General features: G+C 59.7%; 55 protein-coding genes and 1 tRNA gene. 13 read left to right on the top strand and 43 right to left on the bottom strand.

Translation table 11 applies throughout. From position 1 onward, the window contains the following. Positions 1-218 precede the first annotated feature (218 nt). Positions 219-557, bottom strand: a complete 339-nt coding sequence (locus AAAX75_RS06805; protein ID WP_006234827.1) for a PTS lactose/cellobiose transporter subunit IIA — start codon at positions 555-557, stop codon at positions 219-221. A gap of 214 nt (positions 558-771) precedes the next feature. Further along, the gene (locus AAAX75_RS06810) at positions 772-1,776 is read right to left on the bottom strand and encodes a LacI family DNA-binding transcriptional regulator (protein ID WP_349091557.1); all 1,005 of its coding nucleotides are present in this window, start codon (positions 1,774-1,776) and stop codon (positions 772-774) included. Between the two features lie 357 nt (positions 1,777-2,133). Here AAAX75_RS06810 and AAAX75_RS06815 point away from each other — a divergent pair, with 357 nt between their 5' ends. Both AAAX75_RS06815 and lacG (AAAX75_RS06820) read left to right on the top strand, forming a co-directional pair. Further along, positions 2,134-3,927: a PTS transporter subunit EIIC gene (locus AAAX75_RS06815; protein WP_349091558.1), complete on the top strand. Its 1,794-nt coding sequence runs from the start codon at positions 2,134-2,136 to the stop codon at positions 3,925-3,927. A gap of 66 nt (positions 3,928-3,993) precedes the next feature. Then, a complete protein-coding gene (lacG, locus tag AAAX75_RS06820; RefSeq protein ID WP_349088123.1) occupies positions 3,994-5,433 on the top strand; it encodes a 6-phospho-beta-galactosidase in 1,440 nt (479 codons plus the stop codon). Positions 5,434-5,616: 183 nt separating this feature from the next. Here lacG (AAAX75_RS06820) and AAAX75_RS06825 read toward each other — a convergent pair whose 3' ends face one another. Further along, positions 5,617-6,618: a substrate-binding domain-containing protein gene (locus AAAX75_RS06825; protein WP_349091559.1), complete on the bottom strand. Its 1,002-nt coding sequence runs from the start codon at positions 6,616-6,618 to the stop codon at positions 5,617-5,619. Positions 6,619-6,902: 284 nt separating this feature from the next. On the opposite strand from AAAX75_RS06825, the gene AAAX75_RS06830 reads away from it, so the two are divergent. The 3 genes from AAAX75_RS06830 to AAAX75_RS06840 all read left to right on the top strand — a co-directional run bounded on the left by AAAX75_RS06830 (position 6,903) and on the right by AAAX75_RS06840 (position 11,779). Beyond that, positions 6,903-8,681, top strand: coding sequence for a PTS lactose transporter subunit IIBC (locus AAAX75_RS06830; RefSeq protein WP_349091560.1), 1,779 nt, complete (start codon positions 6,903-6,905; stop codon positions 8,679-8,681). Between the two features lie 76 nt (positions 8,682-8,757). Further along, a complete protein-coding gene (lacG, locus tag AAAX75_RS06835) occupies positions 8,758-10,179 on the top strand; it encodes a 6-phospho-beta-galactosidase (protein WP_349091561.1) in 1,422 nt (473 codons plus the stop codon). Between the two features lie 367 nt (positions 10,180-10,546). Then, positions 10,547-11,779 carry a Fic family protein gene (locus AAAX75_RS06840; protein ID WP_117743264.1) on the top strand — a complete coding sequence of 411 codons (1,233 nt, stop codon included), beginning with the start codon at positions 10,547-10,549 and terminating at the stop codon, positions 11,777-11,779. A gap of 107 nt (positions 11,780-11,886) precedes the next feature. Here the strand turns inward: AAAX75_RS06840 and AAAX75_RS06845 are convergent, their stop codons facing one another. Further along, positions 11,887-12,651, bottom strand: coding sequence for a DeoR/GlpR family DNA-binding transcription regulator (locus AAAX75_RS06845; protein WP_349091562.1), 765 nt, complete (start codon positions 12,649-12,651; stop codon positions 11,887-11,889). A 205-nt stretch (positions 12,652-12,856) separates the two neighbouring features. Here AAAX75_RS06845 and AAAX75_RS06850 point away from each other — a divergent pair, with 205 nt between their 5' ends. Further along, positions 12,857-13,909 (top strand): aldose epimerase family protein, encoded by a 1,053-nt coding sequence (locus tag AAAX75_RS06850; protein ID WP_349091563.1) that lies wholly within the window; start codon positions 12,857-12,859, stop codon positions 13,907-13,909. Between the two features lie 325 nt (positions 13,910-14,234). On the opposite strand, the gene AAAX75_RS06855 is transcribed toward AAAX75_RS06850, so the two are convergent. Next, a complete protein-coding gene (locus AAAX75_RS06855; protein WP_349091565.1) occupies positions 14,235-14,717 on the bottom strand; it encodes a PTS sugar transporter subunit IIB in 483 nt (160 codons plus the stop codon). A gap of 157 nt (positions 14,718-14,874) precedes the next feature. Between AAAX75_RS06855 and AAAX75_RS06860 the strand changes: the two genes are divergently transcribed. After that, a tRNA-Thr gene (locus tag AAAX75_RS06860) sits at positions 14,875-14,950 on the top strand. A gap of 451 nt (positions 14,951-15,401) precedes the next feature. Continuing rightward, positions 15,402-15,767 carry a hypothetical protein gene (locus AAAX75_RS06865; protein ID WP_349091566.1) on the top strand — a complete coding sequence of 122 codons (366 nt, stop codon included), beginning with the start codon at positions 15,402-15,404 and terminating at the stop codon, positions 15,765-15,767. A 147-nt stretch (positions 15,768-15,914) separates the two neighbouring features. On the opposite strand, the gene AAAX75_RS06870 is transcribed toward AAAX75_RS06865, so the two are convergent. Genes AAAX75_RS06870 through AAAX75_RS06885 form a run of 4 tightly spaced genes read right to left on the bottom strand, consistent with a single transcriptional unit; the run spans position 15,915 to position 18,462 of the window. After that, complete coding sequence (locus AAAX75_RS06870; protein ID WP_117743267.1) at positions 15,915-16,388, bottom strand: YhcH/YjgK/YiaL family protein; 474 nt, start codon at positions 16,386-16,388, stop codon at positions 15,915-15,917. Positions 16,389-16,420: 32 nt separating this feature from the next. After that, the gene (locus AAAX75_RS06875) at positions 16,421-16,558 is read right to left on the bottom strand and encodes a hypothetical protein (RefSeq protein ID WP_347494102.1); all 138 of its coding nucleotides are present in this window, start codon (positions 16,556-16,558) and stop codon (positions 16,421-16,423) included. 27 nt (positions 16,559-16,585) lie between these two features. After that, positions 16,586-17,521 (bottom strand): hexose kinase, encoded by a 936-nt coding sequence (locus AAAX75_RS06880; RefSeq protein ID WP_346964053.1) that lies wholly within the window; start codon positions 17,519-17,521, stop codon positions 16,586-16,588. Positions 17,522-17,580: 59 nt separating this feature from the next. Then, a complete protein-coding gene (locus AAAX75_RS06885; protein WP_271739426.1) occupies positions 17,581-18,462 on the bottom strand; it encodes an aldose 1-epimerase family protein in 882 nt (293 codons plus the stop codon). 157 nt (positions 18,463-18,619) lie between these two features. Here AAAX75_RS06885 and AAAX75_RS06890 point away from each other — a divergent pair, with 157 nt between their 5' ends. Then, a complete protein-coding gene (locus tag AAAX75_RS06890; protein ID WP_271739428.1) occupies positions 18,620-19,204 on the top strand; it encodes a flavodoxin domain-containing protein in 585 nt (194 codons plus the stop codon). Between the two features lie 75 nt (positions 19,205-19,279). Here the strand turns inward: AAAX75_RS06890 and nagA are convergent, their stop codons facing one another. The 8 genes from nagA to AAAX75_RS06930 all read right to left on the bottom strand — a co-directional run bounded on the left by nagA (position 19,280) and on the right by AAAX75_RS06930 (position 25,971). Then, entirely contained in the window at positions 19,280-20,449 is a 1,170-nt protein-coding gene (nagA, locus tag AAAX75_RS06895; RefSeq protein ID WP_349091567.1) for an N-acetylglucosamine-6-phosphate deacetylase, read from the bottom strand. 117 nt (positions 20,450-20,566) lie between these two features. Further along, positions 20,567-21,733, bottom strand: a complete 1,167-nt coding sequence (gene agaS / locus AAAX75_RS06900) for a tagatose-6-phosphate ketose isomerase (protein WP_349091569.1) — start codon at positions 21,731-21,733, stop codon at positions 20,567-20,569. A 114-nt stretch (positions 21,734-21,847) separates the two neighbouring features. Then, positions 21,848-22,579: a GntR family transcriptional regulator gene (locus tag AAAX75_RS06905; RefSeq protein WP_349091570.1), complete on the bottom strand. Its 732-nt coding sequence runs from the start codon at positions 22,577-22,579 to the stop codon at positions 21,848-21,850. 185 nt (positions 22,580-22,764) lie between these two features. Beyond that, positions 22,765-23,847: a PTS system mannose/fructose/sorbose family transporter subunit IID gene (locus AAAX75_RS06910; RefSeq protein WP_195232807.1), complete on the bottom strand. Its 1,083-nt coding sequence runs from the start codon at positions 23,845-23,847 to the stop codon at positions 22,765-22,767. Beyond that, positions 23,837-24,637 carry a PTS sugar transporter subunit IIC gene (locus tag AAAX75_RS06915; RefSeq protein ID WP_022094610.1) on the bottom strand — a complete coding sequence of 267 codons (801 nt, stop codon included), beginning with the start codon at positions 24,635-24,637 and terminating at the stop codon, positions 23,837-23,839. Before AAAX75_RS06915 ends, AAAX75_RS06910 begins: the two co-directional genes overlap by 11 nt. A gap of 90 nt (positions 24,638-24,727) precedes the next feature. Then, positions 24,728-25,210: a PTS N-acetylgalactosamine transporter subunit IIB gene (agaV, locus tag AAAX75_RS06920; RefSeq protein WP_022094611.1), complete on the bottom strand. Its 483-nt coding sequence runs from the start codon at positions 25,208-25,210 to the stop codon at positions 24,728-24,730. A gap of 36 nt (positions 25,211-25,246) precedes the next feature. Then, on the bottom strand, positions 25,247-25,528 hold the full coding sequence (gene yajC, locus AAAX75_RS06925) for a preprotein translocase subunit YajC (RefSeq protein WP_035137679.1): 282 nt from the start codon (positions 25,526-25,528) through the stop codon (positions 25,247-25,249). Beyond that, positions 25,528-25,971 carry a PTS sugar transporter subunit IIA gene (locus AAAX75_RS06930; protein WP_035137680.1) on the bottom strand — a complete coding sequence of 148 codons (444 nt, stop codon included), beginning with the start codon at positions 25,969-25,971 and terminating at the stop codon, positions 25,528-25,530. Before AAAX75_RS06930 ends, yajC begins: the two co-directional genes overlap by 1 nt. Positions 25,972-26,685: 714 nt before the next feature. On the opposite strand from AAAX75_RS06930, the gene AAAX75_RS06935 reads away from it, so the two are divergent. Both AAAX75_RS06935 and AAAX75_RS06940 read left to right on the top strand, forming a co-directional pair. Continuing rightward, positions 26,686-27,324, top strand: a complete 639-nt coding sequence (locus tag AAAX75_RS06935; RefSeq protein WP_349091571.1) for a hypothetical protein — start codon at positions 26,686-26,688, stop codon at positions 27,322-27,324. A gap of 33 nt (positions 27,325-27,357) precedes the next feature. Beyond that, positions 27,358-27,573, top strand: coding sequence for a helix-turn-helix transcriptional regulator (locus AAAX75_RS06940; protein ID WP_254179377.1), 216 nt, complete (start codon positions 27,358-27,360; stop codon positions 27,571-27,573). A gap of 114 nt (positions 27,574-27,687) precedes the next feature. On the opposite strand, the gene AAAX75_RS06945 is transcribed toward AAAX75_RS06940, so the two are convergent. From AAAX75_RS06945 to tmk, 13 genes are all read right to left on the bottom strand, one after another. Then, entirely contained in the window at positions 27,688-28,773 is a 1,086-nt protein-coding gene (locus AAAX75_RS06945) for a hypothetical protein (RefSeq protein WP_349091572.1), read from the bottom strand. A 102-nt stretch (positions 28,774-28,875) separates the two neighbouring features. Then, complete coding sequence (locus AAAX75_RS06950; RefSeq protein WP_349091573.1) at positions 28,876-29,985, bottom strand: isocitrate/isopropylmalate family dehydrogenase; 1,110 nt, start codon at positions 29,983-29,985, stop codon at positions 28,876-28,878. A 6-nt stretch (positions 29,986-29,991) separates the two neighbouring features. Continuing rightward, positions 29,992-30,690 carry a hypothetical protein gene (locus tag AAAX75_RS06955; protein WP_117820896.1) on the bottom strand — a complete coding sequence of 233 codons (699 nt, stop codon included), beginning with the start codon at positions 30,688-30,690 and terminating at the stop codon, positions 29,992-29,994. A 15-nt stretch (positions 30,691-30,705) separates the two neighbouring features. After that, positions 30,706-31,134, bottom strand: coding sequence for a hypothetical protein (locus AAAX75_RS06960; RefSeq protein ID WP_055310425.1), 429 nt, complete (start codon positions 31,132-31,134; stop codon positions 30,706-30,708). A gap of 5 nt (positions 31,135-31,139) precedes the next feature. After that, on the bottom strand, positions 31,140-32,219 hold the full coding sequence (locus tag AAAX75_RS06965; RefSeq protein WP_349091574.1) for an NAD(P)-binding domain-containing protein: 1,080 nt from the start codon (positions 32,217-32,219) through the stop codon (positions 31,140-31,142). Positions 32,220-32,317: 98 nt separating this feature from the next. After that, positions 32,318-33,271 carry a DegV family protein gene (locus tag AAAX75_RS06970; RefSeq protein WP_271758711.1) on the bottom strand — a complete coding sequence of 318 codons (954 nt, stop codon included), beginning with the start codon at positions 33,269-33,271 and terminating at the stop codon, positions 32,318-32,320. A 79-nt stretch (positions 33,272-33,350) separates the two neighbouring features. Beyond that, positions 33,351-33,935, bottom strand: coding sequence for a ribosome-associated translation inhibitor RaiA (gene raiA, locus AAAX75_RS06975; protein WP_260699507.1), 585 nt, complete (start codon positions 33,933-33,935; stop codon positions 33,351-33,353). A 317-nt stretch (positions 33,936-34,252) separates the two neighbouring features. Further along, complete coding sequence (locus tag AAAX75_RS06980) at positions 34,253-35,278, bottom strand: transporter substrate-binding domain-containing protein (protein ID WP_349091621.1); 1,026 nt, start codon at positions 35,276-35,278, stop codon at positions 34,253-34,255. Between the two features lie 732 nt (positions 35,279-36,010). Continuing rightward, on the bottom strand, positions 36,011-37,120 hold the full coding sequence (locus tag AAAX75_RS06985) for a hypothetical protein (protein ID WP_349091575.1): 1,110 nt from the start codon (positions 37,118-37,120) through the stop codon (positions 36,011-36,013). Positions 37,121-37,131: 11 nt separating this feature from the next. Next, positions 37,132-37,938: a double zinc ribbon domain-containing protein gene (locus AAAX75_RS06990; protein ID WP_349091576.1), complete on the bottom strand. Its 807-nt coding sequence runs from the start codon at positions 37,936-37,938 to the stop codon at positions 37,132-37,134. Between the two features lie 102 nt (positions 37,939-38,040). Continuing rightward, the gene (gene ricT, locus AAAX75_RS06995; RefSeq protein WP_349091577.1) at positions 38,041-39,741 is read right to left on the bottom strand and encodes a regulatory iron-sulfur-containing complex subunit RicT; all 1,701 of its coding nucleotides are present in this window, start codon (positions 39,739-39,741) and stop codon (positions 38,041-38,043) included. After that, positions 39,732-40,859, bottom strand: coding sequence for a DNA polymerase III subunit (locus AAAX75_RS07000; RefSeq protein WP_349091578.1), 1,128 nt, complete (start codon positions 40,857-40,859; stop codon positions 39,732-39,734). Before AAAX75_RS07000 ends, ricT begins: the two co-directional genes overlap by 10 nt. A 1-nt stretch (position 40,860) precedes the next feature. After that, complete coding sequence (tmk, locus tag AAAX75_RS07005; RefSeq protein ID WP_349091579.1) at positions 40,861-41,544, bottom strand: dTMP kinase; 684 nt, start codon at positions 41,542-41,544, stop codon at positions 40,861-40,863. Between the two features lie 246 nt (positions 41,545-41,790). Here tmk and AAAX75_RS07010 point away from each other — a divergent pair, with 246 nt between their 5' ends. Then, entirely contained in the window at positions 41,791-42,774 is a 984-nt protein-coding gene (locus AAAX75_RS07010) for a zinc ribbon domain-containing protein (RefSeq protein ID WP_349091580.1), read from the top strand. Positions 42,775-42,925: 151 nt separating this feature from the next. On the opposite strand, the gene AAAX75_RS07015 is transcribed toward AAAX75_RS07010, so the two are convergent. From AAAX75_RS07015 to AAAX75_RS07045, 7 genes are all read right to left on the bottom strand, one after another. Continuing rightward, positions 42,926-45,517 carry a DNA topoisomerase I gene (locus AAAX75_RS07015; protein ID WP_349091581.1) on the bottom strand — a complete coding sequence of 864 codons (2,592 nt, stop codon included), beginning with the start codon at positions 45,515-45,517 and terminating at the stop codon, positions 42,926-42,928. A gap of 54 nt (positions 45,518-45,571) precedes the next feature. Continuing rightward, on the bottom strand, positions 45,572-46,255 hold the full coding sequence (gene hypB / locus AAAX75_RS07020) for a hydrogenase nickel incorporation protein HypB (protein ID WP_055310413.1): 684 nt from the start codon (positions 46,253-46,255) through the stop codon (positions 45,572-45,574). A 55-nt stretch (positions 46,256-46,310) separates the two neighbouring features. Next, on the bottom strand, positions 46,311-46,667 hold the full coding sequence (hypA, locus tag AAAX75_RS07025) for a hydrogenase maturation nickel metallochaperone HypA (protein WP_346979259.1): 357 nt from the start codon (positions 46,665-46,667) through the stop codon (positions 46,311-46,313). 6 nt (positions 46,668-46,673) lie between these two features. Continuing rightward, positions 46,674-47,465, bottom strand: coding sequence for a twin-arginine translocase subunit TatC (gene tatC, locus AAAX75_RS07030; protein WP_022093860.1), 792 nt, complete (start codon positions 47,463-47,465; stop codon positions 46,674-46,676). Continuing rightward, positions 47,465-48,040, bottom strand: coding sequence for a twin-arginine translocase TatA/TatE family subunit (locus tag AAAX75_RS07035; protein WP_349091582.1), 576 nt, complete (start codon positions 48,038-48,040; stop codon positions 47,465-47,467). The genes tatC and AAAX75_RS07035 overlap by 1 nt, the downstream gene beginning before the upstream one ends. Positions 48,041-48,193: 153 nt before the next feature. Continuing rightward, positions 48,194-48,508 carry an STAS domain-containing protein gene (locus AAAX75_RS07040; RefSeq protein WP_117769921.1) on the bottom strand — a complete coding sequence of 105 codons (315 nt, stop codon included), beginning with the start codon at positions 48,506-48,508 and terminating at the stop codon, positions 48,194-48,196. A 66-nt stretch (positions 48,509-48,574) separates the two neighbouring features. Further along, a complete protein-coding gene (locus tag AAAX75_RS07045; protein ID WP_349091584.1) occupies positions 48,575-49,879 on the bottom strand; it encodes an aminotransferase class I/II-fold pyridoxal phosphate-dependent enzyme in 1,305 nt (434 codons plus the stop codon). Between the two features lie 149 nt (positions 49,880-50,028). On the opposite strand from AAAX75_RS07045, the gene AAAX75_RS07050 reads away from it, so the two are divergent. Further along, complete coding sequence (locus AAAX75_RS07050; RefSeq protein ID WP_022093864.1) at positions 50,029-50,283, top strand: hypothetical protein; 255 nt, start codon at positions 50,029-50,031, stop codon at positions 50,281-50,283. An 86-nt stretch (positions 50,284-50,369) separates the two neighbouring features. Here AAAX75_RS07050 and nhaA read toward each other — a convergent pair whose 3' ends face one another. From nhaA to AAAX75_RS07080, 6 genes are all read right to left on the bottom strand, one after another. Continuing rightward, a complete protein-coding gene (nhaA, locus tag AAAX75_RS07055) occupies positions 50,370-51,728 on the bottom strand; it encodes a Na+/H+ antiporter NhaA (RefSeq protein ID WP_343001151.1) in 1,359 nt (452 codons plus the stop codon). A 266-nt stretch (positions 51,729-51,994) separates the two neighbouring features. After that, entirely contained in the window at positions 51,995-52,918 is a 924-nt protein-coding gene (locus AAAX75_RS07060) for a manganese-dependent inorganic pyrophosphatase (protein WP_349091586.1), read from the bottom strand. 166 nt (positions 52,919-53,084) lie between these two features. Beyond that, positions 53,085-54,038 carry an ROK family protein gene (locus tag AAAX75_RS07065; protein ID WP_349091587.1) on the bottom strand — a complete coding sequence of 318 codons (954 nt, stop codon included), beginning with the start codon at positions 54,036-54,038 and terminating at the stop codon, positions 53,085-53,087. A gap of 241 nt (positions 54,039-54,279) precedes the next feature. Further along, the gene (locus AAAX75_RS07070; protein WP_199411361.1) at positions 54,280-54,612 is read right to left on the bottom strand and encodes a PTS lactose/cellobiose transporter subunit IIA; all 333 of its coding nucleotides are present in this window, start codon (positions 54,610-54,612) and stop codon (positions 54,280-54,282) included. 9 nt (positions 54,613-54,621) lie between these two features. Then, positions 54,622-54,924, bottom strand: coding sequence for a PTS sugar transporter subunit IIB (locus AAAX75_RS07075; RefSeq protein WP_035137700.1), 303 nt, complete (start codon positions 54,922-54,924; stop codon positions 54,622-54,624). A 161-nt stretch (positions 54,925-55,085) separates the two neighbouring features. Continuing rightward, complete coding sequence (locus AAAX75_RS07080; protein WP_349091589.1) at positions 55,086-56,429, bottom strand: PTS transporter subunit EIIC; 1,344 nt, start codon at positions 56,427-56,429, stop codon at positions 55,086-55,088. Between the last annotated feature and the right edge of the window lie 113 nt (positions 56,430-56,542).

The following is a 56,542-nucleotide window of genomic DNA, read 5'->3' on the forward strand; positions in this document are numbered from 1 at the left end:
TTCTCACGGCTTCCGCGGGAAGCGAAAGGGCAATCGCGGCAGATTTATACCCGTGTCCGAGCTCGAAGAGCCCTATGGCCGCCTTCCTGGCCTCGACATCATGCTTCACCCTCAAATCAACGCGCATAAAGAAAGCCTCCCATTTCTCATGTCCAAGAAATGGGAGGCAGTTCAATAGCGGCAGGGCTTTTGGAAGGGGACTTGGTTGTGAGGGCTCGTTAGGCGAGCTTGGCCTCGAGCTCGGCGATGCGCTTGTAGGCATCGATGGTAAAGCGGGTCTGCTTCTCCAGGATCATAGTGGTCATGAGAGTGTCCTGAGCGTGAGCCATGATGAAGGTCATCTCCATCTCGCCACCGCCGGCCTCCTGCGAAAGCAGTTTGGTCTGTGTGTCGTGGGCACCGATGAGCGCATCGCTGGCATCCTTGTGCAGCTGTTCGGCCTTCTCAAAGTCACCCTCGCGAGCAGCATCGAGCGCTGCAAGCAGATCGGTCTGGGCGTCACCTGCGTATGCGACGATCTCGAATCCAACCATCGAGATTTCTTCTTTGGTTGCCATATTGCGTTCCTTTCACATATGAACCAATGGAGAGCATCGCGTCCGGGCATACGCGCTGCGTTGTGTATGACAGAAACAATAACATTCAAACAAAAAAGAACAGCTCAAAACGTAATTTCGAACTATGAACGGTCACTTTTCGCCCGTGAACGGTTTTTAAACCAATCTGAACAATATCGAACACAATTAGCGGCAACCCAAACAGGGCCGCACCCTAACGCAAATCGCGCACCGTATCGCCCTCTACGAGCACACCGGGGATCAGCATGTGCTCCACGCCAGACGCACCCACATCGGCGCCGGCAATCTTGTCGACCGCCCACATGCCGACGCGCTTGTTGTCAAAGCGCACCGTGGTCAGGCGACGGTCGGGCACGATATCGCCCAGGCTGTCATCAACACCCACCACGCTCACGTCCTCGGGCACACGCCTTCCGCACGACTCGAGCCCGCGAATGCAGCCGTAGGCCATGGCATCGTTGGAAGCATAAATGGCCGTACAGGTCGGATCTTCCGCCAGAGCCTGACCAGCAGCATATCCGCTCTGTGCCGTCCAATCCCCACGGACGAGTCGCGGCGGTTCAATACCATGCGCGCGCAATGTCTCGCGCCAGCCTTCCTCGCGCCGCATGCCCGAAAGCGAGCGCTCGGGACACGAAATAAAGTGCACGGTTTTGTGCCCCCGCCCCAGCAAGTACTCGACCACCTGGCGCGAGCAATCGAACTGGTCGTTATCGACCGTTGAACAGAGCGGGTGCTCCAGCATCGTAACGAGCACCGTCTGCATGCCGGGCAGCGGCTCGAAGGTGCCAAAGTCCGCCGGCATGCGATTCATGATCACGACCATGCCGTCTACCGGCAGCGCGCTCATACGCGACGATGCGCTCTCGAGGGTATAGGGATGTCCATCTACTTTAGTGAGGGTGATGGCATAGCCATGTTTGTCGGCCGCGGCAGCAAAGCCCTCCATACGGTCGAGGTTGCCGGTACCGGTAATGTTGAACATGGCGACGCCAACGGTCTTAAACTTGCCACGGCGCAACGATCGACCGGCAAAATTGGGGCGATACCCCAGCTCGCGCATGGCGGCACGCACGCGCTCCTTGGTCTCGGGGCGCACGCTGGGCGAATCGTGCACGGTGCGCGAGACCGTCTGCTCCGAGACGCCCGCGAGGCGCGCCACGTCTTTGACGGATACCGATTTTTTAACAGCGGCCATAGGTCGATCTTTCTATGTCAACGATGCCATTGGTGGCACCTTGCGCAGTCATTTTTACCGCCTTCAAGTATATCCAACGCCTCCCCCACCATACGCTCACCACCCAAAACCTACCGTTCACCGACATTTTTGCTTCTCCGAACGGCTTTTGTCGCCCAAATGTTAACGTTGCCATTGTGCAAACACAGAGCCACCGGGCGGCTCAAACGTTTACGCGTAAGGAATCGACGGTTCGCAGGCACAGGAACCACCGGTTCGCGTCTTTTTTTGTGTCACAAAATGGCAACGTCAACATTTTGGCAACCGAACGTCAAAAGCTACCATCGTTGCTAACCCACCGACTCTTAGGAGCATTGCATGGAGCAACTCATCGCCATCATCGAAAAGGGCCAGCCCTTTTTCAACGCGATCGCCCGCAACAAGTACCTCAAGGCGATCCGCGACGGCTTTATCTCCGTCATCCCCATCATCATCTTCTCGTCCATCTTCTGCCTGGTAGCCTCGGTCCCCAACATCTGGGGTTTCTACTGGCCCGATGACATCAACAACGCTCTGTGGAAGTGCTACAACTACTCCATGGGCATCCTGGCCATCGCCTGCGCCGCCACCACGGCCAAGCACTTCGCCGACGCTCAGAACCGCGACCTGCCCAAGAATAACCAGATTAACTTTATCTCATGCATGTGCGCGGCCATCATCGGCTTCTTGCTCCTTTCGAGCGACACGGTCGCCACGGACGCCGCCAGCGGCTTCAACACCACCTACCTTGGTTCCAAGGGCCTGCTGACCGCCTTCATCGCTGCGTTTGTGACCGGCATCATCTACAAGTTCTTTATCAAGCGCAACATCACCGTCAAGATGCCCGAGCAGGTTCCGCCCAACATCTCGCAGACCTTCAAGGACATCATCCCCTTCTCCGTCTGCATCACCGTCTTTTGGGTTTTTGACATCGTCTTCCGCGCTGCTTTTGGCTTCTGCTTTGCCCAGGGCGTCATCCAGGTGTTCCAGCCCCTGTTCACCGCTGCCGACGGCTATATCGGCCTCGCTGTGATTTACGGCGCCATGAGCCTCTTCTGGTTCGTCGGCGTCCACGGCCCCTCGATCGTCGAGCCCGCCATCGCCGCCGCTCTCGTTGCCAACATGACCGACAACCTGGCTGCGTTCCAGGCTGGCCAGCACGCTTCCGCTGTCCTGACCCAGGGTGCCCAGTACTTCGTCGTCTGCATGGGCGGCACCGGTGCCACGCTCGTCCTGGTCTTTATGTTCTGCTTCCTAGCCAAGTCCAAGGAGATGCGCGCCGTCGGTAAGGCCGCCATCGTCCCCGTCTGCTTTGCCGTCAACGAGCCGCTGCTGTTCGCCGCGCCCATCGTGCTCAACCCCGTCTTCTTTGTCCCGTTTGTCTTTGCCCCGATCGCCAACATCTGGATCCTCAAGATCTTTATCGACTTCTTGGGCATGAACGGCTTTATGTACACCCTGCCCTGGACTGTCCCCGGCCCCATCGGCACCATCATGGGCCTGGGCTTCCAGCCGCTCGCCTTTGTGATGCTCGCCCTTATCCTGGTCGTCGACTTCGTTCTGTACTACCCGTTCTTCCGTGCCTACGACGCCCAGAAGTGCGCCGAGGAGGCCGAGATTTCCCAGGAGGAGCTCGCCGCCAAGAACGCCGAGAAGGCCGCCAAGCTCAACGATGCCTTCCAGGGCAAGGCTGACGCCAAGAGCGTTGCCGCCGGCGCTGCTGCCGAGGCCGTGAAGGCCGACGCCCCCGACGCCCCCGACGCGCCCGCCGCTCCCACCGCGGTCGCCACTGAGGCAACGACCGCCAGTGACCTCAACGGCAAGCGCGTGCTCGTGCTCTGCCAGGGTGGCGGTACCTCGGGCCTGCTCGCCAACGCGCTGGCCAAGGCTGCTAAAGAGCGCGGCATCGATCTTGAGACCGCTGCCGAGGCATATGGTAACCACGTCGACATGCTCCCCGACTTTGACCTGGTCGTCCTGGCCCCGCAGGCTGCCAGCTACTTGGCCGACCTGCAGAAGGACTGCGAGCGCGTGGGCAACAAGTGCGTCGCCTGTCGCGGTAAGCAGTACATCGAGCTCTCCCAGAACGGCGATAAGTCTCTCGCCTTCGTAAGCGAGCAACTTTCGAAGTAAGTAACGCTCAGGGCCAGCCGACCATCCAAGACCGGCTGGCCCTTCGATTTAGACGATTGGATCATCATGTCCGTTAACCCCGCTAGCGTCACCAACCCGCCTGCGCAGTTTCCCGAGGGCTTTGTCTTTGGCGGCGCCACTGCTGCTTACCAGGTAGAGGGCGAGACCCGCACCCACGGTAAGGGCAAAGTCGCCTGGGACGACTTCTTGGAGGCCCAGGGGCGCTTTTCCCCCGATCCCGCTTCGGACTTCTACAACCAGTACCCCGTCGATCTGGAGCTGTGCGAGGAGTTCGGCATCAACGGCATTCGCCTCTCCATTGCCTGGAGCCGCATCTTCCCCAACGGCACCGGCGAGATCAACCCCGAGGGCGTGCAGTTCTACCACGATCTCTTCGCCGAGTGCCACAAGCACCACGTTGAGCCGTTTGTCACGCTGCATCACTTCGACACGCCGCTTGCCCTCTTTGAGAAGGGCGACTTCCTCAACCGCGAAACCATCGATGCCTTTGTGGACTTTGCCACCTTCTGCTTTAAGGAGTACGCCGACCAGGTGACCTATTGGTTCACCTTTAACGAGATCTGGGCCGATGCCTCCAACACCTACATCGAGGGCACCTTCCCCGGCGGCGTCAAGGCGCATCTGGCCGAGGCCTTCCAGTGCGAGCACAACATGATGCTCGCCCACGCCAAGGCAGTACTGGCCTTCCACAACGGCGGTTTTAAGGGCAAGATCGGCGTCATCCAGTCGCTGGAGTTTAAGTATCCGCTCAACGAGAACGACCCCGCCGACATCAAAGCCGCCAACAACGAGCACGTGCTGCAGAACCAGTTCTTGCTCGACGCCACCTTCCGCGGCGACTACGCGCCCGACACCCTCGAGTGCGCCAACCGCTTGGCTGCCGTCTCGGGCGGCACCATCGAGATCCTAGACGAGGATCTCGAGATCATGCGCGAGGCCGCGCTCTACAACGACTACCTGGGCGTTAACAACTACCAGTGCCGCTTCTTGAAGGCCTACGACGGCGAGAACGACCTGCACCACAACGGTACAGGCGAGAAGGGCACCGGCCGCTGGCGCGTTAAGGGCATTGGCGAGCATGTGAACAAGCCCGGCGTCCCCACCACCGACTGGGACTGGATCATCTATCCCGAGGGCCTGTTCGATCTGCTCGTCTACATTAAGCAGCGCTACCCTAACTACAAGCAGATCTTCATCACCGAGAACGGCATGGGCTACAAGGACCCCTACAAAGACGGCTTTGTGGACGACCAGCCGCGCATCGACTACATCGAGCAGCACCTGCGCTGGTTGCTCAAGGCCATGGAGGTGGGCGTCAACGTGGGCGGCTACTTCCTGTGGAGCCTGCAGGATCAGTTTTCCTGGACCAATGGCTACAACAAGCGCTATGGCTTCTTCTACGTAGACTTTGAAACCCAGAAGCGCACGCCCAAGGCAAGCGCCTACTGGTACAAGCACGTGGCGCAGACCCGTCGTCTGGACTAGCGGCTGGCGGGGTCGCCTGCCCACATAACCTGTCCCCATTTCTCAGCCGGGGGCGGCACGTCACACGGCGCGCCGCCCCCGGCGTTTTTAGGCGGTTCGGGGGCCGCTTGTCTCAATCTGTAACATCTAGCTGAGATTTTCGGCCCTACCTGTTATAGATTGAGACAAACAGGCCGAGCACGTCTACGACCGCAGGTCCTTCACGCTGGAACGCTCGACCAGCACGCCCGAGACGAGCGTACGGCTTCTGGAGCTCGGGGCTTCCAGACCGGCGACGACCTCGTTAAGCGCACGGACGCCCAGCTCGCGGTGGCGAAACTTCACCGACGTCAGAATCGAGTTGGGAATCGTCTTGTAGAGCTCATCGTCGAAGCCGATCACGGACACGTCGTCGGGCACGCTGAGCCCTTTGTCACGTAAAGCCATCATCACGCCGTTTGCCATGCAGTCGTTAGCCGCGAGGACCGCCGTGCAATCGGGTCTATCGGCAAGCACAAGGCCCGCAGCATAGCCACTATCCGCATTCCAATCGCCCTGCAGAGGCTCGGGCGGCTCAATGCCACGCGCCTCGAGTGCCGCACGCCAACCTTTCATACGGCACTGGCTCGACAGCGACTCTTTCTTACCAGAGACGAAGTACACATTCTTGTGTCCGCGATTCAAGAAGTACTCGCATGCCATGCGCGCGCCGCCCTCTTGGTCGTCACTGACGGTAGAGCAGGTAGGATGTTCCATCGACGTGATAATCACCGTCTTGAGGTCTTTCGGCGCCTCAAAGGTATCAAAGTCATCGACCATCTGGCGCAGGTTGAAAATCATGCCGTCGACGGGAAGCTGCGACATCCTACGTGCCGCTTCGGCAAGGGTCATCTTCTCCCCCGCCCGCTTTTTAATCATCGTGAGCGCAAAGCCTCGCTCTGCGGCGGCATCGGCGATACCGTCAATCATGTCCACGTTGCCGCCCGACAAGTGGAACAGCACCACGCCGATGCACCCGTAACGGCCCAACTTGAGTGAACGCGCGGCAAAGTTCGCCCGGAACTCAAGCGCTTCCATGGCAGCATGGACCCTATCGCGCGTCGACTCACGCACGCTATCGGGCTCGTTGATCACGCGCGACACCGTCTTGAGAGAAACGCCCGCGGCAACTGCCACATCGTTCATTGAGACATTTTTCTTGTCCATCGTTGCCACTACTTCTCCAGTCGGTTTTGCATCGCTTGTTTTTTGCGTTCTAGCATACACTACCCGCCCGACTGACAAATCAGCCGTTTATCGGACGATATCGACCGTTCACCTGTAAATCCTTGTTGCTCTTCCAAAAATGTCTTACGTTGTCATTAACGAAATGACAACGTTGTCATTTCGCAATGCCTTCCTTAAACAGGAAGGTTTCCGGGCAGTCCTGACCATCCATCGACGACCAGTTCCATCCACATGCATCGCGCATCAAGTAGCAAAGGAGCTCTATGGACGCCATCGTAAAGATGCTCGAAAAGCATCAACCGTTCTTTGAGAAGATCTCAAGGAACATCTACCTCCAGGCCATTAAGGACGGATTCCTTGGGTGCATGCCCATCGTCCTCACCTCTTCGATCTTCCTGCTGATTGCCACCCTTCCTGGCGTAGTTGGCATCACGCTGCCCCAGCCGCTCATCGACTGGTGCAACAAGCTGTACAACTTCACCATGGGCGTCATGGGCATCATGGTCGCCGGCACCACTGCCAAGAACTTTACGGCTTCCATGAACCGTCGCATGCCCGCCGGCAAGGTGCTCAACGACGGCTCCACCATGGTGGCCGCCCAGTGCAGCATGCTGCTGCTCGCAGTCACGCAGTTCACCACCAAGTTCAACGGCTCCGAACTTTCGGTCTTCGATTGCACCAGCATGGGCACGCGCGGTCTGTTCTCGGCCTATATCGCCGCGTTCATTACCGTGTGGGTTTATAAGTTCTGCGTCTCGCGCGATCTGACCATTAAGCTGCCCAAGGAGGTCCCGGGCGCCATCGCTCAGAACTTCCGCGACATCATCCCCTTTGGCGGCGCCGTCATCATCTGCGGCATCATCGATGTGGTTGTGCGCAACCTCATGGGCGTTCCGTTCTCCGAGCTGCTCATCAAGCTGCTCTCCCCGCTCTTTACCGCTGCAGAAACCTATCCTGGCCTTATCCTTATCCAGGCAGCCACCGCGTTCTTCTGGTTCATCGGCGTCCACGGTCCTTCGATTGTCCAGCCGGGCATCGACCCCATCCGTCTTGCCAACCAGGCCGAGAACCTGCAGGTTCTGCTGGCCGGTGGTCATCCCGCCCATTCCCTCACCTTTAACATGTCGCTCGTGGGTGAGTTCGGCGGCACCGGCGCCACGTTCATCGTGCCGCTTCTGCTGATTCTCTTTATGAAGTCCAAGCAGCTCAAAGCCGTCGGTAAGGCCTCGATTGTTCCTGTGGCCTTCGCCGTCAACGAACCGCTGCTCTTTGGCGCGCCGATGATCCTTAACCCCTACATGCTCATCCCCTTTGTTGCCGCCGGCTGCGTCAACGTGAGTGTTGCCAAGTTCTTTATCGATAACGTGGGCATGAACGGCTTCTCCTGCGTGGTGCCTTGGGCTACTCCTGCCCCCATCGGCATCTTCATCACCACAAACTTCCAGCTTATCGCCCTGGTGTTTGTCGCAATCATCATCTTGCTGGACGCCATCATCTACCTGCCGTTCTTAAAGGCATACGATAAGCTGCTCTGCGACCAGGAGGCCGAGCGCGCCGCCGAGCTGGGTCTCGAGTCCAATGATGCCGCTGCCATCGCCGCCAACGCCTCTGCGCCCGCTGTCGAGCAGGCTGCCGCTTCCGCCGAGACGACCGCCGCTGCCGCCGACAGCAAGCCTGTCGCCGATCAGCCCGAGCCCGCTGCCGATGCATCCGCCAAGAAGGATGTCGACGGCCTGAAGGTCCTCGTCCTGTGCGCCGGCGCCGGCACCTCTGCCATGCTTGCCAATGCCATCAAGGAAGGTGCCGCACAGACCGGAGAGAACATCGCTTCCTCCGCAGGTGCTTATGGTCAGCACACTGCCATCATGGATCAGTACGACGTTATCGTGCTTGCCCCGCAGGTTCGTAGCTACTACAACGACATGAAGGCCGACACCGATCGCCTGGGCATTAAGCTGCTCGCTCCGCGCGGTAAGGAATATATCGACCTTACCCGCGACCCCGCTGGCGCCATCAAGTGGCTCCGCGAGAACCTCGACTAGTTTCCTCCCTCTGTTGGTGCCCGGATCCCCAGTTCGGGCACCTCTCCCTATCCGTATCCCACAGAAAGGATGACTCATGACCAACCCCATGCAGTTCCCCGACGGCTTTGTATTTGGCGGCGCCACCGCCGCTTACCAGGTTGAGGGTGAGACCCGCACGCACGGCAAGGGCAAAGTACCCTGGGACGATTTCCTGGCTGCCCAGGGTCGCTTCTCTCCCGATCCCGCAAGCGATTTCTACAACAAGTATCCTGTCGATATCGACCTGTGCCAGCGCTTCGGCATCAACGGCATCCGTGTCTCCATCGCTTGGAGCCGTATCTTCCCCAGTGGCACCGGCGAGATTAACCCCGAGGGCGTCGCTTTCTATCACGAGCTTTTCGCCACCTGCAACAAAGCTGGCGTTATCCCCTATGTCACGCTCGATCACTTCGATACGCCCGAGGCCTTTTACCAGAACGGCGGCGAGGGATTCCTGACGCGCACGACCATCGACGCCTTCGTCGAGTACGCCAAGTTCTGCTTTGCCGAGTTCACCGAGGTCAAGCACTGGTTTACCTTTAACGAGATTCCCGCAACCGCCGAGGGCAGCTTTATCGTCGGCAACTGGCCGCACGGCGAGAAGTACCGCCTGGACAAGGCCTTCCAGCTCATGCACAACATGATGGTGGCCCACGCCAAGGCTGTCGTCGCCTTCCATGAGGGCGGCTTTGAGGGCGAGATCGGCATTGTCCAGAACCTGGAGCCCAAGTATCCCCTCGATCCCAGCAGCGCCGCCGACTGCGAGGCAGCTCGCATGGCCGACGTCATCAACAACCGCTGGGTACTCGACGCCACCTTCCGCGGCCACTATGCAGCCGACACCATGGAGGCTGCGACCAAGCTGGCCCATATCGCCGGCGGCGAGCTCGACGTCCGCGACGAGGACATCGCCGCGCTGACCGCCGCGCTCCCCTACAACGATTGCCTGGGCGTCAACACCTACAAGTGCCAGTTCCTGCGCGCTGCCGAGGGCGAGAACGACATCAACCACAATGGCACCGGCGACAAGGGCTCCTCGCGCTGGTTCCTCAAGGGCGTGGGCGAGTCATGCGTGCGCGAAGGCATACCCACCACCGATTGGGACTGGATCATCTATCCCGAGGGCCTCTACGACCTGCTGCTCCGCATTAAGAACGATTACCCCAACTACAAGAAGATCTACATCACCGAGAACGGCATGGGCTATAAGGACGACTTTGAGGACGGCTTTATCGACGACGCCCCTCGCATCGACTATATGCGTCAGCATCTCGCATGGATCCTCAAGGCAATCGACGGTGGCGTTAACGTCGACGGTTACTTTGTGTGGTCGCTGCAGGACCAGTTCTCCTGGACCAACGGCTATAACAAGCGCTACGGCCTGTTCTACATCGACTTTGAGACCCAGAAGCGCTATCCCAAGGCGAGTGCGTACTGGTACAAGAACGTCGCGGAGACTGGCCTGCTCATGGCCTAGTTTCCGCCGCATACCCCCTGTCGGCCGCATGCGAATCCCTCCACGGGTTCGCATGCGGCCTTTTTGTTTTGGCTCGGCCCGAACAGGCCGTTTGTCTCGATCTGTAACATCTAGCCGAGTTTTTTGGTCCCAGTTGTTACAGATCGAGACAAACAGAACGCCCGAGCAGAAATATCTAAATCTGTAACACGTAGCCCACTTTCGACCGTCTACCTGTTACAGATCAAGACAATAAGATAGTCAAATCCGAACTTTCCAAGCAGTTATGAAGCATGGTTTCTAGTTTTCGGTATCACGAACATACTTTCGGTATCATTTAATGTTATTATGATATCGAAAGTATGTTCGTGATACCGAAAGGAGCCGCATGCGCCAGTTCGATTACACCACAGTCCCAGCGGAACTCGAAGCAACTCCAATCACCAACCTCCTCCTCTCGATACGCGAGCATAAAGGCCGACAGCTTGCTCTGAGTCAAGTCAAACCCGAACTTCTATCGTCACTTATGGAGGAAGCTAAGATCCAAAGCACCCAATCCTCCAACGGACTTGAAGGAATTGTTACCACCCAAAAAAGACTCAAAGCGATCATGGCGTATTCCGCCAAGCCAAGCTCCCGCGCAGAGGAAGAAATCGCTGGATACCGAGATGTGCTGTCGCTTATTCACGAGCAACACGATTCCATTCCCGTAACGCCATCGGTCATTCTGCAGTTGCATCGTGACCTCATGGTACACACAGCAATCTCGTATGGGGGCCATTGGAAAGATAGCGATAACGAAATCATCTCCATCGACGATCAAGGCAATCGATTTGTGCGCTTTAGGCCGCCTTCGGCCCTAGCAACCCCCGGACTTATCGAAGAAGCCTGTCGGTCCCTCAACGACGCCTTATCTCGTCAAGTTTGCGACCCCCTCCTTATATCATTCCGCTTCATCTTCGATTTTGTCAGCATTCATCCCTTCAACGATGGCAATGGCAGGATGAGCCGGCTCCTTACAACGCTGCTACTCGAAAAGACTGGATACGACGTTGCGCGTTACATCAGCATCGAACGACTTATTGAAGACAACAAGGCGCTCTACTACAACGCCCTCGCTGCAAGCTCCGCTGGATGGAATGAAAATCAAAACACCGAAGCACCCTTTATCCGTTTCATGCTCGGAACAACCCTGGCCGCCTACCGACAGCTCGAGCAGCGTACCTTAATTGAATCAAGCACTCGTCCCATGTCGAAGCAAGCGCGCATCGCCGTTCTATTTCAACAGAGACCCGGTGTCATTAAGAAATCCGACATCCGATCCAACTGCCCCGATATCAGCGAGGTTACCGTTAAACGAACCCTCGGTCAGCTTGTTAGTTGCAGCGCAATCGAAAAAACAGGAGCGGGTCGTTCGACGGGCTACATACTCAAAGACGTCCATGCTCTAGAACTATTCTTGCAATCCACATTACCCGATAGCGAGGCCGCAATAACAAAAGAGGCTCCAAAGGATAAGCTCCTTGAACGTGTAAACCACGCCGAGGATGAAAGCAGAGAGGGGCTCTATGAAGACTACGATTCATTCTCAAGGGACATAAAGACGAAATACGGAGTCTAGTCATATCCCAGAATAGCCTCATCCTTGTTGCCCAAAGTTATTTACGCGTCATTGTAAAGCGGTACCCCCGCGCCGGCAGGGGGCAGATGTATCGCTTGCAGCGCTAGCTAGCAAATGACCTGCGTGAGTTCCTCGATGGCGGCGCGATCCTCGGCGGCGATGCCCGGCTCGCACACCACGGCGTCCAGGCTGTCCAGACGGCAGAAGGTGTAGAAGTCGCGCTTGCCGATCTTACTGGAGTCGGCGATCAGATAGCGCGAGTCGGCCTTGCTAAAGGCGAGCTGCTGGATACGACCCTCATCTATATTAGACGTAGACACGTCGCCATCCAGAATGCCGTTGGCGCCGATAAACGCCGCGTCGATACCCAGCGCACGCAGGGTATCCTCGGCCGTTGGTCCCACAAAAGCGGCGGTACGGCGACGGTACATGCCGCCCACTAGGCACAGGTCGCAGTCCTCGCGCGCCTCGAGCAGGTTAAACACCGAAAGCGAATTGGTCACGATGCGCAGACGAAATGCCGGCAGCATCGAGGCCATCTGCTCAACCGTGGTGCCCGTACCCAAAAAGATGGTCGAGCCCTCCTCGATGAGCTCCACGGCGCGGCGCGCGATCTGCAACTTTTCCTCGGCATGCTTGGTGCGCTTTTCGCTGTGCGAATACTCATGGCGCAACATAGCATGTGGACGGCCCTGCGCACTGCGGGCTCCACCGTGCACGCGCTCGATCTCGCCCAGGCTCGCAAGCTCCTCGAGATCGCGGCGGATCGTCATATCCGAGACACCCAGTGCATCCGAAATCTCCTTGACCGAGACCGTGCCCTGCTCCTCGAGCAGCTGACGAACCCTATCCTGTCGCTCTGCCTTAATCACGATGAATCCTCGCCGTTCTATGCGTGCATATCATTCAAACAGTAACGAACAAATTGTATCAGACCCGTGCGTGTCAAAAATGAACGCCCGTACAGCTCAATCATCACTTTTTTGAGAAAAATACCCCCTGCTTTAGTGGGGTGTAGTGATAATCTCGCCTGTTCGCGCTACAGTTTGTCGGAAATACCTCGATGTTAGGAACCAAATGATCACTTCCGAGCTTTTCGGCACCGCGCCGTGCGGTACCCCCGTTCATCGTTACACCCTCAACGGGCCCGAGATCTGCGTTCGCATTATGGACTTTGGCGCCACCGTGCTGGGCATCGACGTGCCCGACATCCCCGGCAACGTGCGCGATGTGGTGCTGGGCTTCGATAAGCTCGAGGATTACTTTGACAACCCCGCCTGCTTTGGCGCGACCATCGGCCCCGTGGCCAACCGCACTGCGGGTGCCACGATCACCATCGCCGGCACGGACTGGCATATGCCGGCCAACGAGGGCGTCAACAACCTGCACAGCGACCTTGAGCACGGCCTGCACAAGCGCGTGTGGGACGTTGAGCTCGACGAGGTCCACAATGCCGTGCGCATGACCACCTCGCTTGAGGACGGTGAGCTGGGTCTTCCCGGCAACCGCACCTTTACGGCCGTGTTTACCGTGACGCGCACCGGCTGCTTCCGTATCGAATACGGCTGCGAGAGCGACCGCGCCACCTACGTGGCCATGACCAACCACACGTACTTTAACCTTGCCGGTCACAACGCCGGCATGGACTGTGAGCACTTCTTTGTTGCTAACGCTGCCCACTACCTGCCCATCAACGAGCAGAACATCCCCACCGGCGAGATTGCTCCAGTCGAGAGCACGCCGTTTGACTTCCGTGAGCTGCGCCCCGTCGCACCTGGCATGGAGGCCGACGATCCACAGATTAAGCAGGCACGCGGCTACGACCACTGCCTGTGCATCGATGACTATCAGTACGGTCGCAACCTGCGCCGCGCCCTGCATGTCGAGGAGATGTGGACCGGCCGCGAGCTAGACTACTACACCACCGCCCCGGGCGTGCAGCTCTACACCGGCAACTGGCTGGGCGACGAGCACGCCAAGGACGATGCCAACTATGGCTGGGGCGCCGGCTTTGCCCTCGAGGCAGAGATGTACCCCGACACGCCGCACCAGCCGCTGTTCCCGCAAGGCATTGTGGGCCCGGGTCACCCCTACAGCAATGTGATCGAATACCACTTTATGAGGCACTAAGCCCACAACGCAACATATCGCACAGCAGCGCCCGCCGGCACCACCGCCGACGGGCGCTGTTTCATGCCTAAATCCTTTTTTCGATGCCACCGAATTGGTGACATAACAAAACTATGCCGAATTACTACGATGAACCCACGATGTCCGTCCACGCGCTGGTTTATAAAAAATTAGCAACTCGTCTACCTGCGGTTTTATTCTCCGCAAATTTGACATGCTCGGCGATAAGCAATTCATCGTAGTAAACCGGCATAGTTTTGGCAGACGGCGCCACACAGACCCCCTACGAAGGTAAAATGATTCCTTTCCCTCCGTCCCCAAGGGTTCAATTGAGCAAGGCTTCGATGGGGTCGGGGGCGGAACTGGGGAGATAGCGGATTTCTAGTTCAATGCCGAGCTTTTGCAGCTCTCTGAGAGCAACGACGTCTGTGTCGTCTACGGCAACCGCGGGCGTTATGAGGCGCTTGCCCTCCCCTGCTTGCATGTGACCGATGCTGATCTTGGTAATGGGCACACCGCCCTTGACCAGCGCGAGCGCATCCGCGGGCGACGCCACCATGATGAGAATCCATTGGCGCGGAGTTGCGGCATGAATGATGTCGATGGTCCTTTGCACCGAGAAAAACCGCGTCCAAACGCCCTCGGGCGCCGCGACCCTCATAGGCGCCCACTTGCGCGAATCAGCCGCAATCTCGTCGTTGACGATTAGGACGAGGTTGGAACCCACAGCCTCGTTCCACAGTTCAACGTCTTGCCCGTTAATAAACCGGTCATCGATACGTGTAAGAAGGATCCTGGGTTGAGCCATGGCAGCCCCATTCTGTTTGAGACCCGTAAGAGCAAGATATCGCGTCTCCAATATTAGTGCATTTAAAGTGAGAAAAGCCGTCAGAACACTTGCGCGGATGTGCGATGTCCCGTATCATAGACAGCCGTTGACGCCTCAGTTGCGTCACCACATGGCCGCCAGCGTAGCTCAGTTGGTAGAGCACCGCTCTCGTAAAGCGGGGGTCACCGGTTCGAGCCCGGTCGCTGGCTCCATTGCACAAGATAGCCGCCTTCGGGCGGCTTTTTTGTTACCGATTTCAGGCGCACATCCGCCGGAATTCGCCCACTCGGTGGACTTCGGGTTTAATGCTTAGGGGCGGGGATTTACCAAAGTGAAATTTTAATGAAAAGAAACCCAGCTGCAACAATTGCCATGGCGAGGGCTCGAATTGGCCATATAGATCTAAAATAGTCACGATACCTTCTCTTTTGCTGGAACGATATATCTATACAAGGTTGTGAGCGGAAAACAAAAATACGTCGATTGCTATCCGACAAACGGGTCTGGAATTGCATTCACCGGCATTTCGGGGCAGATTGATACACATGTACGAAAGGGAACCTATGTGGTGCGTTGGGTTGGAGCTGCTGCAGGCCCGATATGGATTGCGGTCTTGCGCCCCGATGTCCAAATAGGTTTCTCTCTCTAGACGGGAAGTTGCTCATGGACGCCATATATGACGGAGATGACTGGGTCGATCATTATACTTGGCGCCTGGTCGGCTCGAACGACAATGGGGTTGTGGTGTTTGATGGACTATGTCCAAAGCATCTCCATCCTTTTGTCTCGTCGTTAATTGAGAGTTCCGCTCGTGTTGCCCCCTACAGCTCGGCATCGCTTCATGATACGGACGTTTTGAAGACCATAAGGGAATCAATTGACGATGGCACGATGAGCGGCCCGCTGTTTTCTCGGCTTGTGGGGCTAGATGAGATTGGCTCGAAACGACTGCTTGCGGGCGAAAAAGTGGAACTCACTTATCGGTCGATGATTTCAATCCTGCGGCTAGCCGATGTTCTTCGCAAATAAATCCAAGCAAAACGCCGCCGGCAACTCCCCTACTCAACAAAAAAGCCCCGCCAACCGCAATCCCCAAGGGAACCGCGATTAACGGGGCTCAAGCGCGCTCCTCAATGGAATCACGTCATCAGACGAGCAGCTCAGCCGAGCAGTGCGCTACTCCTCCCAGTAAGCGTCTGCAAGCAGCTTAAAGCAGATCTTCTTGACCGGCTGTGCGCCATCGCCCGGGAACTCGAGCGTGGGCATGTGAGGCTCGCCGGCAACAAACAGCGCGAACTTGTCGTCGGCAAGATCGCCGGCGATCGAAGCGTCGGAATCGACCAGATCGTAGTCGTCCTTCTCGTCAAACTCCTGAACCAACGTCAGGCTGCCCGTGGCAACCTTAAAGGCCTCGCGACCCTCGACATCGATCTGCAGGTCGTGATAGCGCTGATGCGTCTCATAGTGAGCCTCGGCCTCGGGACGCGTCGTGGGAGCCATGACGTTCGCATAGACCTTGTCGCCCAGAATCGGATGGCTGCCGACCTCGAGCTGCGCCGGGTCGTTCTCCTCGAGCCAGTCGATCAGCACGTCGAGGCCCTTGAGCATTCCGCGATACTCCTCGATATCGCCCAATGCACCGTAAATCATCTAAATCCCCTTTCGGATCGCTTCTTTGGCGGCTACTCGGCAAACGCGTTACCGACGCTGTTGCCACCCACATACGCCTCGACCAGGGTAAGGTCGGGATTGAACACGACAAACTCGGCGTCGCGCCCCGGCATAATGCTACCGCACTTGTCGTCGACATGAGCTAGCAAGCGATGCCGGGGCCGTCACCCAAGCTCTTACAGCTCGGTCACGACAACGCCGTTGTAGACCTCGTCCCAACGGTCCATGACCAGATGGCCGGTCATGGGATCCATGGCGTTGAGCTTGCCGCAGGTATTGGCGGTACGCAGCACCGTCTCGTCGTCTGCGCCAGCAGCGATGGCATGCGCGAAGCCTGCGATAGTGGAGTCACCAGAGCCCGTGGCGTTAACGGCAGGGATATCGGGCGTCTTTGCGCGGAACGCACGGCCGTTGTGGAAGCCCACGGAACCGGCGGCACCCATGGACACGACGACCCAGGGGATATCGGAGAAGCGGGCATCAGAGGCGAGCGCGGCGCGGAGCTCGTCCACATCGTCGGTGGTAAAACTCGTGCCCAGAAGGCCGTTGATCTCGGTCAGGTTAGGCTTGACCAGCTCGGGCTTAATTTCGGACTTAAGGGCGGCCTCGAGCGAAGCACCCGAGGTATCGAGCAGCACCTTGGCGCCGGCGTTCTCGGCAATGCCCGTGATCTTGGCGTAGTAGTCCGCCTCGACGCCGCGGGGCAGCGAACCCGAGATGGTAACGACATCGGCCTTGCTCGCAAGCTCGGTAAACTTGGCGGTAAAGGCATCGAGCTCCTCAGGGGCAATCGTCGGACCGCTCTCGAGCAGCTCGGTCTGGTTGCCGGCGTGGAGGATGTTGAGGCAAATGCGAGTCTCGCCCTTGATGGGTACAAAATCATTCTTAATGCCGTTGGCATCCATGAGCTCGGCCATGTAGGCGCCCATGTGGCCGCCGAGCAGACCGGTTGCCACAACGTCGTCGCCCAGCTGACCCAGCACACGGGCCACGTTGAGGCCCTTGCCGCCGGCGGTCTTTTCGGGCGTCACACGGTTGACGTCGTCGATGACGAGCTCATCGAGCTGATAGCGCGTATCGACAGACGGGTTCATCGTAACGGTGAGGATCATTTTTAGCTCCTTATCTCGCAGGCTCCTTGTGCCTCGCGATACGAGTCGACAAAACGGAATTACAGAATCTCAATCGTGAACGAGCGAACGACGGTCTCCTTGGGCTTGGCGACAAGGCAGCCGCGCTTATGCTCAAGCACATCGTCCTCATCGGAACAGGTCGAAAGACCGCCCCAAGGCTCAACCGCCACAAAATCGCCCTCGGGCTTGCTCCACACAATGAGATATGGGAAGCCCTCAAAGCTCAGGCGGACGCCCTTGTCCTCGCCCTTTTTGGAAAGCGTGACCTGACGGCTCTCGAGCACGTCAAAGATGGTCTCCGCAAAATCGAAGAGCTCATGTGACAGAGGCAGCGTCTTTCCCACCATGGGGTTCTTGGAGCGGTTTGCCACGTCAATCAAGCCAGTCGAAGGGACAGCGGTGCAAAGCTCCGCAGCCTCGTCTTTCTCAAAGCGCAACTCGTAGTCCGTATAGGCCTCGCCCTCATCGAGCGGACACCTAAAGCCGGGATGACCGCCGATAAAGAACGGCATGTCCTCGGTACCCTCGTTGGTAACCTCATAGGCGACACGCACGGCGGCGTCCTCAAGCGTATAACGAGCGACAAGCTTAAACGGGTACGGATAATCGCTCAGCAGCGCGGCGTTATCCTCCGAAGCCAGGCACATCGCCAGCTCGTTCTCGTCTTGGCTCAGCAGCTTCCACTCCTGTTTGCGCGCAAACCCGTGGCGAGCGAGCTTCACGTGATGCCCGGCAAACGTCATGGCGCTACCATCGCGCAAGCCTCCGCAAATCGGGAAGCAAATCGGTGCTTGGCCGGACCACACGGCGGGATCGCCCTGCCACAAGTACTCGCGACCTCCGGCCTCAATCGAGGTAAACGAACCACCAGCCGTGGACACCTTAATAGAAATCGAATCGTTGGAGAGAGCGTATTCCATTGCCCATCCTTTCGAACAACTGCTTTTTTGCTCGCAAGAACCCGTCTCGGCCCTGACCAAAGGACAAACCCGCACGTTCATCGATGCGTCCGGTATCCCAGCCATGCAACGGGGTACCATACAGACATTGATGCAATTACAGCTGAAAGGCCTTCTTATGCGAACCATCATCCTTTATGCCTCGCGCCACCACGGCAATACGAAAAAGCTCGTGGACGCCATCGTCGAGGCACACCCCGAAATCGATACCCTCGACGTCAAGGCGCTTGGCAAAAACGAGTATCCCAACCTGCACGAATATCATCTAATCGGTGTCGCCACGGGCATTTATTACTCCGAGATCGACAAAGATATGGCACGTGTGCTCACCAACGTGCTGCAGCCGCAGGACAAGGTGTTTGGCCTTATGACCTACGGTGGCAAAAACAAGTGGTACGGCAAGGATATCGATGGCATCTGCCGCATGAAGCAGGCCATCTTTATGGGTGTCTACGGCTGCCCCGGCTTTGATACGTGGGGGCCGTTCAAGCTCGCCGGCGGTGTCCAAAAGGGACACCCGACCGCTGAGGAAATTAAGGGCGCCGTCGACTTCTTCGACAAGATCGAAGACGAGTATGGCGACATCATCGTCGAAGAGTATGCCAAGCGCGAGAAGCGCCTAGCATACGAGAAGGAGCATCCTGCAGGAGGCCTGGTGGCCGGCGTCAAGCGCACGGCAAAGAAGATTGCTAACAAGCTGTAACTGTGAAGGTGCTTTTGAGCGTTTAACCCATACGGCGGGTCCGAGCAGATTCGGGCCCGCCGTCTTTTTCTATCGTTACTCAGTAAAGGCGTTGCCGACGCTCTGGCCGCCAACATACGTCTCGACGAGGGTGAGCTCATGGTCGAACACGACAAAGTCGGCGTCGCGACCAGGCATGATGCTGCCGCACTTATCCTCGATGTGCGCGGAGCGTGCCGGCACCTCGGTTGCCATGCGAATGGCGATATCGGCGCTGGCGATGCCCCAGTCGACGATGTTCTTGACGCCCCGGGCAAGCGTGAGCACCGAGCCGGCAATGCTCTTGCCGTCGGCGAGCCAGCACAGGTTGTCCTTCATGATGACGTCCATGCCACCGCTGGTGTAGCTGCCCTCGGGCATGCCGCCGCAGCCCAGGCAGTCAGTGATGAGCACCGTGTGTTGCCAGCCCTTTGCCTGCAGCAGCGCCTTGATGGCGGCAGGGTTAACGTGCTTGCCGTCACAGATGATCTCGGCGTAGGTCTCGGGCGTGGACATGGCAGCGCCCACGACACCGGGCTCACGGTGATGCAGCCCGCGCTGACCGTTATAGGTATGCGTAAAGCAGCTGGCACCGGCGTTGATGGCGGCGATGCACTCATCGTAGGTGGCGTCGGAGTGACCGATGCTGGTCACCACACCCTTGGCATTCAGAGCAGCCGCATAAGCAGCGGCACCGTCGCGCTCGGCCGCCATGGCGCTCTTGACGATGCGACCACCCGCAGCCTCCTGCCACTGATCGAAGACCTCCTCGGAGGGATCGATCAGGTAAGCGGGGTTCTGCGCGCCCACGTGCTTCATGGTAAAGAAGGGGCCCTCCAGGTAGATGCCCTGAATGCGAGCACCGCAGAAGTCGGGGCCGCGACCCTCGTCCGCCTGGGCGATAGCGGCGCAGGCGTCCTTGATCTGCTCGACGCCATCGGTGAACGTCGTGGGCAGCCAGCTGGTGGTACCGCGACGGGCGAGCTCGGTCGAGCTGATATCGATGCCCTCGGGATCGTTATCGGTAGTTGAGTGGTTGTAGAAGCCATGGATGTGAGTATCGACCATACCCGGCGCGATCCACGATCCCGTGTAGTCCTTAATCTCGCAAGAGGGCTCGTCGGCCTGCCAGGCGCCAAAGACGCCATCCTCGACCATAAGATAGCCGCCCAGTTGCGGGCCTGCCGGCAAGAAGAACTTGTCAGCCTTAATTGCGTACGTGCTCATATGCACTCCTTGCTTCTAAAGCAGTTGACTGTGGTGATGCTTATACCCAGCACACGTAAAACAAAAAGCGCCCGCCCGCCGTTATGAGCGGACGGGCGCCCTTACAGGGGGACGCGATTAAGCGGTGAAGGGGTGAATCGTCACGCCCTTAACCACGCGGTTGACCGTGCCGGTGGGGCTCGGCGTATCGGGCGTGTTGCCCACGCGCACGGAGTTGAGCAGGCTGATAGCCTGGGCAAACATCACGAACGGCAGAGCAAGGTAGCCCTCGGGAAGTGCCTCGTAGCCCTTAAAGGTGAAGGACTCACCCTCATAGACGGTGGCACCTTCCTGCTGAACGGCGACGGTGTGCTGAGCGATCTTGTCGCCACCGATCTCGTTGAGGATGTCGATGTCGTACTGACGGGTGTAGGCGTCGTTGTTGACGAACACGAAGACGAGCGTCTTATCGTCGACGAAGGACTTGGGTCCGTGACGATAGCCCATGGAAGTGTCGTAAGAAGTGGCAACCAGGCCGTGAGCAAGCTCGAGAATCTTAAGCTGGCTCTCCTGAGCAAGGCCGCCAAAGGAGCCGGAGCCCAGGTAGGTCACGCGGTTGAAGTCGCCAGCGAGGTAATCGGCGACCTCGGACTCGCGAGCGATAACCTCCTCGCCCATCTTGGCGATGGTCTCGACCCACTCGGCCTTCTGCTCGTCAGAGGCAGTGTCGAAAATAAGGGTGGAGAGCAGGGTCATGCAGGAATAAGAACCGGTCATGGCGAAGCCCTTGTCGTTGGCGCGCGGAATGAGCAGCGTCAGCGCATTGGGATCATCGGCAGACTCGACGGCGAGCTTGCCCTCGGGAGCGCAGGTGATGTTGAGGAACTTGACGTTGTGGACGAGCTCCTTGGCAACGGCAACGGCGGCAAGGCTCTCGGGGCTGTTGCCAGAGCGGGCGAAGGAAACCACGAGCGTGGGATCATCGGCGCGCAGGAAGTCGCGCGGGGCGCTCACGATGTCGGTCGTGGCGATGGGCTTAAAGTCGTAGAGATCAGTGTTGCCAGCGTGACGCAGGTACGGGGCGCAGGTATCGCCAACGTAGTCGGACGTACCGGCACCGGTGAAGACAACGGACAGACGGCCCTCGCCCATAGCGCGAGCCTCGGCCAGGAAGGCCTCGATGGCCTCCTTGTTCTCGCGATAGATGTTGAGCGTATCACGCCAAAGCTCGGGCTGCTGAGCAATCTCGGCCGTGGTGATCTGGGCGCCGAGCTCGGTGAGCTCCTCGACACTCTTCTCGAACATTTTTAATACCTCTCTCTAGAAGTAATCCTCTGACGTGCAATTATACACTTCGGTTGGTTATCTGGTAGTAACCAGTTAAATGCAAAGAATCATCATATGGAAACGATGCGAACACTAGTCGCTACGCTGGTGGTAAACCTTGTATTTAAACTGATCGGCACGAGCAACCGAGAGTGTGTACTCCACAACCTCGTTTGACTCGTTATACGTAGTCCTGACCAAATCGAGCACAGGCGAGCCCTCGACAATTCCCAAAAGGTGGGCATCGGTGGGACGGGCTATGCTCGCATAGAACTCCTCTTCGGCCACGCGTATCTTTTGCTGAAAGTCTTGCTCAATCACATCGTAAAGCGGCTTACGCTCCAGCAGCGGTCGCTTTAGGGACAGAAATTGACGAACTGGTAGATAGCTGCGTTCGACCATCATGGGCATGTTGTCGGCAGAACGAAGGCGCTTAAGCTTAAAAATGCGATCACTGATACGCAATCCCATATGCTCGGCCAGATTTTTATCGGCCTCCATCTCGCAAAACTCGAGAATCGTGGTCTCGGGGTCGCGACCCATCGCGCGCATCTGCTCGGTAAAGCTGTAGGACTGCATGAGATTGGTTGCTTTTGCCGAACGGTCGGTCACAAAGGTACCGCGACCGTGCTGCCGAACCACCAGTCCTAAACGCTCCAGTTCCTGCAAAGCCAGGCGCACCGTGGTGCGCGAGAGACCATAGCGCTCCGAAAGTTCGCGCTCGGAAGGAATCATGTCACCGGCGCGATATTCATGGTCGATCTTTTCGGTCAGAATATCGACCAGCTGATCGTACAGCGGTTGCTTACGCGCTCCGATCGCCATCCTATCCTCCCTTTTGCTCGAATTCGGCTAACTACCTAGGGTGTTTAGCATTATCTGTCTGCCACACCCGAATCATCAAGAAAACAAAAGCCGCGCGCTCTTTCGAGCACGCGGCTTTTAACATACACATGGCTTAAGGGGTCGGGGTGTGAGCCGCGTAGGGACACACCCTTCAAGCTAGAGCCTTACCAGATGCTCGGCCAGAGACCAAGCGGGCCAGCGCCCAGGATGCCAAGGACGAAGAGCAGGAGAATGCCCTTGGTCGGGGTCCAGCTGTGCTTAGCGAACATGTAGTAAAGCAGCAGCGTAAGCATAAGCGGGACGAGCTTCGGGACGATGGTGTTGAGGGTGTCGGCAACAGAGAAGTTGACCGGATCCTCGGTAACGGTAGCGTAGGTCACGGACTCCATGCCGTTGCCCAGATCGGCGACGCCGCACTTGACCTCGTTGCCGTCGGCATCGGTGGCGGTGAGGGCGTTGCCGTCCTCATCGGTCATGGCGATGGTACCGGCCTCAGCGGTCTCGGTATCGATGCCCTCCATACCGGTGAAGTTCTCGGCCTCCTTCTCGGAGACGATCACGGTAGTAGGGGCAAGGCCACGGGTGGTGCCGTTGGGGATCTGGAGGTTGATCTGGGTGCCACCCATGGTGACGACCAGGCAACCGACGACGAAGACGCCCATGATGGAAGCGGCACGCGTGAAGGCCTGCATGTTGGCAGTCAGAGCGTCAATAGCGCTGGTGCCAAGCTTGTAGGACCAGTTCATGAGCCAGAAGCGCAGAGCGAACTGGACGGCGTTGAAGATCACCAGGAAGATGATCGGCGCAGCGGCGTTGCCGTTGATGGCCATGTTGGAGGTGATGCCGGCCGTGATAGGCACGAGCGTCAGCCAGAACAGGGCGTCACCGATACCACCGAGCGGGCCCATTGCGGCGACGCGGACGGCGCGGATCGTGGGGATGTCAACCTTGTTCTGCTCGAGCGAAAGCACGATGCCCATAACAAAGGTGACGAGGAACGGGTGGGTGTTGAAGAACTCCAGGTTGTGGCTCATGGAAGCCGCGAGGTCGTTCTTGTTGGTGTGGATCTTCTCCAGACCGGGGATGATGGAGTAGAGCCAGCCAGCGGCCTGCATACGCTCGTAGTTGAACGAGGCCTGCAGGAAGCAGGAGCGCCAAGCCATCTTGTTGAGGGTCTTCTGGTCGAGCTGCGGAGCAGGAGTGAGATCCTCGTAGTGCTCCGGGATCACATACTCATTAGATGCCATCTTCGAAGTCACCTCCGTCAGAAACAGCTGCACCCTTCAGCTCGGTCTGCTGCTGGAAGTCCCAGAAAGCGATGCCGAAGCCGATGAGAGCGAGGATGAGCAGAGCAGGGGTTGCCAGCGAATCGTTGGCAACGGTGATGAGCGCGAGGCCGAAGCCCATGAGGAAGAAGCCCCACATATCGCGGTTCATCATAACCTTGAGCAGGACGGCGAAGCCGACGAAGCGCATCATGCCGCCTGCAGCGGACAGACCGGTCTGCAGCCACGTCGGGATGGCAGAAGCGATGGTCTGACCGATGGTAGCGCCAGCGATGAAGAACAGGGTGACGACGACAGCGAAGATCAGGCCGAGCAGAGCCATGGCGAAGTAGTTCAGGCGCTCGATGCCCTTGGTGTCCGCGTTGTGAGCCATGTTATCGGCCGTGGACATAAGCGGGGACATAAGCGTGAAGACCAGGGTAACGCCAAGCTGGCCAAGCAGAGCGAACGGAATGGCGAGGCCGACTGCCGCGTTGGGCTCGAGGCCCGTGGCGATAGCGAGAATGGCTGCCATGATGCCGCCGATGACGGCGTTAGGCGGCTGAGCGCCTCCGATCGGCATGTTGCCGATCGTCATGAGCTGATAGGTACCACCCACGAGAAGACCGGTGTTGAGGTCGCCAAGGATAAGACCGATGACGGCGCCGGTGACGATGGGCTGATAGAGAGACTCGAGGAAGTCAAACTGGTCGATTGCCGCGATGAACGTGACAACGAAGACCAGAGCGATCTGGATGATCGAGTATTCCATCTTGCTCCTCCTTTCAAAATGTATGTACGCACTTTGGATATCACGTACAGAACGTCAGGGTTTCACTCCTGACAACGTGGATCACGAGGATTACGAGAAGAGCTTGCTCGTGTCCTCAACAGGCGTGCTCGGAACGCGCCTGATCTCCAACTCCACCCCCAATTCCTGCAGCTCTTTAAACGCAGCGACATCCTCGTCGTTAACTGCGACGGAGGTGGCGACTTGGCGCTTTCCTTCCGACATGTGCATGTTGCCGATGTTTACCTTCTTTATAGGCACACCGCCCTTGACGAGCGTAAGCACGTCTTCCGGTGTTTCGGCCACGATGAAGATCTTCTGGCGCGGGCTCGCCTTGCCAATGACGTCGATGGTCTTCTGCAGGGAGAAGAAACGCGTAGCGACGCCGGCGGGAGCGGCCATCTTCATGAGGTTCTGGCGCATGGTGTTGGACGCCACGTCGTCGTTGGCGACGAGGATGAGGTTGGAGCCCAGAGTGGAGTTCCACTGGGTGGCAACCTGACCATGAACCAGTCGGTTATCGATGCGGGTAAGAAGAATGTTGGGTTCTGCCATGTTGATCAGCTTCCTTTCGTTATTTGCTGACGACAGTTACTTGATCTCCTGAATCGCGTAACGCGAAACATCTACGACGGCTCCGGATCGGACTTTGATCTGGACCTTCTCGCCTTCGATGCCTTTGACGGTTCCGTAGATACCGCCGGCGAAAAGAACCTCTTGACCCGGCTTGAGCTCGGTGTGCAGCTCCTTGAAGTACTTCTGCTTCTTCTTCATGTTGATTTGCGACCAGACGGTGTAAATCAAGCCCATGATGACAAGCAGGCCTAAAAGGGCGACCGAGGAGCTCAGGACGTTGGCTCCGAAATCGGCCATTAGATGCCGTCCTCGTCGCCGAAGATATCCTCTTCCTCGGAGCCGGCAACGGATGCGACCGTCTGGGCGGTGACGCCCGTCTGGCCAACGGTCACGGCCTGCTCGCCAAGCTCGGCGAGCGTGGCATTGCCGCGGAGGAACAGAAGCTCAATAACCATGGGAAGGTTGGTGCCAGTCAGAACCTCGACGTTGTCGACATCCTGGGCAATCATCATCGACTGGTTGAACGGGGTGCCGCCAAGCAGGTCGGTAAAGACGAGCACGCCATCGCACTCCTCGCGCATGGCGGTAATAGCGGCGCGGAGATCCTCACCGTAGGAAGCAGCCTGGTCGCCCTCAAAAGGAACGACGGTAAAAGCGGGCTGGTCGCCGGCAACCATAGCGATAGCGCTAGCTAGGCCGGGTGCGAACTGTCCATGACCGGTAAGAATAAAGCCAACCATTCAAATTTCCCTTCCGAAGGTGTGTACAATCTGAGTCCGATGATTTTCGGAAGCCAGCGGGCGCTCGCCCTTAAAGCTTCTTAGAAAGCCTTCTTTGAAGACCAGTGGTTTCTAAACTGGTAGTAACCACGTGACGTGTTGTTGTCACTATATCACCCCAAAAGAGGTCGCCTTCGTTGATTCATACGGTAAAACGTTTTTGCACCGCTCACGGTGATAAATCGACCGTTTACCGGTCGTTAACACTTCTACCTGCGGTTTTGAAACCGTTTCGAAATGTTTTGGCAAAAGATCGGATCTTTTCCTGTGTCTAAACAACGCAGGGCGGCTAAAAATAGCGTGTAGAAAAATTGCAGGTCATTGTGAAGATATGTGAATTGGTCTTTTTGACTTAATACCAGTTAGAACCAGTTTTGAGATTATCGGTGAACGGTAGTTTTCGACCGTTTACCGGTTACTTGCAATCGTTTGCAGCTGCTTTCCCATATGAATTAGGGAAACACAATGGAGCGCTTGCGCAATCACGGGAACGATCACGGGAAGTTTTGGCATTTGTCCTCATCCCCCGCGCGCCAAACTCCAGCATCCAAAATGAGCTAATAGCTCACGCTAATCGTTTTCAATCATTACTTACTCATTATCCGTAATTATTTATCGTTTATCGTTAATTCTGATATGATACAAGTATCATACAAAACGCCGATTGGAGGGATTATGGTCCATCGAAACGCAACTATATCGAATGAAACCATCAGCCGCGAACAGACGATAGCCAAACTGAGGAAGCTCGCTCGCATCTGCAAATGGGCCACGATCTGCATTACCACCGCGCTCGCCCTGGGACTCCTCGCAGTCATTGCGATTGACCTTCTACTCATATTGCCCGGCCTCTCCCAAGGATCGTGTCTCCAATCCGTAGAACTTCAAGCCGGCGAAGGGCCGTGCCTTGCTATCGTCGGTACCGATGCGCAGGCCCCACTTATGCTCGTCGCACACGATGGTCACACTGCCATAGGGAGCCTCTTGATGACATGCCTCGCGCTTACCATCGCGATAAGCGTGCGCAGGCTTTTCTTCAACATTGAAAAGGAAGGCAGGCCCTTTGACCTTGAATGCAACCAGACACTTCGTCGAGTAGGACATTTATTCCTTATCGGCGGCGTTGCCGTGAGGCTTCTTGGTGCCGTTATCACGGGAATGATACTCTCAGGATTTGGCGGCAGCTTTACGGATGCGTTCGTCGGCCAGTTATTCGAGCCCTCCATGCTCTTTGCAGGCCTGATTATTTGCCTGATTGCCAGCATCTTCCGCTACGGGTATATCCTGCAAAAGCAAGATGACGAGTTGCTCTAGGGGGAATCCATGATTATTCTGCGGCTTGACCGCATGCTCGCCGAACGCAAGATCTCATCCAAAGAGCTTGCGGAACGTGTGGGCATCTCCCAGGTCAATATGTCACGCATTAAGACGGGCAAGGTTTCTGCCATACGTTTTTCAACTCTTGACGCGATATGCCGGGCACTCGATTGCCAACCGGGCGATGTACTGGAATATATATCCGACGATGAAGCCGATAGCCTTTTTGGACTTAAAGATGAATAGCCATAATTAAGCCGCCAATCACGCCCTCAACGCAAATTGCCCGCCAGAACGACTTCCGTACTGGCGGGCAATTTGTTTTCTATCAGCTAGATGCTCGATGAGCCGTGCAACTCTTTACGCAAACAGGCCGTAGATGCTGATGTTGGCCTTGGCGTAGAGGCCGTTAGCATACTCGGTCCACTTGGAGCTGGCGCTCGAAGCCTGCGAGGAATACTGCTGATAAGCAGTATAGTAGGCGGTCATGGCCTGCTTATAGGTAGCGCTATCGGCCGTAAAGGCATCGTCAGCGAAGGCCTTGGCGTAGGTGCTATCGGCGTCCTTCCAGGTGCCCTTTGAGCTATCCCACTCATCACCGGCAAGGTTGATGATGTAGTCGGCGTAGTCCTTGCTCGCGGTCTCCTCGTTGCCGTCAGCAGGCTCGGTCGGGGCGGTCGGCATGCTTGCGGAGCTATCGCCCACCTTCTTCTTGTAGAGCTTCTGCAGCGTCGCGGACTGACGGACGATCTGCTTGGCCTGGTCCTTGGACACGCCGTACTGCTTGGCCATGGTCTTGTAGTCGGAGGTGCCGATGGAATCCTCGGCGTACTGCTTCATTTCCTTGGAAGAAACGGTAATGCCCTCGTCCTCAGCAGCGTCCAGCAGAATCTGGTTGCGCACGTAGGACAGGATAACGTCGGCAGACGGAGCGGTGTAGTTGCCGTCGTCGCCCTTGACGGTGTCGAGGCTGTACTGGCTCTCGATGGCCTCACGCGCGGTGATGTCGCTCTTTTTGCCGTTGTAGCTATAGCTTGCCACGGTCGAATCGAGCTGGTCCTCGGTCAGGGTCGCCGAGCCGACGCCCTTGCCGCCAAAACCACCGTTGCCGATAAAGAAGCCGACCACGGCAGCGATCACGACGGCGACCACAAAGGCGGCAATCATCGTCTTCTTGTGCTTGCAAGCGTGGTCGTCCACGTCGGAGTCGTCGTCCTCATCCTGAGCCTCGGGCATGAGGTTCTCGTCGGCGGCGTCCGCGGCGATCTTTGCCTCCAGGCGAGCGTCCTCCTCCTCGGCGGTCGTGCCGGCGGCAATATGTTCGGCAGACGTGCCGGCGACCAGGTCGATTTTCTCGTCCTCGTCACCGTCGGGGCCTTCGCCGCGCTCGATGATCTGGATGCCGTCGATCTCGTCCTTCTCGTCCTTCTTTTGAATCAGACCCATATCAGTTACTCCTTGTTAGGAAACATAGTCCTCAATAGAATACGCCCGGCAGAGCGCCGGGCGTATTGATTCTTAGGTTATACGCAAACACTTAAGTACTATTTAGGCGTTTGCAGCGTGCATGCCTTGGGCCAGGTGCGCGATAACGGCATCGGCAAAGGCCTGCGTGCCCACAGCGCCCTCGACGGAGCCGGTCTGGGCACGACGCACGTCACCGGTAACCTGCTCGCCCTCGTCGAGCGTGGTAGATACGGCGGCGCGAATGCGATTGGCAGCGTCGTTCTCGCCCAGGTGATCGAGCATCATCGCAGCAGAGAGGATCTCGGCTGTGGGGTTGGCGATATCCTGGCCCGCGATATCGGGCGCGGAGCCGTGCGTAGCCTCGAAGATGGCGCAGTCGGCACCGATGTTGGAGCCGGGGGCCATGCCTAAGCCGCCCACTAGGCCGGCGCACAGGTCGCTCACGATGTCGCCGTACAGGTTGGGCAGTACAAGGACATCGAAGTCGTTGGGGTTCTGGACCAGGCCCATGCAGGTGGCGTCGACAATCTTGTCGTTGAACTCGATATCGGGATAGTTGGCGGCCACCTCGCGCGCAACGCGCAGGAACAGGCCGTCGGTCGCCTTCATGATGTTGGCCTTGTGCACGGCCGTCACCTTTTTGCGGCCGCAGCGGCGGGCATACTCAAAGGCATACTCCACAATGCGGCGGCTCTTGGCGATGGAGATCGGCTTGATCGAGATCGCGGAATCGGCGGCGAAGGTCTTTTGGCCCGAACGCTCAACGAGCTGCGAGAGCTCCTCGACCTCGGCAGCGCCCTCATCGAACTCGATACCGGCGTAGAGGTCCTCGGTGTTCTCGCGCACGATAACCAGATCAACGTCGCGGAAGCGCGAGCCGTCGCCCGGCTGCGACAGGCAGGGTCGCACGCAGGCGTACAGGTCGAAGTGCTTGCGCAGGGCCACGTTGACGCTGCGGAAACCCGTGCCGACCGGCGTGGTGATGGGGCCCTTGATGGCAACCTTGGTCTCGGCGACCGCATCGAGCACGTGCTGGGGCAGCGGCGTGCCAAACTCGTCCATGACGCCGGCACCGGCCTCCTGGACGTTCCAATTGATCTGGACACCGGCGGCCTCGACCACGCGGCGCATGGCCTGCGTAATCTCGGGACCGATACCGTCACCGGGAATCAGGACTACATCGTGCGCCATAATCTGTTACTCCTCGTCTTCGGCGTCGTCAGATTTTTTAACGCTAGCACGCTTCTTCTTTTTGGAGAGATCCAGGCCAAAACGTTTAACAAGCATTTCGCAAATCTCGCTCGAACGGGCCTTGAGATAGCTGCCCTTACCGTTCTCGGCATCGAACTTAAGGCGCAGCGCAAGCTTCTCGGCAACCTCGGCGTCGATCTCGCCCTGGCAAAACTCGTACAGGCAACCGAGCATGTCGCGATACTCGAGGTCGCCGTGATAGCACTGGATGGCCTCGTCCAGGATGGGCCAAGCCTCGCGCGAACGCTCGACACTCGTGGCGCCCCACACGCACAGCAGGCGGAAGGCGGCGTAGCGCAGCGTGGAGGAGATCTCGTCGAACAGCGCGGTCTCGGCGCCCTCAAAGGCATCGCCCAACTGCTCGGGGCAGGTGGTAGCAAGCGCCGTCAGGGCATCGAGGGCCTCCCAGCGGGTCTGCGCCTCGGGGCGGTCGAGCGCCTCGATCAGCGCGGGCACGCAGGGCACGACGCGCTGCGGATCGCGCTCGGCAAGCAGGTGCAGCACGCGGGCGGCAAACTGGCGGATGCGGCGCGTGGGGCAGCCGAGCTCCTTGACCAGACGGTCGACGGCGTTCTCGTTCTCCTCTGCCAGCTGAAGCTGTGCCAGCTCCTCGTCGGTGAGCTGTTCGTCTTTGTTTTCTGCCATAGTTACCTCTTCTTACTATTTCTTAGCGTGCTTGCCAGCACCCTTGCTGTCATCGGTGACCGAGATGAGTTGTCGGTCGGCTGCACCATTGCGACGCGCGCGGCGGCGCTCCTCGGCGTCGCCCGCATCGGCGGCGGCGCGATGAGCCTTGTTGACGTTAAAGACCTCGTCGTGCTTGCGCCACGGGCCGACGGACTCGCCAAAGCTCATCTTAAGGCCGGCGATAAAGCCGCCGAGCCAGCCGATCGGCGCAAACTGCACCAGCGGGAACAGCGAAAACACCCAGGTTAGCAGGACGACTGCCGCCGCACCTGCAAAATTGGCGATCCAGTAGTCGCGCTTGGTGATGACGCGCTTTTCGCACGCCCACTGGCCGCACAAAAAGCCGATGTAGATCGCAAAGAGAAAGAGCACCAGCGCGAGCACCACGAACGTCCAGCTCATGGGCGCTACTCCCCGTGATGGTGGCCGCAGCAGCACTCGTGGCCGTCATCGTGGCCGTGACCGCCGCAGCACTCGTGGTCCTCGCCGTGATGGTGACCGCAACCGCACTCATGGTCGTCGCCGCGCTCGCCGCAACCGCAGCCGTCCTCGTGAGCACCGTGCTCTTCGGGACGATACTGCGACCAGTCCAGACCGGCGGCGATGGCGTCGGCCTCCTCCTTGTAGAGGACCGTGATGGCCTGGGTGCCCAGCTTGGCGCCACCGATGGCGTCGAGCATGTCGTAGAGCGTAAAGGCCACGTCGGCGCCGGGCAGCGCAAGCTCACGATCGTCGGCATAGGCGAGCGCCAAGCGCAGGTCCTTAATGAAGTGCTCGACCATAAAGCCGGGCTTGTAGTCGCCGTCGAGCGCCTTGGGAGCCAGGCTCTCCATGGCGCCGGACTTGCCAGTACCGCCCAGGATCATCTGGCGGGTCTTCTCCAGATCGAGGCCGCTCAGCTCGGCAAATGCCATGGCGTCTGCCATGCCGACCATGCAGGCGCCCAGCGACACCTGGTTGGCGAGCTTGGCAGCCTGGCCCTTGCCGGCGCCGTCGAAGCAGCAGATGTTGGCCGCAAAGGTGGCAAGGATGTCGCGGACCGGCGCGATGTCGTTCTCGGTAGCGCCCACGATAGCCGTGAGCGTGCCGGCGATAGCTCCCGACTCACCGCCGGTGACGGGGCAGTCAAACGCCATGCGGTCGGAAACCTGGGCGGCCTCGGCAATGTCGCGCGCCAGCTCGGGCGAGCTCGTGGTGAGGTCGATCAGGACCGCGCCGGGCTTAGTGTACGCGAGCAGGCCGTCGCCCGCCAGGTAGAGCTCCTCGACCTCGGAGGGATAGCCCACCATGGTAAAGACGACATCGGCGTTAGCCACGGCATCGGCCGGCGTATCGGCCCAAGCGGCACCGCGCTCGATAAGCGCGGCAGCCTTGGACTTGGTGCGGTTGTTGACCGTGACGGGATAGCCAGCATCCAGGATGTGACCGGCGATGGGGGCACCCATAATTCCGGTGCCGATAAATGCGACGGAGAGCTTGTTTGCCATGAAACCTTTCCTTTTGGGTTGGGTGTTGTTACCAGGTTGAATACTCGATGCCAGCGTTTGGGCAGTGAGTTGGGATCGATTACGGCCGCGTTACTTGCCTACTGGCCGCGCACGCGGCGGGCGATGCGGTCGGAAAGCGACGCCTTGTCGGCGCGGTTCTTACCCCAAAACGCGCAGGCCACCATGCCGGGGCCCACGTGCGAGCCGATGGTGGGGCCCACGGAGCTGCGAATGATCGTGACGTCGGCGCAACCCTCCTCCTTGCGGATGGCGGCTTCGAGCCAGTCGCCGTCCTTTTCGGCATCGGCCGTCATGATGGCGATGGGCATGGTGCGATCGGGCACGTAGTTCTCGCGGAACGACTTGAGGATGGACTTGAGCGCCTTCTTGCGGCCGCGGTTGACGCCGATCAGCGACAGCGAGCCGGCCAGGTCGTAGGAGAGCTCGGGCTTGACATCGAGCTTTGCCGTGAGCTGCGCCGCCGCGGGCGGAATGCGGCCGCCGGCAGCCAGCGCGTCAAAGCTCTCGAGCGTAAAGTAGCCGTGGACGTAGGTCTTTGCCTCGTTTGCCCAATCGACCAGCTGCTTGGCGGTCAGTCCCGCCGAACGCTGGCGCACGGCCTCGAGCGCCAAGAGCGCGCCGGTCGCACAGGGCAGAGCGTTGTCGACCACGTAAAGCTCAAAATCGGGATACTCGGCGCGCACGGCATCTGCCGCCTGGCACGCGGAGTTGTAGCTCGACGACAGCGCCGAGGTAAAGCACAGGTAGACCGTGGGCGTGCCCTCTTTGGCGCACTCGGTAAAGAACTCGATATAGCGACCGAGCGACACAGCCGAGGTGGACACGCGGGCACCGGCGCGCATCCGGTCGTAGAACTCCTTGGGTGTGATGCTCGACCAGATGTCGTCCGTGCGCTCTTCGCCATCGATAATGAAGGGGAAACCCAGGATATCGACATCGAGGTTCGCGGCGACCTCGGGGCTAAAGTCGCAGCAGGTATCGACGACGATGCGGCAACGGTCCGAATGACCGGCGGATGCGGCCTTGTCCATCAAAGCGACTCCTTACGTAAAAAGGCGGCCACCCGCATGGGATGGCCGCCAACCGTTAACTCATGCAAGTTAACGTATTTTACTCGTCAAGTGTTTCGATGCGGGGCTTGATGATGCCATATCCACCATTCTTACGGTGATACACCACATTGATGAGGCCAGTCGTCGCGTTCTCGAACACGTAGAAGTCGTGGCCGAGCAGATCTGTCTGCACCAGCGCCTGCTCCTCAGTCATCGGGGTGACGTCGATAACCTTCTCGCGGACGAGCAGGTCGTCCTCCTCCTCGGGCAGCAGCAGGTCGGCCAGATCCTCGACGCGCTCGACCGGCACGACATCCGCGGCGCTGGCACCGCCCTGGCGGTTGTCCACGACCTTGGTCTTGAACTTGCGCAGCTGGCGGGTGACCTTATCGGCGGAGAGGTCGATGGCGGCGTACATATCTGCACCGTGCTCGGCAACGCGAATCACCGAACCGCGGGCACGAACCGTAACCTCGACGATTGCCGGGTTGGGGTTCGAGGGGTTCTTCTCATAGCGAAGTACAACGTCGACCGTCATGGGCTCGATATCGAAAACCTTGAGCGCCTCGCCGATCTTCTCATCCACATGCGCACGCAGAGCATCGGTTACCGTCGTCTTGCGTCCAGAAACCTTGATATCCATACGTGGCTCCAATCTGCCTCGGGGACTTACTGTACTGGCTATGTACCCATTGCCGTGCATTTAATCACGCGGATTCCTAAAGACCCGAATAACGATTGCTTGATACCGCATACCGAAGTCTCGCACTTTTCTGTGGCAAAGTGCGCTATAGGAGGGGGCCAACGGCTTTGTATTTGGTCCCGAAAATTGGCTTTGACCTGCTGATTTTATTGGGATGAAAAAGCCGGGCTCCCCCATCGGGGAAGCCCGGCAGTGCGTGTTGAAACCGTGAAGAGGTGTCCTTTCCAACGTATAGGAGACACCACCCCTAGCAATAACTAGCTATTGAGTTTGTTAATGTCGTCGTCGGTGATGGCGCCTTCCTGGCTGGACGAGTTGTCCTCGGAGGATGCGGTCTCATTGTTGGAATCGGAGGACTCGCTGCCGGAGGACGTGGTCTCACTGGACTCAGAGTCGCCCGGCTGCACGTTAGCGCCCGAAACCGTCTTAGTGGTGAGGTCGTAGGGCATCCTGCCATACCAGACGCAGTGGACCGCCTCGAGCGTGCCGTCGGCCGTAATACCGTCGAGGGCATCGCTCACGGCGCGGCACAGTTTGTCATTGGACGAGAGGCCCGCAACACCAAGCGTCGAGGGCGCCTCGAGCGCACCGACATAGGAGACCTCGCTCATCAGGCGTGCAAGGTAGCCGCCGGCCGTGGAGTCGCAGATCACATAGTCGACCTCGCCGGACTCAAGCGCCTCAAAGCACTCGTTGATGTTGGAGTAGGTCTTTTGATTGGCGGTGATGCTCTGCTTAGCAAGCGCCTCCTGCGAGGCCGAGGACATTTGGACACCCAGAGTAGACGCGTTAAGGGTATCGGTGGAAACGCTTAGCGACCCACCATCGCTAGTTTTACCGAACACGGAAGTGGCATCGTACAGGCAGGTGCCGAGCGAGCTAATGTCCCCGTCCGTGGAGTTAATCTCGCCGATAAAGATATCGGCCTTTTTGTCGCCGAGCGCGGAATCTGCCGAAGACGCATCGACAAAGGCGACCTTAAGGCCCATGCGGCTTGCGAGGGCGCGGGCGGCGTCAACCGCATACCCCGTGAGCTCGCCGTCGGCGTCCTGCATGGCCTGCGGCGCATCGGAAGTATCGAGGGCGACCGTCAGGGTTCCGGGAGTGACCAGGGCATCGTCCGACACCGCCGGCGTGACGGTCTCGTACTCGATCTGGTCGATCGTGGGAGTCGTGAACGTAGACAGCGGGTTGAACGCGCATCCGCTCAGGCCCAAAACGGCGATGACCGCTGCGGCCCCAGCACCTAACCGAGCCGCGTGCATCAAGCTGCCCCTCACCATGTCCACTACCCTGCCTTCTGTGTCGTATACGATCCGTGCGTTGCGCGGAATATCAGGTTGTTCCCACCAGCTGACCTGGTATTTGACCCCACACTTGCGCACCGGGGTGTTTGCTCGGGAGGCCGCAGCCACCTTCACGACTGGCCCGCTCGCCCGCGAGGCGGTATTGCCCCAAAGAAAGTAGAACGGACGGTGCGGCTTACATCTAGGACGCGCCATGATCGCGCCGCGCGCACGCGGTCGCTTACGTGGATCCCTTTGACCGCGTCTGTCTTGGACTAGGACGGGCATTTCGTCCGCCCGCAACCACAGCCTGGCAGGAACGTAGCGCATTATAGCTAAGTTCAAGCTAAAGTTTAAGGTTAGGGGCGTTATTCGCATCGCGAGTACAGATTTCGCAGGTCAGGACGGGCCGCACGCGCTCTGATTAAGCCCGTCGCTCCCCCATGGAAAGCCCCAACACACCCGTCTTAGGGCGCCGTGGCCAAAAAATAGCAAATATGAGTACTGTTACCAATTTAGTAGCAGGAGTTTTTGGCTCTGCAAGCTGTTTTCACGCTCTATAACGTCAGATTGATGCCAGGATATTCCACATTTGTTTAATAATTTTCTAATTTACGCCATCTTCAAGTCCCAAAATCCCTGATTTTGCTGTTACTGAATTTGTAGCAGTACTCATATTTGCTATATTTTGGCCAAAGCATATATCCAACCCCCTGTTTCAGAGCATTGTTAGGCGGGTTTAAGCCCAAAACACGCCCGCAACGTGTTAAATAGCGTCTCTTGTTTCTTTCTGCGAGCGTCAACACGGTTGCGATATCGCTTACCCATACGCTGGTGGATGCGCCATGCGAGTGCTTCCATCGCTTCCATGTCACAGAGCATTTCGTTGTTGACCGTCGCGACCTCGATTCCCATAGTAATCAAGCCCGTGTTGCGCTTTTCATCATGGATACGTCCCCTCCGAGAGGAATGGCCCAGCTCACCGTTGTATTCCAAGTCAAACCGGGCTGCTTCCTGAAAGGCATCGCAAACCGCATGCGGCATCCCCGAGATCGCCTGTGCACGGTCGTTGAACTCGATCTTGTAGTCGGTCTTAAAGGGACCACAGGCAAATCCGCCATAGGAAAACGGAAGCGAAAACATGGCAAGCATGATGCACTCCATGGGTGAACGCAGGTTTTCCGACAGATAGGGACACAGGCGCAGCAGCTGTTTGGCCACATTCCCCTTGCATGCCGCGAGGTAATCTACCAGGCAATCGGGTGTCAGCACGGACTCGACCTCAAAGTAACCGACATCTGGCGGCTGGTCTTTGTCCTTTGCCAATTTGTTCACGACAGGCGAGGTGTAGGGAGGCAGATACTTCCCGCGGTCACTCAGTGAAATCTTAGAGCACAGCTCCTGGGCCAGGGCAAATGCCTGGATGCAGCCGACCTCGCGCGCGACGGCTACGCAAAGGGCCTCGGGAGATAGACTGTACACCCCCGGTTCCACCTCTAGAATCGAGCCGGCGGGCAACTCGGAGCATACGGACCAGCTCACGCCAAGAATACGGCGGCGCTGCGCTGCAGATCCCACCAGCAAGCAAAGATCTTCTTGCACCTCGCCGCTTGCGGCCCCAATCCGCACCAAGTCGGGAAGATAGATGTCCTCGATCGAGGGCGACGACGCGCGCAGCACACGGCACTCTTCATCGGGACTGAGGTCCCTCCAGCTGATGTAACCCATTTGTCGGCGCTCGGCGCGCATCATGCGTAGCGCCGAGGCGCCCGTCAGAATTACGGAAGCAGCCAGCTGCTCGCTTGCAGGCTTGCCACGCTGCCCGATCTTTATTGCCATCTGAACCACCCCTACCAAACGCGTGCGATAGCGAGGCCATCAACGGCCGTGGCACCGGCGCGCTTGAGTTCCGCCGAAGCCGCTGCCATCGTCGCACCCGTGGTGATAACGTCGTCGATAAGCAGCAGGCGGCGGCCGTGCACGTCCTCAACCGTCTCGTACATACCTCGGGCACGCTCGCGGCGCTCCTCACGACCGAGTTCGCGCTGGTCGCCATGCCCGTACTTGACGAGGGCATCGAGCAGGGGAACACCCGACAGCTCGCAAAATGGGCGCGCAATGGCCTCCATATGATCAAAACCACGCCGCCGAAACGCTGCCGCCGTCGCAGGCACAAACACCACCGCATCCGCGCCGGACAGCACACCTCCATAGCGATCGGGCGCTACGACCTGGGCATGCAGGGCGGTGTCGTAGAGCAGCTCCGCCAGATACGGAGCCAGACGTCGCTCGCCCGCGTCCTTGTACGCTTTAATGATGCGCGGCAGCGGATGCGCATAGACGGCGCACGCCAGGCAGCGGTCGAGCGCCTCCGCCATTGCCGAGGACGTGCCCTCGACCGAACACTCAGTGCACAGCAAATCCCCAAACGGGGCGCCGCATCGGGTGCAGCTATGACGTGGGTCGATGAGCGTGAGCGCAGTCAGGCAGTCTTGGCAAATAAGCGTACCGGCGCGCTCGCAGCCGGCACATCGTGTTGGCGACAATGCCTCGAGCGCCTCGCGTGCCACCCGCTCGGCAAACGGTAGCAATTCGTCCGCAAACGGTAGGGCACCGGTACCCTGCAGACAGCTCAATATGTTCAGATGGCTCTTCAAGACACAACCCTCCCTACGTTCGGTCGCAGGGAGGGTTGTTGATTCGGCGCTATGATACCCCGATGCGCTCGGGGCAAGGCGGGCTAAATCCGCTCGCGGGCGTTATTCGCCGGCAGGCGGTTGTGGTGCGGACGAAGACGGGGTCGAGCCCTCGCCACCATCCTGGCGCGGCTTGCGGGAACGGCGACGGCGACGGCGCTTTTGACCCTGGTCGGCCGAGCCCTCGCCACCGCGCGGCTCGCGCGGCTCGCGCTCGTCACGAGCGGCGCCACGCGAAGCCTTGGCAGCCGCTCCCCCGCCATCTCCGGGACGACGGCGCGTAACCTTGACCTCGCCATCCGAGACCTGATCGGCCACGGAGGGCACTGAGGGCTTCTGTTGCGCGCCCGAGGAATGGCGACGGCGCGGACGCGGCGCGCGCTCCTCCTCGCCACGTGACTTGCCGCTCTTGTCGACAGGCGCATCGGAGGCCGAGGCGCCCTTGGAAGCGGCACCGGCCTCGCGAGCAGCTGCGGCGCGGAAGGCGTCCTCGCGCTCCTCGCTCGACAGATGACGGCGGCGGCGACGTGTGGGGTTCATGCCGCCGCCGCGATTCTGCTGCTGGGGCTGCTGAACCTCGCGCTCGCGAGAGGCGTTCTTGCCCGCGGCTGCAACCTCGGTAGCATCGCCCGAGCCCGCGCGCTTGCGACGGCGACGGCCATCGGCCGCCCCCTCGGCCTCGGGTGTCTCGGCCTTACCGCGGCCTTTTCCGCGGCCACGGCCCTCGCCCTGACCCTGACCGGCGCGAGCATCGGATTCAGCATCGCGACGACGGCGCTTGGGCATCGACGTGCCGGCCAGACGGTCGGCACTCGACAGGCCATCGCCCACATCGACGCCGTTTTCGCGATCGAGCTCCATGAGCGCCAGGCGCATCTCGGGCGACTCGATGCGCTCGAGCACGTCGCGCGTCACGCAGTCGGGACGGCAGTTGCAGCCCTGCTCGGCGGCCTTCTTTTTGCAGCCCTCCGAGCACGTCATATCGGCTAGGTTGACCTTAAAGACTTTGCCGTTCTCCAGGCGCAGCACCAGCTGCTCACGCGGCGTGTCATACTCCTGGATACGCGCCTTGCCAAGCGGCGTATCGATGAGCGTCTTCTTTTTGGGCGCACGGCTCTTAAAGTCCTTGTAGGCCTCGAACTCGTAGCGCAGACAGCACATCAGACGACCGCACACGCCGCTGATCTTGGAGGAATTGAGCGGCAGGTCTTGCTCTTTTGCCATGCGAATCGAGACGGGCTCAAACTGTCCGCCAAAGCGCGTGCAGCAGAGTTCCTGTCCGCACTGGGCATAGCCGCCCACCAGGCGGGTCTCGTCGCGCACGCCGATCTGGCGCATGTCGACGCGAATGTGCAGCGTCGAGGACAGATCCTTGACGAGCTGGCGAAAATCGACGCGCTCCTCGGCCGCAAAGTAGAACACGGCCTTCTCGCCGCCAAACAGGTACTCGACGCCCACCGGCTTCATCTCGAGGTCGAGCTCCTTGACCAGGCGGCGGAAGTCGACCATGGCCTCGTCGCCCTGGATGGCCAGGTCGTCGGCAAGCTGGAGGTCGATGTCGCTCGCCACGCGCAGCACGGGCTTGAGCGGCTGACCGATCTCGTCTTGCGGCACCTCAAAGGGATCGGCCGTGACCAGGCCGATCTCGGTTCCGCGCTCAGTGGAGCAAATGGCATAATCGGCCTCGAGGATATCCAGATCCTGCGGATCGAACCACAGGTCGCGCGAGGCGTAGGTAAACTTAACGGGTACGACTAACGGCATTTCAGTGCCTTCCTGATATCGAACAGCATGACCTCGATGGCCAGCTGGGGAGTAACGTTTCTGGCGATGTTGCGCTCGGCGGTCGCGACTGCCTCGAGCGCCTGGGTGGCACCCGCAACATTGGTCGCGGCGGCAAGCCGACCGATCGTGTCGCGCACGTCTTCGTTCACCACGTCGGCTGCCTCGTCCTGAAGCGTCAGCAGCACGTCGCGCATGAGCGTCCGCGCGCTCGCCAGCGCTTCCATGATACCCGAACGCTCGCGCGCGTTGAGTTCGCGCTTGTTGCGGTCCTCAAGCTGCTTCAATGCTCCACGCGACAGGTAGTCGGCGTTTTGCTCGAGCACCTTTTCCTGCGTGGACTTGACCTCGGCGAGCGGCGCCTTAACGGCGACGATGAGTGACTTGGCGCGGCTGAGCACGTCGGCCTCGTCGGCGACGATAAGCGAATCGATGGCGCGAACCATCTGACGGCGGGCGTCCTGGCGCTCAGCGCTCTTGAGGAACTCGATGCCACGCGTGGGGCTTCCCGCCACGGCGACGGCCATGCGGCAACGCGCAGGGTCCTGACCGGTGGCGCGGCTCACGGCCTGCGCGGCGACGGCGGGCGATACCAGCCGAAACGGCACGCACTGGCAGCGGCTCACGATGGTGGGCAACATCACGTCTGCCGAGGTGCCCAGCAGGATGAACATAACGCCCTCGGGCGGCTCCTCGAGTGTCTTGAGCAGCGCGTTGGCGGTGTTGGCGCGCAGTTGCTCGGCACGGTCGATGATGTAGACCTTGGCCTTGGCACGGATGGGCGCCAGAGGCACGTCATCGAGCAGCTCGCGGGTCTGGGCGATGAGGTAGCCCGTGGCGCTCTCGGGCGTGTAATAGTGCACGTCGGGGTGCGTATGGCGGGCGACGCGCACGCAGCTATCGCATGAGCCGCAGCCATCCTGCTCGCACAGGAAAGCTTGGGCGAGCGCCCACGCGGCGTCGAGCTTGCCCGCGCCGGGCGCGCCCAAAAACAGGTAGGCGTGCGATGCGCGACCGCTGGCGACGGCATTGGTCAAAAAGTCGCGCACGCGCTCTTGGGTGTCAAGCTTGGCCAGCAGGCTTGCCTGAGCGGGGGCCATGTTACTCGGCCTCCTGGGCAAACGCGGCGGTGACGGCATCCTGGGAAATGTCGAGGCCGTAGGCGCGAACCTGCTCGACCGTCTGTGCGAATACGTCCTCGATGGACGCGGTCGCGTCGATGAGCTTTACGCGGTTTGGCTCCTCGACGGCAATTGCGCAAAAACCCTGGTAGACACGCTCTTGGAAGGCCATGCCCTTAGCCTCCATGCGATCTGCCGCGCCACGGGCTGCCATGCGCAGCACCGCCTGCTCGGGCGTGATGTGATAAACGAGTGTGAGCGCCGGGTGCGTATCCGCGACGGCCAGGTTGTTGGCGTCGCGCACCATCTGACGATCGAGGCCGTCGGCAAACGCCTGGTAGCAGGTCGTGGAATCGTAGAAGCGATCGCACAGGACCACCTTGCCGGCAGCGAGGGCGGGCGCGATGACCTCGTGCACCAGCTGGGCACGGGCGGCCTCATACAGCAGCAGCTCGCAAGTGTCGCCCATCGCCGTATTGGCGGGGTCGAGCAGCAGAGCACGGATCTTTTCGCTGATGGCGGTACCGCCCGGCTCGCGCAGGCTCACAACCTGGTAGCCAGCGAGCTCGAGCGCACGGGCAAGCAGGCGCGCCTGCGTAGATTTACCGGCGCCATCGACACCCTCGAGCGTAATGAAGCTATGTTGAGCGGGCACAAAAGCCATGGGCGCAGCCCCTTCCTACAAGGCGCGTAAATGCAGATATATCAACCAAGTCATGATACCCCAGTGCTCGGCGCGCCCCAAATCCAACCTAGCCATCGAGGCATCCCCGAAGTTGCGGTGAAATAGGGACTGATTGAAGCTCTGAGACCGCCAAACAGTCCCTATTTCACCGCAACTTATGATGGAGAATTTTGGACGCTGGGTATAATCGTCGTATTGCATTGAAATGTGGCGAAAGGAGTGGCAATGTCTCGGTATTGCGCCTCGTGCGGCAAGCTTCTTGCAGATAATGCCAAGTTCTGCACCTCGTGCGGTGCACCCGTTGAGCAAACAGCCGCGAGCGATAGCCAGCCCGCTTTCGAGCAGACCGGTTCCCTCGATACGCCGCAAGCCAAGGCGGACGACCCCCTCGCCTATCGCCCCGACCCCGCCGCAGGCCCCGCGGCCGTCGAGACCACGCAGCGCATACCCGTCGCGAGCGGCTCGTCCCAACAGGAGCCGGCTCCCGCATACGCGCCCGCTTCGCCACAGACCCCCGCCCCCAAAAAGAGCGGCACCGGGCCGCTTATCGCCGTTATCGTTGTGCTGGTGGCAATCATCATCGCCCTGGTCGTTTTCTTTGTGATCAAGCCTTTCGACAACGCCGCCACGCAGACGACTGCCGAGGTAGCTAAGCTGCACCATGACGTCGACGACGATGACCTAAAGCCTCTCGGCGATCCCAACAGCCTGTACGACGATGATGACGATGACGACGAGGATGGCGGCGAAGCAACGCTCTCCGAGCAGAACCTCTACCGCCGACTGAGCGAATACTACGACTTGCTCGAAGATCTCGACAACTACGTCCGTGGCTGCGCGCAGAACTTCAACGGCAGCTATCTGGAAGAGGATCGAACCACCCGTCAAAATCTCGCCGACGTCGCCGAGCGCACGGAGGACACCATCGAGCAGTATTACGACATCGTCGAGGACCTAGACGTCCCGACGAGCTCCAAGAACTACAGCTCCTGGAAGGACATCATCGCCCTGTACGACGACCTGGATCACCGCATTGACGCAATCTGTGATGCCTGGGAGATCAGCCTGAAATACGCCAAGCCTGCGGACCACAAGAATGAGATCGTGGCGCCGCTGTCACGCGACAACGTGGCGGGCACCAATGACAATAAGTACCGCCTAGATTTTGAGAAGCGCTATCCCGGCGCCAAGCCTGTCGAGGTGAAGTAATCCCAACAACTGATCAAATCTTGCGGTGAAATAGGGATTAATTAGGCCTTTTGCCAGCAAAAACAGTCCCTATTTCACCGCAACTTAGAAGTGGGGCCGGGCGCGCATTTGCATTTGCGCGCCCGGCCCCGCCGCGTCTATATGTGCTCGGTTACTTGTCGGCGGCCTTCTTGGTGGTCGTCTTTTTTGCGGTCGTCTTCTTGGCGGCAGTTGCTTTCTTAGCCGTGGTCTTCTTGGCCGCCGTCGCCTTCTTGGCCGTGCTCGCCTTGGTCGTAGTCTTGCGGCCGCGGGCCGGCTTCTTCTCCTTGGTCGGACAGTCCATGTTGACGCAGATACGCCACGGGCCGCGCGCCGTGTTGACCACCACGATGGGGGCGCCGCACTCGGGGCAGGTCTCACCCGTCGCCTCGAGCTTACCGCGCGCCGGTAGAGGATAGCTCACGCCGCAATCGTCATAGTTGGTGCAGCGGATAAAACGCTTGCCGCTCTTCTCGCTCTTGTGCGCGATCAGGTCGCCATGGCGTCCGGCCTCGGCGCACACCTTGCACTCGCCCACCTTAAGGTCGGGCTCGTAGTTGGTGGGGCATGTGGGGTTCACGCAAATCTCGAAGGCCTTCTGGCGGAACGGCTGACACTTAATGCGCGGCGCACCGCACTCGGGACACACGGCGGCCTCGCCCTCGAGCGGGCTCACCTTGACGCCACTCGGCACCGGATAGGTCACGTCGCAGTCGGGCCATCCCATGCAGCCGATAAAGCTGCCGCGGGTCTTGGCGCTCGTCTTCATAACCAGGTCCTTGCCGCACTTGGGACAGGCGCCCACGCGTGCATCGGCCGTGACGGCGTCGCTGATAGCGTCGCCCAGCTCCTGCGTATGCTTGAGCAGCTCGTCGAGCACGCCGGCCAGCAGTGCGCGCGAGTGCGTCACGACATGCTCTTCGGTGTCCTCGCCGCGCTCCACACGGGTCATGTCGCCGTCGAGCTCGCTGGTCATATCGGGGCTCGTGATGCGCGGGGCAAACTGCGTCAGCGCATCGATGATGGCGATGCCCAGCTGACTCGGCTCCACGGGATCGTTTTTGAGGTAGCGCACGGCGTACAGGCGCTCGATGATGCTCGCGCGCGTGGACTTGGTGCCCAAGCCGCGCTTCTCCATCTCCTGCACGAGTTTACCCTGGCTGTAGCGTGCGGGCGGCTCGGTCTGCTTTGCCTCGAGCTTAATGTCGAACACATCAACCGTATCGCCCTGCTCCAGCGGCGGCATCTGCTCGTCGCGCTTGAGTCCGTACGGGTATGCCTCGCGGAAACCCGGGGTCACGAGCACATCGCCCGAAGCCACGAACGGCTCACCGTTCACGTCGAGCTCGAGCTTGGTGTTCTCGATGGTCGCGGGACCCATAAGCGTCGCCAGGAAGCGGCGGGCGATAAGATCGTAGAGTTTGCGTTGGCCGCCATCAAGCGTGGACGGATCGCCCTCGCCCGTGGGGTAGATAGGCGGGTGGTCGGTGGTCTCGACTTTGCCGCGCGTGGGCTTCATGGGGCCGGCGAGCACCTTTTTGCACACGGGCGCCAGCGCCGGGTTGATCTTTGCCAGGTCGCTCACCACGGCGCCCAGATCGAGCGTCGCGGGGTACACGGTGTTGTCGACACGCGGGTAGCTGATGAGGCCCGCCATGTAGAGGGACTCGGCGATGCGCATGGTACGCGCAGGCGAGATGCCCTCGGCTGCGGCGGCAGCCTGCAGCGAGGTAGTCGCAAACGGCGTGGGTGGCTGCTGCTTGCGTGAGCGCTTGGTCACCGCGGCGACGGTTGCCGTCGTAACGCCGTCGACATGGCCGTATGCCGTCTCGGCAGCATCCTTGTCGGTAAAGCGTGCCGTCTTGTGCGCAATCTTAAAGCGGTCGTCCTCGGCAGCACCCTGCGCGGCACCCATACCGCGGATCTGCCAATAGTCCTCGGGCACAAACGCCATGCGCTCGCGCTCGCGCTCGACCACCAGGGCAAGTGTCGGCGTCTGCACGCGGCCGGCGGAACGTACGTTGCCAAAGCCGCCAAACTTGGCGAGCGTCAGATAGCGCGTGAGCACCGCACCCCAAATGAGGTCGATGTGCTGACGGCTCTCGCCGGCGTCGGCCAGGTTCTGGTCGAGCGAGACAAGGTTATCGAAGGCGTGCGTGATCTCGGCCTTGGTAAACGAAGAGTATTGGGCGCGGGCAACCGGCAAGTCGGGCGCAACCTCACGCACCTTGTTGAGGGCGTCCGAACCGATCAGCTCGCCCTCGCGGTCAAAGTCCGTGGCGATGATGACGCTGTCGGACTTTTTAGCGAGGTTCTTGAGCGAACGAATGAGCTCCTTCTCGGCCGGCAGCTTAATGACGGGCGCCCAGGTGAGGTAAGGCAGGCTCTCGAGCTTCCAGCCCTTGATGGAGATGCCATCGGCAAGGAACGGCTTACGCTTGGTGTCATAGGGCGGACGCGCCAGGCCATCGGGCATGTCAGCCGGCAGCATCTCGCCGTCCTCGGTGACCGAATACCAACCCAGCTTTTTATCGAACAGCACGCTGTCGCAAAAATCGGGCGCAAGGATGTGACCGGCAAGACCGATCGTCACGCACTCCTCGCCCTTCCACTCAAAACGGTAGATGGCGGTGTTGTACACCTTGTCCTTTTTAGGCTTACCCGTGGACAGCCGCTCGGCGATCTGACGCGCGGCGTCGTTTTTCTCGGCGATGATGAGCTTCAAAAGAGGCTCCTATCTCGTGTCTCTGCGGCTACGCCCGCCCGTATGGCGGCCGATTTACGCCCTTGCTTGCTCAATCTGCCCGATGAGCCAATCGCACCAGGCATCCATGCCCTCGCCCTTGCGCGCGCTCACGGCAAACCGCGGCGCCTGCGGATTGAGGTCATCGAGTGTCTTAGTATACCTATCCATGTCAAAATCGAAAGCCGGGGCCACGTCGACCTTGTTGAGCAACTGTGCGCCGGCGTGCTGGAAGATGCCCGGGTACTTAATGGGCTTGTCGTCACCCTCGGGCACCGAGAGGATCATGATGGACAGGTTCTCGCCCAGGTCAAAGTCGACCGGGCACACCAGGTTACCCACGTTTTCGATAAAGATGACGTCGATATTTTGAAGACCCACCGCCTGGTCGAACGCGTCAACGGCCTCCATGATCATGTTGCCCTCGAGGTGGCACAGGCCGCCCGTGTTGATCTGGATGGCGGGCATGCCGGCTTCCTTCATGGTGATGGCGTCGACATCCGAGGCAATATCGCCCTCGATGACGGCGCAACGCAGGCCCGCCTTGTCGCGCAGGCGCTCGTTGGTGCCCAGGATCGTGGTGGTCTTGCCCGAACCGGGGCTCGACAAGACGTTGATCACATAGGTGTTTGTCTCTTTAAATCGCTGACGCAACTGATCTGCCAGGCGCTCGTTGCGCGACAGAATCGGCGACGCGATATCAATCGTTTTCTCGGCCATACTCGGCACTCCTTACTTTGGCCCCTTTATACCCCATCACCAGATGGCTAGCGGGCTAATCGTCGGGGGTTTCAATTTCGATACTCGCGATATCGAGCTCGCGGCCGCGCAGTAGGCGCACGTTGGCACCACCACACTGGGGACAGCGACAGTGGAAGCGATCGTGGTCGAAAACCTCGCCGCAGTCCAGACACTCGCTTTGTGGATGGACCTCCTCCACGGCAAGCTCGCAGCCTCGCGTGAGCGGGTCCTCATCGCGAAATGTCTCCCACGCAAAGTCGAGCGCCTCGCGCACAACTTCGGTCATATCCCCGATACGCAGCGTTACCAAAACGGCGCGCGAGGCCCCCGCCCCACGCGCCGCGCGAATCACTGTATCGAGTATGCCGTTGACAATGCCAACCTCGTGCATACCGATTTACTCCTCGTCGTCCTCATCGTCCGAGAACAGGTCCAGACGGCTCACAAACAAGCCCTCCTTGCCCTCGCGCGCGGTAATGACCACGCGGGCAATGGCGAGCGAAATCTCGTAGAGCGAGAGCAGGGCACCATACATGAGGCCCAGCGTAACGGGCGAGCCGTCGGGCGTAATCACAGCCGAGCCCACAAGCAGGCCCACGTACACGTAGCGCCAGGCGCCGCGGAAGGCCGCGTAGGACACGATGTGGAAGACGGACAGGTAGAAGATGATGAGCGGCAGCTCAAACGCCACGCCAAAGCCGATCATAAAGAGCAGCTCCATGTTGACGTAGTTCTCCAGGTCGGGCAGCGCCGTGGCGACGGCCGAGGTCTCGCCGATAAGCCACTCAAAGCCCGCCGGGATGATGATGAAATAGCAGAAGATGGCGCCCAGGAAGAACAGCACCGTCGAGGCGAGCACCGTGGGCACGACCCATTTGCGCTCGTTGGGACGCAGTGCCGGCAGGAAAAATGCCAGAATCTGCCAGATGATCATGGGCGTGCACATGACCACGGCCATCTTGATGGCCAGCGAGAAGCGCAGGCCAAAGCCGCCGAGCGTGGTGGTGATGTAGAACTTACCGTCCGGCACAAAGGAGCGGATGGGGTCTTCCAGGATGTCGAGCACCACGGGCGTGGCGAAATACAGCACGATGGCGGCGGCAAACACCGACACGACCACGATGGTCAGGCGGCGACGGAGCTCGCCCAGGTGATCGAAGAGCGGCATGCGCGCAGGTCCGATAGGCATTACTCATCGCCTCCCTTCGGGGCATCGGCGGTGGCAGCCTCGGCAACGGCCTCGTCCTCGGCCTCGAGCTCGCGGGCGAGCTGGTCGACGACGGCCTTGCGCTTGCGGGGACGACGGGCGTAGAGGTCAGCCGTCGTGGGCTCTGACGGCTCGGGCTCCGGCTCTGCAGCAGGCTCGGCGGCAGCGGCAGGCTCGGCGCCCTCGGCCTCGGACTCCTCAGCAGCACCCTCGCCCTCGGCGGCAGCCTCGCTCGCGGCCTTCTCGGCAGCAAGACGGGCGCGACGCTCGGCAAAGGTCTCCTTCTTGGCGGGCGCTGCCGTCTCGGCGGCATCCTTGTCCGCATCGGAATCGTCATCGACGGCAGTCTTCTTGGGCTTGACCGGTGCCGAAGCGGCCTCACTTACCGGATCGATAATCTCGGACTGAACAACGGCCGTCATCTTTTCCTGCGTCTCGCGGAACTGACGGATGGCACGGCCGATTGTGCGGCCCATCTGCGGGAGCTTATCCGGGCCAAACAGCAAAAAGCCGAAGACCACGATGATCGCGAGCTCACCCTCTCCAATACCAAACACACATACCTCCAAGGCTCGATGTGAGTCGAGCCCGCACCGCGCCATTCGGCCGGAACTCGTCTATTCATTCGGTCAAGTATAGCGCCCGGACGCCAAAACGTCCGAGCGCATCACAAACATATGCCAAACGGCACGCCCTTTTGGGGGCAAAGATTATGCCGCCGTGATCGAAATCTCCTGGTCGACGCCCAGCAGCTGAACCACGCGCATCACCTGGGGCTGCACATTAGTGCAGCTAAAGCGCTTACCGTGGTCGACCGCGTGGTGCGCGGCGCCCACGAGCACGCCAATGCCCGTCGAATCGATGTAGCTCACCTGGGCAAAATCGAGCTCAACGGCCTCAGTGGGCTGCTCGAGCGCCAGGTCAATGGCATTGCGCAGGCTATCGGCGTTAGAGATATCGATCTCGCCGGTTACCTTAATGGTGTAGATCTCCGGTGTGGGGTTGGTGGAAATACCCAAATCCATGCATACGCTCCTTTACGTATCGAAAATGCGGATAGTACTGGGCGCGGACTTGCGGGGCCCTAGGCGTTAGGCGCGCTCGGCACGAGCAAGCTCGGCAGCGACGAGTTTGACGGCCAGCACCAGTACGTCGAGTGCTGCCTCCAGGTCCTCGACCGTGGGATAGCTCGGCGCGATGCGGATGTTGGTGTCGCGCGGATCCTTGCCATAAGGCCAGGTGGCACCAGCCGGCGTAAGCTTGACGCCCAGGTCGGCACAAAGCGCTGCGACCTTTTGGGCCGAGCCCTCGGGACCATCAAAGCTCACAAAGTAGCCGCCGCGGGGATGCGTCCAAGTGGCGCAACCCGTCTCGCCCAGGCCCTCGGTGAGCTTACGCTCAACGGCCTCAAAGCGCGGGCGCAAGAACTCGGCATGCTTTTTCATGTGCTCCTTGACCGCCTCGATGGTGGGAAGGAAACGCACGTGACGCAGCTGGTTGAGCTTGTCGGCGCTGATGAGGCCGGCCTTCAGGCGCTTGGAGAACTCCGCGATAACCGCGGGGCTCGCACCGATAAAGCCGATGCCGGCGCCCGGGAAGGTGATCTTGGACGTCGAGGCAAAGGCCACCACGCGATCCTCGGTGCCCGCCGCGCGAGCGAGGTCGAAGATATTGGCGAGCTCGTCGGTCTCGTCGTACAGGTCGTGCACGCAGTAGGCGTTGTCCCAGAAGATGCGGAAATCGGGCGCGGCCGTGGGCATCTCGACCAGGCGACGCACGGTGTCCTCGCTAAAGGTGATGCCCGTGGGGTTGGAATACTTGGGCACGCACCAGATGCCCTTGATGGAGTCGTCGGCGGCAACCAGGCGCTCGACCTCGTCCATGTCGGGGCCGTTGTCGGTCATCGCGACGGGGACGTTCTCGATGCCCAAGTCGGCGGTGATGCCAAAGTGACGGTCGTAGCCGGGAACAGGGCACAGGAACTTGACTTTCTTGCCGTCGTGCGCGGCCTCGTAAGCCTCCCAAGGGTCGCTACCACATGAACCGCAGCGCCAAAACATGCCGGCGATATCGTGCTCGATCAGAAGGCTCGACGAACCCAGTACGAGCGTCTGCTCGGCAGGGCAACCCAGGAACTCCCCCGCCAGCTTGCGCGCCGAGGGAATGCCCTCAAAGCAACCGTAGTTTGAGCAGTCGACGTTGCCGTCGTGCAGATCGGCATCGGCATTGAGGATATCGAGCATGGGTCGAGAGATGTCCACCTGGGAGGGCGACGGCTTGCCGCGGGCCATGTCGAGCGCCAGGCCCTTGGCCTTGACCTCGGCGACCTCGGCTTTGAGCGCCTCGATGGCGGCATCGAGTTCGGTGGTTTCCATCTTCTGGTAGATCGTCTGCATGGGTGCGACCTTTCGCGAAGCGGGACGTTGCAGTTCGTCTAAGTATAGACCGCCACCGCCGCAACGGCATGAAGCCGTGATAGATTAAGTTCATCGCAATGATTTACGAATCGCCGCGCATGCCGGCGCGGGGCGCCCAAGGAGGCACTATGGAGTACGGATCGTTTCAGGCCGAGGAATTCGGCGACCTGCAGCGCCTGGTCGACGGACTGTTTTACGACCGCCACGCCATCGACCGCCTGGATCTGATCGTACAAGCCGAAATCTTGGACCTGGCGCCCGATCTCATGGAAATCGTCAACCTGCTACCGCCCGGCTATTACGACCGCCAGTCACTTTGCGACCAGCTCAACTCCGCCTTGGCCGCCCACGGCTGGGGCGCCGTCTACGGAACGGTGGAATAAGCCTAGTCATTTAAGAACGTCCCCATTGACTAAAACGCCGCTTGTGATGGTGTCCACAGGCGGCGTTTTCAAACTTGTATATGCTTTTACTTGTCTTTGGGCGCGGGGTGTTTGCAGACCACGCTCATGTAGATCATACCGAGCACGGCAGCGGTGACCGAACCGGCAAGGATGGCGGCCTTGGCAGCCAGAACCTCAAACTGGGCCGTCGGGAAGGCAAGGCCGCTGATGAGGATCGACATGGTGAAGCCGATGCCGCCCAGAATGCCCACACCGGCAATCATGTGCCAGTTGACATTGTGCGGCAGCTCGCAGACCCTGAACTTAACCAGGGCAAACGTCATGCCAAAGATACCGATCGGCTTGCCCAGCAGCATGCCAAAGTACACGCCGAGCGTCACTGGGTCGGTGAGCAGCGTGCTCATGTCCACACCCACTAGGCGAACCTGTGCGTTCACGAACGCAAAGATCGGCAGAATCACAAAGTTGACCGGCGTGGAGATCAGACGCTCCATGCGGATGAGCGGCGGGGTCACGCGGTGCATGACGCGCTCGACCCTGGTGGTCGAGACGGTAAAGTCATGCTGGCCCAAGATGTGCGCCTCGTCGTCGTAGCGGTCATCGAGCAGCGGCAGGCACTCGCCCAACCAATCGGTGAGGCTATCGAGCTTGACGCCGCACTTGGCCGGAATGGTAAAGGCCAGGATGACGCCGGCGAGCGTGGCATGTACACCGCTCTTGAACATGCAGAACCACAACAGCAGGCCCAGTACCGAATACGGGGCGAGGCGGTAATGCTGCGTCTTGTTGAGCCACACGAGCGCGCAGGTCACCAGCGCGGCGGCGCCCAACCAAAACGGATTGGGGCTCTGACCGTAGAAGATGGCGATGGCGGCGATGGAGATGAGGTCATCGGCGATGGCGAGCGTCGAGAAGAACACGCGCACGCCGTTGGGCACGCGGTTGCCCAAAAGCGACAGCACGCCCAGCGCAAAGGCAATATCGGTTGCCATGGGGATGGCCCAACCGTTGCGGGCGCCGGCATGGTTAAAGATCAGGTAGATGCAGGCAGGAACGACGACGCCGCCCACGGCCGCCAGCATGGGAAGCATGGCCTGACGCGGATTCTTGAGCTCGCCGACCGTCATCTCGTACTTAAGCTCAATGCCCACCAACAAAAAGAAAATCGCCATGAGGAAGTCGTTGACGAAAAGCTCAACGGTAAGACCGGCCGTAAGGTTGCCCAGACCCACATACAGCGGGGTCTCCAAAAAGTGATGGATGGCCTCGTAGGCATCGGTATTGGCGCAAATGACGGCGGCGATAGCGGCGAAGACCATGACCGCGGCGGAAATCGTGCCGTTCTCGGCGATGCGCTCCCAAATGTCGTGGCGCTCAAAGCGCTTGCGCTCACGAACGTTGAACAGCTGCTCAGTTGCTGCCATGGGCGGCTCCTTTCACGGGAAAGCTCCCGTCTTAAAAAAGCACGGCCCGCCCAAGTGGCGGCGCCGCGCTCTAACGTATTACGCTTGCATCTAGCCTACCCTGCACGACAAGCACGCAGGCGTGGTCGAAAAGCGGAACCACAGGTTGAACATTATTTGCTCAACGGCGCGGGCACGCCTGTCCAAGAGACGACGCGGCGCATGCACAAAAAACGACCGGAGCGCGGGGCGTCCGCGATCCGGTCGTGGCGTTTGGTCAACTAAACCTAGCAGGCGGCCATGATGGGGGCAGCGACCTGCTTCTTACGGGAGAGGACGCCCGGCATCCAGACGCCGTCGTGCTCGTCGGCAATGCCCAGGCCCTTCTGAGCAGCCTTGGTCTCGCCCTCGAGCAGGACCTGCGAGCCCTCCTCCATGATGTCGGTGATGCACAGGACAATGCCGTCAGCACCCTTCTCGGCGGCGTAGGCGCGCATGGCCTCGCGAATCTCGTCGGTCATGCCGAGTGCGCGGCTCTTGTCGACGGTCTCGTACTGGCCGATGAGCAGCTTCTTGCCGGCGGGCTCGAACATCTTGATGTCGTTGCCGACCATCTCGGCTGCGGTGAAGGAGCCGGACGGGCGGGTGAGGAAGACTTCCATGCCAAACTTGACCGGGTCGACGCCCACCTGCTCGCCGAGCTTGGCGGCGACGGCGCGGTCGACATCGGTGGTGGTGGGGCTCTTGAGCATGAGCGTGTCGGTCATCATGGCCGAGAGCAGCAGCTTGGCCTGGACGTCGGAAAGCTCAACGCCGAGCACGCCGGCGAGCTTGGTGACGATGGTGCAGCTGGAGCCCCAGGGCAGGCAGATGTAGTGCAGCGGGCCGGCGGTCTCAAAGTCGCCGATGCGGTGATGATCGACAACGCCAAAGACCGTGGCGTCCTTAAGGCCGGCGACAGACTGGGCAGACTCGTTGTGGTCGGTGAGGACGACGAGCTGACCGGCCTCGACGGACTCGATCACGCGGGGCTCGGCGACGCCGGCGTCGGCGAGCAGCTTGGCGGACTCGGCCGGAAGCTGACCAAGGGCGCAGGCCTCGTAGGTGTTGCCGGCATACTCAACCTGGTTGAGCAGCTGGGACAGGACGACGGCGCTCATGATGGCGTCGTTATCGGGGTTCTGGTGACCAAAGACAAGAACGTTTGCCATGGATATCCTCCACTTGATATGTGTACTTGGACGTAGCTATGGTAGCACGCCGATGCCGAGCCTTCGCAGACAGAAGGGCCACGGCATATTTTGTGGCAGGCATGGGGGCCAAGGCTGTCCCTTTTGCACCATGTTGGTGCAAAGTAACCTGACCCCCTTGCACCAGCTATTTGCCGGCAGCGCGCAGGGCTACGTAGGCGGCACCGATGATGCCGGCGTCGTTGCCGAGCGAAGCGACCTTAATGGGCGTCTCGCGCGAGGCGGAAAGCGCGTAGCGCTGGAAGTGCTCGCGAACCTTGTCGAGGTAGACATCGGCCGAGGCAGACGCACCGCCGCCGATCAGGAACATCTCGGGGTCGACCACGTTGGCAATAAGCGCCAGGGCACGACCGAGATAATCGGCCATGGTATCGGCCGCGGCCAGCGCGAGCTTGTCTCCCTCGCGGCAGGCCTGGAACACGTCCTTGGAATCGGAGGGGCCGGTGAGCTCGATGGGGTCGACGCCAGCCTTCTTGCACTCGGCAAGGTAGTTGCTCACCACGCCGGTGGCGCTGGAATACTGCTCCAGGTGGCCATGGCCGCCACAGCCGCAGGTGCGCTCCTCGGCCGGGTTCAGGCACATGTGGCCAATCTCGCCGCCGGCACCCACAACGCCCGATACCACGTCGCCGTTAACGATAACGCCGCCGCCCACGCCGGTACCGATGGTGACCATCACCACGTTCTGCACGCCCTTGGCAGAACCGAGCCAGGCCTCGCCCATGGCAGCGGCGTTGGCATCGTTCTCATACTTAACGACCGCATCGGGGCAGTGCTCCTGAATGGCGACCCTCAGCTCGGGCAGGTTAATGGCAATGTTGGCCTTGACCTTGGCATCGCCCGACGCCGGGATGGGGCACGGAACGGCCAGGCCAATGCCTGCCACAAAGGCACGCGGAATCTGCGCCTTGGCGACCACCTGGTCGATAGCCTCGGTCACCGCGGCAAAGCCCGCAGCGTCAACGATGGGAGGCGTGGGCACGCTGGCCTTGGCAAGCAGGTTTCCGTCCTCGTCGAACAGGCCCTCCTTAACCGAAGTGCCGCCGACGTCGATGCCGATGTAGTACTGTTTAGGTTCCATGGGAGCCCACCTTTCTCGTTTAAACATTGCCTGTATGGTACCGCTCCCAAGGCAAAAACCTACCAAAAAGAGACAGGTTTGTTTTGGCAGGTTTTATCTGGGAAAACGCAAATGGCTGCCCAACAGGCCACGCAAGACCATTCCCAAAAAGAAGGGCGCCGGGAGGCGGTGACTCCCGGCGCCCGTCAAAGGGACTATGTTGTCTGCTGGACCGCACGGTCCATCGCGGCGATAACGCCGACTAGGCCTGAAGTGCCTGCAGCTGCTTGTGAACCTCGATGAGCTCCGTCGCCATGACTCGCATGGTCTCGGTACCGGCCATCTGGTCCTCGGCATGCAGCAGAATCAACGGGGCCTCGCCGTTACGCTCGCCGTTGGCCTCCTTCTTCAGAAGCCCCATGTGAACATCGTGACCACCGTTATAGGCCTCGTCGCCCTGCTTGATAAGCTCCTCGGCGGCGTCAAAATCGCCCTCCTTGGCCTTTTGCACGGCATTGATGTACATGCTCTTGGCGGTACCGACGTAGCTGATGATCTCAAAGCAGGTCATCTGCAGTTCGTTCATATCGTCCATGCGGAGCACCTAGCCCATCACGCTGACGCAGTGGTCGATGATGCCGGCAGCGTTCATGCGGCCGTAGTCGACCATGTTGATGACTTCGACCGGAAAACGACCGGCGGCCTCCTTCTCAAAATCGCCCTTGGTGTAGCCGATCTGCGGGCCAAGCAGCAACATGTCGCACTCGTCCAGGTGATCGTGGGCCTCGTTCATGGGACGAGCCTCGACCTCAATATCCAGACCACGGTTCGCAACCTCGGCCTGCATCTTCTGGACCAGCAGGCTCGTGGACATACCGGCATTGCAGCAGAGCATGATCTTCTTCATGGTTTCCTCCTTATAACTGCGCGGCGCGCAGACGACGACTGGTTGTATTCCTTGCGGTTATTGTGCCCGCTCCCCTGTATCTTTACGCAAGGGAGAGAGCCGCGGGCACCGGCACCGCGTACCGGCGCCCGCAAAGGTGAAAGGGACGAACGTTAGGCGTTCTACTCGGCGAGAGCCTCCTGCTTGGCGATTGCCTTCTCGGAAATCTTCATAAAGGGCAGGTAGACGGCCATGCCAATGACAATCTCGAGAGCCTGCCACACGCCGGCGCGCCAGTCAAAGCCCGTAGCGAGCAGGGCATTGATGACGGGAGGCATGGTCCAGGGCACCTGGGCGATGCAGGGGCTGATGATGCCTGCGCAGGTAAGGCCATAGGTGATGCCGATGAACAGATCGGGAAGAAGGACGAACGGGATCATGAGCGGCAGGTTGTACACGATGGGGTAACCGTAGATGACCGGCTCGTTGATGTTGAACAGACCAGGCAGGATAGCCATCTTGGAAACGGTCTCGGAAGCCTTGTTCTTGGAGAACAGGAGCGTGTCGAGCAGAAGCATGAGGGTGCAGCCCGAGCCGCCGATGAGGGCGAAGCTGTTAACGATCTGCATGTTCATGTAGTGATCGGGCTGGATGGTGCCACCGGCGGCAAAGGTAGCCATGTTGTCGACGATGAGCATGGTCAGGATCGGCTCGACGGTAGCGCCAGAGATGGTGGACTGGTGAATACCGACGCAGAACAGCAGGTTAGCAAGGGTGTAGATGAGGATAACAGCCCACGGACCGGCGTTCATGATGCTCTTGAGCGGGTTGGAGATGCACGTGGAGATGATGGTGCACAGATCGGTGCCGGCGCACACGGCGAGCAGGGCTGCGGCAAGAGCGAAGACCGCGAGGTTGAGCAGCATCGGGATCATGACGTTGAAGGAGTTGGAGACCGCGGGAGGCACGCCCTCGCCCAGCTTAACCTTGAGCTTCTCGACGCCAGAAATCTTGATGAAGAGCGAGACGGAAAGCAGGGCGATGATAATAGCCGAGAACAGACCGTTGGTGCCGGTGTTGGCAGTCGAAAGGGCGCCCGTGACCTCGGCGGAGGTGATCTTGTCGGTGAGCAGCGGGCTCGTGGCGGCAAGCGAGGCGGTGATCTGCTGCGGCATCATGATGACGAAAGCAGAGATAGCGACGACCACGCAAGCGAGCGGGTTATCGAAACGCTTGTTCTTAGCGAGGCTGTAGCCAATCAATCCGGCCAAGATAATGGCAGAGACGTTGAGGGTGCCCAGCGTAATTGCCGAACCCCACGTCTGAAGGTTGGCAAGGCCCGCCGCATCGAGCGGGAACAGAGGGAACACGACGTTGTTAATAAGAACCGCGATACCCGCAAGGATATAGAGCGGCGTGATGGTCGCGAAGGCGTCACGCAGGGAACGCAGGTGAACCTGGTTTCCCACCTTCGCAGAGACCTCGGCAAACTTGTCGAGGAAGCTCTTTCCGTTGTCACTGGCCATGATTGCTCCTAACTTTCAAATCCGGCCTTTTCCTATGCGCACGGTGGTCTGTCGCCCTCTGCCACCAGATGTGCCATGTGTTGCGCGCAGCGGCGCGCGGTCTGGGCGTTCGC

Source organism: Collinsella sp. CLA-ER-H7 (genome assembly GCF_040092345.1).
Classification (GTDB): Bacteria; Actinomycetota; Coriobacteriia; order Coriobacteriales; family Coriobacteriaceae; genus Collinsella.

Bases quoted from the DNA above. Each gene is read 5' to 3' on its own strand.
- AAAX75_RS06805 (WP_006234827.1), bottom strand. From the start codon at position 557: ATGGCAACCAAAGAAGAAATCTCGATGGTTGGATTCGAGATCGTCGCA.
- AAAX75_RS06810 (WP_349091557.1), bottom strand. From the start codon at position 1,776: ATGGCCGCTGTTAAAAAATCGGTATCCGTCAAAGACGTGGCGCGCCTC.
- AAAX75_RS06815 (WP_349091558.1), top strand. From the start codon at position 2,134: ATGGAGCAACTCATCGCCATCATCGAAAAGGGCCAGCCCTTTTTCAAC.
- lacG (WP_349088123.1), top strand. From the start codon at position 3,994: ATGTCCGTTAACCCCGCTAGCGTCACCAACCCGCCTGCGCAGTTTCCC.
- AAAX75_RS06825 (WP_349091559.1), bottom strand. From the start codon at position 6,618: ATGGACAAGAAAAATGTCTCAATGAACGATGTGGCAGTTGCCGCGGGC.
- AAAX75_RS06830 (WP_349091560.1), top strand. From the start codon at position 6,903: ATGGACGCCATCGTAAAGATGCTCGAAAAGCATCAACCGTTCTTTGAG.
- lacG (WP_349091561.1), top strand. From the start codon at position 8,758: ATGACCAACCCCATGCAGTTCCCCGACGGCTTTGTATTTGGCGGCGCC.
- AAAX75_RS06840 (WP_117743264.1), top strand. From the start codon at position 10,547: ATGCGCCAGTTCGATTACACCACAGTCCCAGCGGAACTCGAAGCAACT.
- AAAX75_RS06850 (WP_349091563.1), top strand. From the start codon at position 12,857: ATGATCACTTCCGAGCTTTTCGGCACCGCGCCGTGCGGTACCCCCGTT.
- AAAX75_RS06855 (WP_349091565.1), bottom strand. From the start codon at position 14,717: ATGGCTCAACCCAGGATCCTTCTTACACGTATCGATGACCGGTTTATT.
- AAAX75_RS06865 (WP_349091566.1), top strand. From the start codon at position 15,402: ATGGACGCCATATATGACGGAGATGACTGGGTCGATCATTATACTTGG.
- AAAX75_RS06870 (WP_117743267.1), bottom strand. From the start codon at position 16,388: ATGATTTACGGTGCATTGGGCGATATCGAGGAGTATCGCGGAATGCTC.
- AAAX75_RS06880 (WP_346964053.1), bottom strand. From the start codon at position 17,521: ATGATCCTCACCGTTACGATGAACCCGTCTGTCGATACGCGCTATCAG.
- AAAX75_RS06885 (WP_271739426.1), bottom strand. From the start codon at position 18,462: ATGGAATACGCTCTCTCCAACGATTCGATTTCTATTAAGGTGTCCACG.
- AAAX75_RS06890 (WP_271739428.1), top strand. From the start codon at position 18,620: ATGCGAACCATCATCCTTTATGCCTCGCGCCACCACGGCAATACGAAA.
- nagA (WP_349091567.1), bottom strand. From the start codon at position 20,449: ATGAGCACGTACGCAATTAAGGCTGACAAGTTCTTCTTGCCGGCAGGC.
- agaS (WP_349091569.1), bottom strand. From the start codon at position 21,733: ATGTTCGAGAAGAGTGTCGAGGAGCTCACCGAGCTCGGCGCCCAGATC.
- AAAX75_RS06905 (WP_349091570.1), bottom strand. From the start codon at position 22,579: ATGGCGATCGGAGCGCGTAAGCAACCGCTGTACGATCAGCTGGTCGAT.
- AAAX75_RS06910 (WP_195232807.1), bottom strand. From the start codon at position 23,847: ATGGCATCTAATGAGTATGTGATCCCGGAGCACTACGAGGATCTCACT.
- AAAX75_RS06915 (WP_022094610.1), bottom strand. From the start codon at position 24,637: ATGGAATACTCGATCATCCAGATCGCTCTGGTCTTCGTTGTCACGTTC.
- agaV (WP_022094611.1), bottom strand. From the start codon at position 25,210: ATGGCAGAACCCAACATTCTTCTTACCCGCATCGATAACCGACTGGTT.
- yajC (WP_035137679.1), bottom strand. From the start codon at position 25,528: ATGGCCGATTTCGGAGCCAACGTCCTGAGCTCCTCGGTCGCCCTTTTA.
- AAAX75_RS06930 (WP_035137680.1), bottom strand. From the start codon at position 25,971: ATGGTTGGCTTTATTCTTACCGGTCATGGACAGTTCGCACCCGGCCTA.
- AAAX75_RS06935 (WP_349091571.1), top strand. From the start codon at position 26,686: ATGGTCCATCGAAACGCAACTATATCGAATGAAACCATCAGCCGCGAA.
- AAAX75_RS06940 (WP_254179377.1), top strand. From the start codon at position 27,358: ATGCTCGCCGAACGCAAGATCTCATCCAAAGAGCTTGCGGAACGTGTG.
- AAAX75_RS06945 (WP_349091572.1), bottom strand. From the start codon at position 28,773: ATGGGTCTGATTCAAAAGAAGGACGAGAAGGACGAGATCGACGGCATC.
- AAAX75_RS06950 (WP_349091573.1), bottom strand. From the start codon at position 29,985: ATGGCGCACGATGTAGTCCTGATTCCCGGTGACGGTATCGGTCCCGAG.
- AAAX75_RS06955 (WP_117820896.1), bottom strand. From the start codon at position 30,690: ATGGCAGAAAACAAAGACGAACAGCTCACCGACGAGGAGCTGGCACAG.
- AAAX75_RS06960 (WP_055310425.1), bottom strand. From the start codon at position 31,134: ATGAGCTGGACGTTCGTGGTGCTCGCGCTGGTGCTCTTTCTCTTTGCG.
- AAAX75_RS06965 (WP_349091574.1), bottom strand. From the start codon at position 32,219: ATGGCAAACAAGCTCTCCGTCGCATTTATCGGCACCGGAATTATGGGT.
- AAAX75_RS06970 (WP_271758711.1), bottom strand. From the start codon at position 33,271: ATGGACAAGGCCGCATCCGCCGGTCATTCGGACCGTTGCCGCATCGTC.
- raiA (WP_260699507.1), bottom strand. From the start codon at position 33,935: ATGGATATCAAGGTTTCTGGACGCAAGACGACGGTAACCGATGCTCTG.
- AAAX75_RS06980 (WP_349091621.1), bottom strand. From the start codon at position 35,278: ATGGTGAGGGGCAGCTTGATGCACGCGGCTCGGTTAGGTGCTGGGGCC.
- AAAX75_RS06985 (WP_349091575.1), bottom strand. From the start codon at position 37,120: ATGGCAATAAAGATCGGGCAGCGTGGCAAGCCTGCAAGCGAGCAGCTG.
- ricT (WP_349091577.1), bottom strand. From the start codon at position 39,741: ATGCCGTTAGTCGTACCCGTTAAGTTTACCTACGCCTCGCGCGACCTG.
- AAAX75_RS07000 (WP_349091578.1), bottom strand. From the start codon at position 40,859: ATGGCCCCCGCTCAGGCAAGCCTGCTGGCCAAGCTTGACACCCAAGAG.
- tmk (WP_349091579.1), bottom strand. From the start codon at position 41,544: ATGGCTTTTGTGCCCGCTCAACATAGCTTCATTACGCTCGAGGGTGTC.
- AAAX75_RS07010 (WP_349091580.1), top strand. From the start codon at position 41,791: ATGTCTCGGTATTGCGCCTCGTGCGGCAAGCTTCTTGCAGATAATGCC.
- hypB (WP_055310413.1), bottom strand. From the start codon at position 46,255: ATGGCCGAGAAAACGATTGATATCGCGTCGCCGATTCTGTCGCGCAAC.
- hypA (WP_346979259.1), bottom strand. From the start codon at position 46,667: ATGCACGAGGTTGGCATTGTCAACGGCATACTCGATACAGTGATTCGC.
- tatC (WP_022093860.1), bottom strand. From the start codon at position 47,465: ATGCCTATCGGACCTGCGCGCATGCCGCTCTTCGATCACCTGGGCGAG.
- AAAX75_RS07040 (WP_117769921.1), bottom strand. From the start codon at position 48,508: ATGGATTTGGGTATTTCCACCAACCCCACACCGGAGATCTACACCATT.
- AAAX75_RS07045 (WP_349091584.1), bottom strand. From the start codon at position 49,879: ATGCAGACGATCTACCAGAAGATGGAAACCACCGAACTCGATGCCGCC.
- AAAX75_RS07050 (WP_022093864.1), top strand. From the start codon at position 50,029: ATGGAGTACGGATCGTTTCAGGCCGAGGAATTCGGCGACCTGCAGCGC.
- nhaA (WP_343001151.1), bottom strand. From the start codon at position 51,728: ATGGCAGCAACTGAGCAGCTGTTCAACGTTCGTGAGCGCAAGCGCTTT.
- AAAX75_RS07060 (WP_349091586.1), bottom strand. From the start codon at position 52,918: ATGGCAAACGTTCTTGTCTTTGGTCACCAGAACCCCGATAACGACGCC.
- AAAX75_RS07065 (WP_349091587.1), bottom strand. From the start codon at position 54,038: ATGGAACCTAAACAGTACTACATCGGCATCGACGTCGGCGGCACTTCG.
- AAAX75_RS07070 (WP_199411361.1), bottom strand. From the start codon at position 54,612: ATGGACGATATGAACGAACTGCAGATGACCTGCTTTGAGATCATCAGC.
- AAAX75_RS07075 (WP_035137700.1), bottom strand. From the start codon at position 54,924: ATGAAGAAGATCATGCTCTGCTGCAATGCCGGTATGTCCACGAGCCTG.
- AAAX75_RS07080 (WP_349091589.1), bottom strand. From the start codon at position 56,429: ATGGCCAGTGACAACGGAAAGAGCTTCCTCGACAAGTTTGCCGAGGTC.